Raw genomic sequence first — 57,671 nt, 5'->3', positions numbered from 1 at the left:
CGGATCGACGGCGGGGACCGCCCGCTGGTGGGCCGCCCCCTGCCCGGGGTCCGGGCGTACGTGCTGGACGACCGGCTCCAGCCGGTGCCGCCCGGGGTCGGCGGCGAGCTGTACCTCGCGGGCGCGCAGCTCGCCCGGGGCTACGCCGGACGGCCGGGCCTGACCGCGGCCCGCTTCCTGCCCGACCCGTTCGGCGGCCCGGGAGAGCGGATGTACCGCACCGGCGACCTGGCCCGCTGGACCGCCGACGGCCGCCTCGACTACCTCGGGCGCGCCGACGACCAGGTCAAGGTGCGCGGCCACCGCATCGAGCCCGGCGAGATCGAGGCCGCGCTGCTCGCGGTGCCCGGCGTCGCCGCCGCCGCGGTCGTCGCCGTGCCCGACCCGCACGGCCACAGCCGCCTCGCCGCGTACGTCGTCCCGGCGTCCGGCGCCCCCCGGCCCGCCCCCGCCGCCCTGCGGGCGGCCCTGCGCGAGGTGCTGCCCGACGCCCTGGTGCCGTCCTCGTTCACCTCGCTGGACGCGCTGCCGCTGACCACCAGCGGCAAGCTGGACCGCCGCGCCCTGCCCGCCCCGGAGAACACGGCGGAGGAACGGGAGTTCGTCGCCCCGCGCACCCCGGACGAGGAGACCCTCGCCGGCGTCTGGGCCGACGTGCTCGGGATGGCCCGGGTGGGTGTCACGGACAACTTCTTCGAGCTGGGCGGCGACTCGATCCTCAGCATCCAGGCCGTCTCCCGTGCCCGCGCGGCCGGTCTGCGCATCGGATCGCAGGACGTCTTCCGGCACCAGACGGTCGCCGACCTGGCCGCCGCCGTCTCCCGCCGTACCGCCGTGCCCGCACCGCGCCGGCGCCCGCACGACGCCGGACCCGCCCCGCTCACCCCCGTCCAGGAGTGGTTCCACGCCACGCACGGAGCGCTGCGGCACTTCAGCATGTCGATGCTCCTCGACCTGCCGCACGACCTCGACGAACGTGCCCTGGACCGGGCGCTGGACGCCGTGGTCGCCTGCCATCCGGCCCTGCGCACCCGCTTCGCCCGCACCGACGGCACCTGGCGGCAGCACCCCGGCACCGGTCCGGCCACCGGGCTGCTGACCCGCCACGACCCGGGCACCGCGCCCGCCGAGGCCGCGGAGGCCGCCCGCGCCGCCCTCGACCCGGGCACCGGCGCACTGCTGCGCGCGGCCCTGCTGACCGGCGGGGAACGCCCGCGCCTGTTCCTCACCGCCCACCACCTGGCGGTCGACAGCGTCTCCTGGCGGGTGCTGCTCGCCGACCTGGAACAGGCCTACCGGCGGGCGGCGGCGGGCGAGGACCCCCGGCTGGAACCCGAGCACACCCCGTTCGCCGACTGGGCGCACACCCTGGCCGCCCGGGTCCGGGCCGGCGACCTCGACGACGACCTGGACCACTGGACCGAGGAAGCCGCGCCGGCGCCCGTCCCGCTCCCGGTCGACCTGCCCGGCACCCCGCTCGCCGGGTCCGTGCGCACCGTCCGCACGCCGGTGGACCGGGAGACCACCGAGGCGCTGCTGCGCCGCGTGCCGGGCGTGTACCGCACCCAGGTCAACGACGTGCTGCTGAGCGCGCTCGGCCGGGTGCTGGCCGACTGGACCGGCGCCGACCGGGTGACCGTCGCCCTGGAGGGCCACGGCCGGGAGGAGGACCTGGCCGAGGGCGCCGACCTGTCCCGCACGGTCGGCTGGTTCACCACCCAGTACCCGGTCACCCTGGCCCCGGCGGGACCGGACGACTGGGGCGGCACCCTCAAGTTCGTCAAGGAGCGGCTGCGGGCCGTGCCCCGCCGCGGCCTCGGCTACCAGGCACTGGGCCACCTCGGCTCGCCCCGGCCCGAGGCCCGCGCCCTCGGCGAACGGCCGCTGCCGCAGGTGTGCTTCACCTACCACGGCCAGTGGGAGGCGCCCGCCGGAGGCGACTTCGCCCCGGTCGCCGACGTGCCCGGCCGGGACATGGACCCCGCCGCGCCGCTGGACCACCTGCTCGACGTGTCCGCCGTGGTGGCCGACGGAGAGCTGGAGATCACCTGGCACTACAGCGACCAGGCGCACCGGGAGGACACCGTCCGGGAGCTGGCCGAGGGCATGGTGCGGGCGCTCCGCGCCATCGCCGCCCACTGCGCCCGCCCCGGCGCGGGCGGCCGTACCCCCTCCGACTTCCCGCTGGCCCGCCTGGACCAGGCCGGCGTGGACCGCCTCGCCGGTGACGGCCGGGACGTCGAGGACCTGCTGCCGCTCACCCCGCTCCAGGAGGGCATGCTCTTCCACCGGCTGGTCGGCGGCGCCGACGACGTGTACGTGGACCAGGCCGCCCTGCTGCTGGACGGGGTGACCGACACCGGCGCTCTCGCCCTGGCCTGGCAGCGGGTGACCGACCGCACCCCCGCCCTGCGCACCTCGGTGGTGTGGGAGGGCGTGCCGGTGCCGCTCCAGGTCGTGCACCGGCGCACCGAGGTTCCGGTCACCCGGCTGGACTGGCGCGAGCTGGATGAGGCGGACCGGGACGAGCGGCTGGCGCGGCTGCGCGCCGACGACCTGGCACGCGGTCTCGACCTCGGCACGGCCCCCCTGATGCGGCTCGCCCTCGTCCGGCTGCCCGGCGCCCGGACGTACCTGCTGTGGACCTCCCACCACCTGATCCTGGACGGCTGGAGCCTGGCCCAGGTGCTCACCGAGGTGTTCGAGGAGTATGCGGCCCTCACCACCGGCGCCGCGTCCCGGCCCCCGGCGCGCCGCCCGTTCGGCGACTACGTCCGCTGGCTGGCCGGCCAGGACTCCGCGGCCGCGCACGCGCACTGGCGGACCGTCCTGGACGGGTTCGCCACGCCCACCCCGCTGCCCTTCGACCGTCCCCGGCGCCCTGGGCACGAGTCCCGGTCCGCGGGCGTGCACACGGCCGCGCTGTCCGACGAGGTCTCCGCCCGGCTCGCCCGTACCGCCCGGGCCGCCGGGCTCACCCTCGGCACCGTGGTGCAGGGCGCCTGGGCGCTGCTGCTGTCCCGCTACGGCGCCGAGCGTGACGTGCTGTTCGGCACCACCGTCTCCGGGCGCCCCGACGACCTGCCCGGCGCCGAGTCGATGGTGGGCATGTTCATCAACACCCTGCCCACCCGCGTGCGCGTGGACGGTCACCGCGGCGCCGTCGCCTGGCTCAGAGAACTCCAGGAGGAACAGGCCGAGGCGCGGCGGTTCGCGGCGGTCTCCCTCGCCGAACTGACCTCGCTCAGCGACGTTCCCGCCGGCGGCGCGCTCTTCGAGAGCATGGTGGCCTTCGAGAACTACCCCTTCGACGAGGCGCGTTCGGCCACCACCGGGATACGGCTGGCGGACGTCTCCGCACGGGACGCCACCAACTACCCGCTGGTGCTGCGGGCCTACCAGGGCGAGCGGTTCGGCTTCGACCTCGCCTACGACCCCGACCTGTTCGACGCCACGACGGTGAGCGACCTCGCGGGGCGGCTGTGCCTGCTGCTCACCGAGCTGGCCGACGACCCCGGCCGGCCCGTGCGCGACCTCGCCTGGACCACCGCCGCGGAGCGGCGGCGGATGCTGGCCGACTGGAACGGCACCGAGGAGGGCCGGCCCGCCGGCACCCTGGACGCCCTGTTCGCCGCCCAGGCCGCCCGCACCCCCGACGCCGTGGCCGTCACCTGCGGCGACGAGCGGCTCGACTACGCCACCCTGGAGACACGGGCGGGCCGCCTCGCCCACCGGCTCGCCGAACTCGGCGCCGGACCGGAGAAGTTCGTGGCCCTCGCGCTGCCCCGCTCCACCGACCTCGTGGTGGCCGTGCTCGCCGTCCTCCGGACGGGCGCCGCCTACCTGCCGATCGACCCGAAGCTGCCCGCCGAGCGGGTCCGGCACCTGCTCGACGACGCCGCACCGGTCGCACTCGTCACCGTCCGGCAGGGCGCGGCCGGCCCGGACGTCCCGAGCCTGCTGCTGGACGACCCGGAGGTACGTGCCGACCTGGCCCGCCGGCCCGCCGCCGGTCCGGTCCGCCGCGCGCTGCCCGAGAGCCCCGCCTACGCCATCTACACCTCCGGCTCCACCGGACGTCCCAAGGGCGTCGTCATTCCGCACGCCAACGTCGTCCGCCTGTTCACCCGCACCCGGCACTGGTTCGGCTTCGGGCCCGACGACGTGTGGACCATGTTCCACTCCTACGCGTTCGACTTCTCGGTGTGGGAGCTGTGGGGCCCGCTGCTGCACGGCGGCCGGCTCGTGATCGTCCCCGAGGACACCGCGCGCTCCCCGGAGGACTTCCTGCGCCTGCTCGCGGACGAGCGGGTGACCGTCCTCAACCAGACACCGTCCGCGTTCTATCCGCTGATCCGCGCCGACGCCCTGCTCCGCGACGCCGGCGCGCGGCCGGCACTGCGCACGGTGATCTTCGGCGGCGAGGCACTCGACACCGGCCGGCTCGCCGACTGGTACACCCGCCACCCCGACACCGCGCCCCGTCTGGTGAACATGTACGGCATCACCGAGACCACCGTGCACGTCACCTACGCCGCGCTCGACTCCTCCACCGCCCGCCCCGGCACCGCGAGCCCCATCGGCACCGGCATCCCCGACCTGCGCCTCTACGTCCTCGACGACACCCTGCGGCCGGTGCCGCCGGGCGCCGTGGGGGAGCTGTTCGTCGCCGGCGAGGGGCTGGCGCGCGGCTACCTGAACCGGCCCGGGCTGACCGCGACCCGCTTCCTCGCCGACCCCTTCGGCCGGCCGGGCACCCGCATGTACCGCACGGGGGACCGGGCCCGCTGGCGGGCCGACGGCACGCTGGAGTATCTGGGCCGGGCCGACCAGCAGGTGAAGATCCGCGGCTACCGCATCGAGCCCGGCGAGATCGAGGCCGCCCTGCACGGCCACCCGGGCGTCGGCGCCGCCACCGTCGGCGTGTACGAGGACACCGTGGGGACCCGCCGGCTGGTCGCCCACGTCGTCGGCGCGGGCACCGGCGACCGTGCCGTACCGGCCCCGTCCGCCGCCGAACTCCGCGCCCACCTCGAAGGACTGCTGCCCGCGCACATGGTGCCGGCCGCCTACGTGCCGATGGCCGCGCTGCCGCTCACCGTCAACGGCAAGCTCGACCGGCGCGCCCTGCCCGCGCCCGGCCCGGACGGCTTCGCCGCCGACGCCACCCGCACCCCGCCGCGCACCCCCGCCGAACGGCTGGTCGCCGCCGCCTGGACGGACGTGCTGGACACGGACGAGGTCGGCGCCGACGACGACTTCTTCGCCCTCGGCGGCGACTCCATCCTGGCCGTGCGCGTCACCTCGCGGCTGCGTGCCGCCTTCGGCACGGACGTCTCACCGAGGATGCTGTTCACCCACTCCACGGTCTCCGGCCTCGCCGCCGCCCTGGGCGAACCCCGCGACGGGAACACCGCCGGCACCATCCCGGCCGCGGCCCCGGGCGGCCCGGCGCCGCTGTCGTACGCGCAGCAACGCCTCTGGTTCCTCGACCGGTTCGAACCGGGCGGCACCGAGTACACGACCCTGTCCGTGCTCAGGCTGCGCGGACCCCTCGACACCCCCGCCCTGCGCACCGCCCTGGACGGCCTGGTCGCCCGGCACGAGGCACTGCGCACCACCTTCACCGAACACGACGGCCAGGTCCGGCAGACCGTCCACGCGCCCGCGCCCGTGGACCTGCCGGTGACCGGTCTCCCGGACGCCGCCGCCCTGGACGGCCTCCTGGACCGGGAGGCCGCCACGCCCTTCGACCTGGCCACCGGGCCCCTGCTGCGGGCCCGGCTGGCGCGGCTGGCCGCCGACGATCACGTCCTCGTCCTGGCCGTGCACCACATCGTCACCGACGGCTGGTCCGGCGGCGTACTGGCCCGCGACCTGGGCGAGATGTACGCGGCGGCCCTGGCGGGCCGCAGCCCCGAACTGCCCCCGCTCCCCGTCCGCTACCGTGACTTCGCCGCCTGGCAGCGCTCCCGTGCCGACCGCGCCGAGGCCGAACTCGCCCACTGGCGCCGCGCGCTGGACGGCGTGGTCCCGCTGGAGCTGCCCACCGACCGGCCCCGCCCGGCCGTCCGCACCCGCGACGGCGCCCTGGTCACCTTCACCCTGCCCGCCGCGCTGACCGAGCGGCTGCGGGCACGGGCACGGGAGGCCGACGCGACCCTCTACATGGCCCTGGTGGCGGCCTGCCAGACCCTGCTCGCCCGCTGGGCGGGCCAGGAGGACGTCACCGTCGGCACCGTCACCGCCGGCCGTGAACGCCCCGAACTGCACGACGTGGTCGGCATGTTCGTCAACACGGTGGTGCTGCGTGCCCGGGTCCGTCCCCGCCTGTCCTTCCGGGAGCTGCTGGCCGAGGTGCGTACGACCGTCCTGGAGGCCTTCGCCCACCAGGAGGTGCCCTTCGAGCGGGTGGTGGACGCCCTCCAGCCGGAGCGGGACACCAGCCGCACCCCGCTGTTCCAGGTCATGGTCGCCCTGCACAACCTCGGCGGCGAGCCGCTCCGGATGCCCGGCCTGACGGCGGAGCCGGTCATACCGCCGGTCCGCACCGCCACCTTCGACCTGGCCTTCGACTTCGTGGAGGGCGACGACGGCCTCACCGGGCACCTGGAGTACAACACCGGCCTGTTCGACGCCGACACCGCGGCCCGGCTGGCCGGCCGGCTGCGCACCCTGCTGGAGGCCGCGGCCGACGACCCCGGGCAGGCCGTCGGCCGCCTGCCGCTGATGACCGGGGACGAGCGGCGCCAGGTCCTGCGCCACGGGCAGGGCGCCCGGCTGCCCGAACCCGACACCACCTTCCCGGCGCTGTTCGAGGCCCAGGCAGCCCGCACCCCGGAGCACACCGCCCTGGCCGCCCGTGACACCACCCTGGACTTCGCGGCGCTGAACACGCGGGCCAACCGGCTCGCCCACCACCTCATCGCCCTGGGCGCCGGTCCCGAGGACGTGGTCGCCGTACGGCTGCCGCGCACCTCCGACCTGATGGTGGCGCTGCTCGCCGTCCTCAAGGCGGGCGCCACCCTGCTCTGCCTCGACCCGGAACTCCCGCCGGAACGGCAGGCGTTCCTGCTCTCGGACGCCCGTCCGCACACCCTGCTCACCGACCTCGCCGTCGTGCCCTGGAACCGGCTGCCCGGCCACGACCCGGCCGACGCCGACCGCGTCCGGCCGCTGCTGCCGCGGCACACCGCCTACATCGTCTACACCTCCGGCTCCACCGGCCGCCCCAAGGGCGTCGCCGTCGAACACCGGCAGCTCGTCAACCTCTGCGAGGACCACCGCGCCGGCCTGCTAGCCCCGCACACCGGCGGCGGGCGGCGGCTGCGGGCCGCGCTCAGCGCCTCCTTCTCCTTCGACACCTCCTGGGAAGGGCCGCTGCTCCTCGCCCTCGGCCACGAGGTCCACCTGATCGACGAGGACACCCGGCTGGACCCGGAGGCGTTCTGCGACCGGGTCGACGGAGACCGCCTCGACCTGGTCAACGTCACCCCGTCCTTCCTGCGTGAACTCACCGCCGCCGGGCTGCTCGCCCCCGGACGTCACCACCCGCGTCTGCTGCTCGTCGGAGGTGAGGCCGTCACCGCGGCCGACTGGCGTGAACTCCAGTGCGCCGAACGGGAGCTGGGGATCGCCGCCTACAACATGTACGGCCCCACCGAGACCACCGTCGACGCCGTCTACGGCCGCCGCGGCGAGCTGCCCGACCGGCCGGTCATCGGCCGCCCCGGCGGCAACCTGCGCGCCTACGTCCTCGACGGCGACCTCTGCCCCGTACCGCCCGGGACCCCCGGCGAGCTGTACCTGGCCGGCGCCCAGGTGGCCCGCGGCTACCTGAACCGCCCCGGCCTCACCGCCGCCCGCTTCGTCCCCGACCTGTTCGGGGCACCCGGGGAGCGCATGTACCGCACCGGCGACCGGGCCCGCTGGGACCGGGACGGACTGCTGGAGTTCCTGGGCCGGGTGGACGAGCAGGTCAAGATCCGCGGGTTCCGCATCGAGCCCGGCGAGGTGGAGGCCGCCCTCCTGGACCACCCCGACGTCGCGGACGCCGCCGTCAGCGCCCGCGAGCACGCCGGGCGGCTCATGCTCGTCGGCTACGTGGTGCCCGCCGCCGGCCTCGTCCCGTCCGCCGACGCCCTGCGCCTCGCCCTGCGCCGCACCCTGCCCGACCACATGGTGCCCGCCGCGTTCGTCCCGCTCGACCGCATTCCGCGTACCACCAGCGGCAAGACCGACCGGCGCGCCCTGCCGGCGCCGCCGGCTCAGCCCGACAGCGCCACCCCGTACGTCGCCCCCCGGCCCGGCACCGAGGAACGCCTGGCCGCCATCTGGGCCGACGTGCTCGGTGTCGAACGCGTCGGCGCCCGCGACAACTTCTTCGCGCTCGGCGGCGACTCCATCCTGAGCATCCAGATCGTCTCCCGTGCCCGGCAGGCCGGGCTCGTCCTCACCACCAAGGACGTCTTCCGCCACCAGACCGTCGCCGAACTCGCCCTGTGCGTGACCGAGTCGGCGCCGGGCCAGGAAGCGGCCGAGGAACCGGCAGAGGCGCCGCTCACCCCGATCCAGCGCTGGTACCTGGACGGCCGCGAGCCCGGCCGTCCGCTCCGTTTCACCATGACCCAGCGTCTGGAACTCGCCCCCGGCACCGACGGAGCGGCACTGCGGGCCGCCACCGACGCCCTCGTACGCCACCACACCTCCCTGCGCACCCGGTTCCACCGCACCGCCGACGGCTGGCGTCAGGACGTGCTGCCCGAGGCACCGGACACCGTCCTCACCCGGCACGACGTGACCGCGCTCGACGGCACGGCACTGGAGGCCGAGGTCCAGCGGCTCACGGACGAGGCACAGGCCGCCCTCGACCCCACCACCGGACGGGTCGTCCGCGTGCTGTTCTTCGACCGCGGGCCGGACCTGCCGGGACAACTGGTGATCACCGCACACCACCTGGTCATCGACGGCGTCTCCTGGCGCATCCTGCTCGCGGACCTGGAGACCGCCCACCGGGCGGCGGCGGAGGGCCGGCCCGCCGAACCCCCCGCCACCGGCACCTCCTACGGGCACTGGGCCGCCCGGCTCGACCGGCACACCCGCTCCGGCGCCCTCGACGCCGACCTGCCGTACTGGACGCGCACCGCGGCGGCCCCGGCCGCACTCCCCGCCGGACGGCCCGGCCCGAACACCCACGGCGCCGCGGACACCCTCACCGTCACCCTGGACGCGGAGACGACCGACGCCCTCCTGCGCCAGGTCCCCGCCGTCTACCGCACCCAGGTCAACGACGTCCTGCTCAGCGCCCTCGGCCGCACCCTGGCCCGCTGGTGCGGCCGTGACACGGTCCTGCTCGGCGTCGAGGGCCACGGCCGGGAGGAACTGTTCGCGGACGTCGACCTGTCCCGGACCGTCGGCTGGTTCACCGCCGAGTTCCCGCTCGCCCTGCGCGTCGCCCCCGACGCCGGCTGGCACGACACCCTCCGCTCGGTCAAGGAACAACTGCGCGCGGTGCCGCTGCACGGCCTGAGCCACGGCGCCCTGCGCCACCTCGTGCCCGGCAGCCCCCTCGCCACCGCGCCCGCCCCGCAGGTCGGCTTCAACTACCACGGCCAGTGGGACACGGGCGGCGCCGGCGCCGGCCTGGTCCGCGGCGCGCTGCCCCCGGCCGGCCGGGACACCGACCCGGAGGAGACGCGGCCCTACCTCCTCGACATCACCGGTGTGGTCCAGCAGGGCCGCCTCGAACTCGGCTGGACCTACCCGCCCGGCGTCTACGACCGGGCCACCGTCCGCCGGCTCGCCGAGGACACCCTCACGGCCCTGCGGCAGATCGTGGAGCACTGCGCCGGAGCCGGGGCGGGCGGCCGCACCCCCTCCGACTTCCCGCTCGCCGGCCTCGGCCAGGACCTCCTCGACCGGCTCGTCGGCACCGGCCGGCACGTGGACGACGTCCTGCCGCTGACCCCGCTCCAGTCCGGCATGCTCTTCCACGGCCTCGTGGACACCGAGCACGCCTACTTCGACCGTACGGCCGTGACGCTGTCCGGGGTCGCCGACCCGAGCGCCTTCGCCGCCGCCTGGCAGGAGGTCGCCGACCGTACCCCGGCGCTGCGCACCAGCGTCCACTGGCACGGCCTGCCGCACCCGGTCCAGGTGGTCCACCGCCGGGCCGAACTCCCCGTCACCCACCTGGACTGGCGAGCGTCGACCCCGGCCGAACGCGCCGAGGCCACCGAGCGGCTGCTCGCCGCGGACCGCGCGGCCGGCATGGACCTCACCACCGCGCCGCTCACCCGGCTCACCCTGGCCGCGCTGCCCGGCGACGAGGTGCTGCTCGTGTGGTCCACCCACCACATCGTCCTCGACGGCTGGAGCACGGGTCAGCTCCTCACCGAAGTGTGCGAACGCTACGCGGCGCTGACCGGAGGACCGGACCCGGCGCCCCCGGTGCGGCGGCCGTTCGCGGACTTCCTGCGCTGGCTGCGCGAGCAGGACGAGACCGCGGCCGAACGGCACTGGGCCGAGGCCCTCGCCGGGTTCACCAGCCGCACTCCGCTGCCGTACGACCGCACGCCCGCCGAGGCGCACCGCGCCCGCTCCGCCGCCGCCGTCCACCACGAGCTGGAGTCCGGGGTCTCGGCACGGCTGCGGGAGACCGCCGCCCGTGCCGGAGTGACCGTGAACACCGTGGTGGAGGGCGCCTGGGCGCTGCTGCTGGCCCGCTCCAGCGGGCGGGACGACGTGGTGTTCGGCACCACCGTCTCCGGCCGCCCGGCCGAACTGCCCGGTGTCGAAGGCATGATCGGCATGTTCATCAACACCGTGCCGACCCGGGTCCGGATACCCGCCGGGCCGGTGCTGCCGTGGCTGCGCGACCTCCAGGAACGGCAGAGCGACGCCCGCCGCTTCGACTTCCTCGCCCTGCCGCGCATCCGGGCCGTCGCCGAAGTACCCGCCGGTGAAGCGCTGTTCGACAGCATGGTGGTGTTCGAGAACTACCCGGTGGACGAGTCGGCGACGGCCCGCACGGGCGTCCGGGTGGAGGACGTGCGCGCCGACGACGCCACCACCTTCCCCTGGTGCCTCCGCGCCCACCTCGCCGAACGGCTCGGCTTCGACCTCGCCTACGACCCCGCCCTGTTCGACCCCGCCACCGCCGAGCGGGCCGCGGACCGGCTGGCCGGACTGCTCACCGCCCTCGCCGACGGGTTCGACACCGACCTGACCGACCTGGATCTGCTCACGGCCGCCGACCGCGAGCTGCTGGCCGCCTGGAACACCACCGCCCGCCCGGCCGCCCCGCGCAGCCCCGTGGACCTGTTCGCCGAGCAGGCCCGACGCACCCCGGACGCGGTCGCGGTCCAGGACGGCGGAGAACTCCTGACGTATCGTCAGCTGGACGACTGGGCCCACGCGCTGGCGGGACGGCTGCTGGCCGGCGGGCTCGCCCCCGAGGACCGGGTGGCGCTGCTGCTGGACCGCTCGGCCGAACTGGTCGTCGCCCAGCTCGCGGTACTCCTGGCCGGCGGCGCCTACCTCCCGGTCGACACCCGCGCCCCCGAGGAACGCCGGCGCACCCTGCTCGCCCAGGCGGGCGCGGCCGTCCGGCTCACCGCCGCGGAGGTGACGGCCGCGCGCGGGGGGACACCGGCCGAGCCTCCCGCCGGGGCCCCACCGGCCACCGGCGCCGACCCTGCGCCGCGCGGCACCGGGGCGGCGAAGCAGCAGGAGCCGCCCGCGCGCACCGCCGGACCCCCGGCGGCGCCGCTGCCCGCCGCCGAGCCGGACCGGCTGGCGTACGTCATGTTCACCTCCGGGTCCACCGGCCTGCCCAAGGCCGTCGCGGTGCGCCACCGTGACGTGGCGGCGCTGGCCACCGACAGCCGGTTCGCCGGCGGTGTCTGCGACCGGGTGCTGCTGCACTCGGCGGTGGCCTTCGACGCCGCCACCTTCGAGGTGTGGGCGCCGCTCCTCAACGGCGGCCGCGTCGTCGTGGCCCCCGGCGGGAGCGTCGACGCCGCCCTGCTGCGCGGGCTGGCGGCCGACGGCGCACTGACCGCGGTGTGGCTGACCGCCGGGCTGTTCCGGCTGCTCGCCCAGGACGCCCCCGACTGCTTCCGCGGCCTCGCGCAGGTGTGGACCGGCGGTGACGTCGTACCGGCACCGGCCGTGCGCCGGGTGCTGGAGGCCTGCCCCGGCCTGACCGTGGTGGACGGCTACGGCCCCACCGAGACCACCACCTTCGCGACCTCCTGCGCCCTCACCGACCCGGCGGCGGTCCCCGGCACGGTCCCCATCGGCCGGCCGCTGGACGACATGCGGGCGCTCGTGCTCGACGCCCGGCTGCGGCCCGTACCGCCCGGCTGCCCGGGCGAGCTGTACCTGGGCGGCGAGGGCGTCGCCCGCGGCTATCTGGGCCGCCCGGGTGACACCGCCGCCCGCTTCCTCGCCGACCCGCTCGGCCCGCCCGGCGCCCGCGTGTACCGCACCGGCGACCTGGCCCGGCGGCGCCCGGACGGCACCGTGGAGTTCCTCGGCCGCGCCGACGACCAGGTGAAGATCCGCGGCTTCCGCGTGGAGCCCGGCGAGGTCGAGGCGGCGCTCGCCGCCCACCCGGACGTCACGGACGTGGCCGTCCTGGCCCGCGAGGACCGGCCCGGTGCCAAGCGGCTCGTGGCCTACGTCGTCGGACCGGCCGGCCAGGACGCCGGGGAACTGCGGGACTTCGCCGCCCGCACCCTGCCCGACTACCTCGTACCGGCTGCCTTCGTCCCGCTCCCCGCCCTTCCGCTGAGCCGCAACGGCAAGGTCGACCGGGCCGCCCTGCCCGCACCGGACGCCGTGCCGGGCCGTACCCGGATCGAGCCGCGCACCGACGCCGAGCGCCGCACGGCGGCCGTCTTCGGCGAGGTGCTGGGCTGCGAACCACCCGGTGTGGAGGACGACTTCTTCCAGCTGGGCGGCGACTCGATCCTCAGCATCCGGCTCGCCTCCCGCCTCGCCGAGGCCTTCGGCACGGGCCTCACGCCACGCGCGGTGTTCACCCACCCGACGCCGGCCGCCCTGGCCCGCCTGCTCGGCGACCGGCGGGGCCCCGGCGGCCCGGCGCTCGTCCCGGTGGCCCGGGACGCGGTCGCGCCGATGTCCCACGCCCAGCAACGCCTGTGGTTCCTGCACGAGTTCGAACCCGCCGGGGCCGAGTACGTCACCGCGCTCGCGCTGCGGCTGCGCGGGGACCTGGACACCGGCGCGCTCCGCGCCGCCCTCACCGCCGTGGTGGCCCGGCACGAGTCGCTGCGCACCACCTTCGACAGCGTCGACGGGCACGGGGTCCAGCACGTCCACCCGCCGTCCGACGTGCCGCTGCCCGCGCACGACCTGTCCGGGCTCTCCGACGCGGAACGGGAGCCGGCGCTGCGCCGCCTGCTCGCCGCGGAGCGCGCCCGCCTCTTCGACCTGCGCGAGGGCCCACTGCTGCGGGCCGCCCTGGTCCGGCTCGCCGGGCACGACCACGTACTCACCCTCGCCCTGCACCACATCGTCACCGACGGGTGGTCCACCTCCGTGCTGCTCGGCGACCTCGCCCACCTCTACCGCGCCGAACTCGACGCCGAGGAGCGGGAACTGCCGCCGCTGCCGGTGCAGTACGCCGACTACGCCCACTGGCAGCGCACGGCCGGTGACACCGAGGCCGGTGAGCACCTCGCCTACTGGAAGGAACAACTCGCCGGCGCCGCGCCACTGGAGCTGCCCACCGACCGGCCCCGGCCGCCGGTGCGGACCAGCGCCGGCGCGACCGCCCGGCTGGTGGTGCCCGCCCCGGCCGTGCGGCGGCTCACCCGGCTTGCCCGCGACCACGGCACCACCCTGTTCACCACGCTCGTCGCCGCCGCGCAGGCCTACCTCGCCCGGCTCTCCGGCACCGAGGACGTGGCCGTCGGAACCGTCACCTCCGGCCGTGACCGGCCCGAGGTCCAGTCCCTCGTCGGGTTCTTCGTCAACACCCTGGTGCTGCGCGCCCGCGCCGGGTCGGAGCTGCCCTTCACCGGGTTCCTCGACGACGTGAGGAGCACCGTCCTCGACGCCTTCGCCCACCAGGACGTGCCGTTCGAACGGGTCGTGGACGAGGTGCAGCCCGTCCGCGACACCAGCCGCAGCCCGCTGTTCCAGGTGATGGTCGTCCTGCAGAACACCCCGGCCGCCGCCCTGGACATGCCCGGCCTCGACGTCACCGACGTCGAACCGGAGTCGGAGCAGGCCGCGTTCGACCTCACCCTGGAGTTCGCCGAGAGCGGCACCGGCTCCCTGCACGGCCTGCTCACCTACAACACCGACCTGTTCGACGCGGCCACGGCCGACCGGATGGCCGGGCAGCTCGGCGCGCTGCTGCGCGCCGTCGCCGAGGACCCCGGCCGCGCCCTCGGGGAACTGCCGCTGACCTCGGACGACGAGGTGAAGAGCCTGCTGGAGCAGGGCCGGGGAACCTTCCGCGCGGTGCCCGAGAGCACCCTGCCCGCGCTGTTCGAACGGCAGGCCGCCCGGACCCCGGACGCCGTGGCGCTGATCGACGACGACCGTGAAGTGACGTACGCGGAAGCCGACCGGGCCGCCAACCGGCTGGCCCACCGGCTCGTCCGGGACGGCGTCGGCCCGGAGCGCGTGGTGGCCCTCGCGCTGCCCCGGTCGGCGGCGACCGTGGTGGCGCAGCTCGCCGTCGCCAAGGCGGGCGGCGCGTTCCTGCCCGTGGACCCCGGCTACCCGCAGCAGCGGCGCGAGTTCATGATCCGGGACGCGGGCGCCCACCTCGTCCTCGGTGACCCGGCCGAGGTGTGGACGGCCGACGGGCCCGAGACGGCGCCCACGGACGCCGACCGCACCGCCGCGCTCACCCCCGCCCACCCCGCCTACGTCATCTACACCTCCGGCTCCACCGGCACCCCCAAGGGCGTCGTCGTCACCCACCGCGGCCTCGCCTCGTTCGCCGCGGCAGCCGCCGAGCGGTACGCGGCGGGCCCCGGCGACCGGGTGCTCCAGTTCGCCTCCCCGAGCTTCGACGCCTCCGTGCTGGAACTGTGCGTCTCCCTGCTCAGCGGGGCCGCGCTGGTGACGGGCGAGGAGGGGCCGCTGGTCGGGGAACGGCTGGCGGAGGTGCTCACCGAACGGCGCGTCACCCACACCCTCATCCCGCCCGCCGCGCTGGCCACCGTCCCGCCGGAGACCGCCGCCGGCCTGCCCCACCTGCGCACCCTCATCGTGGGCGCCGAGGCCTGCCCGGCCGACCTGGTCGACACCTGGGCCCCCGGCCGCCGGATGATCAACTCCTACGGCCCCACCGAGGCCACCGTGGTCGCCACCTGGACCGGTCCGCTGACTCCCGGTGCCGGCGCCCCGCCCATCGGCCGCCCCTCCGGCGGCACCCGGGTGCACGTGCTCGACGCCGCCCTGCGCCCCGTACCACCCGGTGTGACCGGTGAGCTGTACGTCGCCGGGCCCGGACTCGCCCGCGGCTACCTGGGCCGGCCGGGACTGACCGCCCAGCGGTTCCTGCCCGACCCCTTCGGCGCGCCGGGGGAGCGGATGTACCGCACCGGGGACCTGGTCCGCTGGACCGCCGACGGCCGGCTCCGGTTCGCCGGGCGCGCCGACGACCAGGTCAAGCTGCGCGGCTTCCGTATCGAACCCGGCGAGATCGAGGGCGCGCTGCGCCGCAGCCCCCTGGTGCGGGACGCCGTGGTCGCCGTCCGTGCGGGGGAGACACCCGGCGCGCCGGACCGGCTCGTCGCCTACGTCGTACCGGCACCGCCGGCCGGCCCCGGTACCGTCACCGGCGAACCGTCCGGTGCCGGGCCCGCCGCCCCGGCGGTGGCCGGGACCGAGTCCCCCGGCGGCGCGGCTTGCGGCACCCCCCTGCCCATCGGCGAACTGCGGCTGCACCTGGCCGGAGAGCTGCCGCCGCACATGGTGCCGTCCGTCTTCGTCCCGCTCGACCGGCTGCCGCTCACCCCCAACGGCAAGACGGACCGCAGGGCGCTGCCGGCGCCCGGGCCCGCCCAGGCCGCGGACGGGCCGCGGACCGCGCCGCGCACCGACACCGAACGCCGGGTGGCCCGGATCTGGGCCGACGTGCTCGGCATCGAGGAGGTCGGTGCCGACGACAACTTCTTCGCGCTCGGCGGCGACTCCATCCTGAGCATGCAGGTCGTCTCACGACTGCGCCGCGACGGTCTGCACGTGGCCACCCGGGACCTGTTCACGCACCAGACCGTCGCCGAACTCGCCACCGTCGTCCGTACCGCGCCCCAGCGCGCCGCCGAGGGCCCGGTGACCGGCGAGGTGCCGCTCACACCGATCCAGGAGTGGTTCCTGACCACTCCCCGCGCGGCCCACCACCACTTCAACCAGTCGGCGCTGCTGGAGCTCGACGGCACCCCCGACCCGGGGGCGCTGCGCAGCGCGCTCGACGCCCTGCTGGAGCATCACGACGCCCTGCGCATGCGGTTCACCCGGCACGAGGACGGCTGGCGGCAGTTCAACCCGCCGCCGGCCGCCGGTCACGACATCCTCGCCCGGCACGACCTCACCGGGTTGTCCGCCGAGGACGCCGACGCGGCCATGGCGAAGGCCGCCGACGAACTGCACGCGAGCTTCGACCTGGGCCACGGCCCGCAGCTGCGGGCGGCGCTGTTCACCGGGGGCCCGGACCGGCCCGCGTTCCTCCTGCTCGTCGCCCACCACCTGGTGGTGGACGCGGTCTCCTGGCGCGTCCTGCGCGACGACCTGGAGACCGCCTACCGGCAGGCCGCCACGGGCGGCCCGGTCACCCTGGGGGAGCGCGGCACCAGCTTCCGCGAGTGGTCCCGGCGCCTCGCCGCCCACGTCGCCGAAGGCGGCCTCGACCACGAACTGCCCCACTGGGAGCAGGCCGTGGACATCGAACCTGACCCGGCGGCCCCGGCCCCGGGGCCCGAAGCCGGACCGGCCGCGACGGTCGGCGTGGAACTCGACGAGGACGACACGGCGGCCCTGCTCCGCGCCGCGCCCACCGCCTACCGCACCCGGGTCAACGACGTGCTGCTCGCCGCCCTCGCCCTGGCGCTGGCCCGCTGGACCGGACACGACCGGGTGCGGGTGGACCTGGAGGGACACGGCCGGGAGGACCTGCTCGACGGCGTCGACCTCTCCCGCACCGTCGGCTGGTTCACCACCGTCTACCCGGTCGCCCTCCAGGTGCCAGACCCCGGCGGGAGCGGACCGGACCGCGACTGGCGGTCCCTGGTGAAGTCGGTGCGCCGCCAGTTGCGCGCCGTACCCGGCAACGGCATCGGCTACGGCGCCCTGCGCACCTTCGGCACCCCGGAGGTCCGCGGACGCCTCGGCGCCCACGCCCACAGCCAGGTGGTCTTCAACTACCTCGGCCAGTGGGACGCCCGCCCCGAGACCGCGGACGGCGGCCTGGTCCGCGCCGAACACGGCTCCTTCGGCCAGGACCACGACCCCCGGGACCCCGGCTCGCACCCGGTGGAGGTGGTGGGCGCGGTGCAGCACGGCCGGCTCGCCTTCACCTGGCACCACCGGCCCGGCGTCCACGACACGGCGACCGTGCGCCGGGTGGCCGAGGAGTTCGCCGAGGCGCTGCGCCACCTCGCCCGGCACGCCCGGGGAGGCAGGTGACGACACTCCGGCCCCGCGCGGCACCGGCCAGGCGCACCGCCAGGCACGGCCCTCGCGCACCCCGCGCCCCGACCGCCCGCCACCGCCGCGACCCCGCGGCGGACCGGCCCACGGACCGACGGAACACCGACGCACGACCGACGAGAGAAGGCGACATGGACGAGAACACCCGCTACCAGGTGCTGCGCAACGACGAGGAGCAGTACTCCCTCTGGCCCGCCGACATCGAGGTGCCCGCGGGCTGGCACCCCGTCGGCAAGGAGGGCACCGAGGCCGAGTGCTCCGCCCACGTCGACGAGGTCTGGACCGACATGCGGCCCAAGAGCCTCCGCGAGCGCATGGAGAACGCCGGCAACTGACCGGTCCGCGCGCACCCGCCGGGCCGGACGCACCCGCGCCGGCCCGGCGCCCCCGCCCCCCACGCGTCGCCGTTCCGGCGCCCCACCGCCCTCGGCCCCACCGCACCGCAACTCACCCGAGGAGCCCGTCATGACCCCCGAGCTGCGCACCGAACGCCTGCACTTCGTCCCCTACCGACCCGAACACGAGGACCACTTCGTCGCCCTGCTGCGGAACGAGGAGGTGTGCCGCTGGATGGGGCAGGACCTCGTGCCCGAACCGCAGCTGCGTGAGCTGTTCCGCGCCATCCTCACCGACGTGTACCCCGAGCGCCGCTTCGACGTGTGGGGTCTGTGGCTGGACGGCGCCTACGTCGGACACGCCGAGGTGAAGCCGACCGGCAACGTCGACGGCCAGGAACTCGTCACCGCGCTCGCCCCCGGCCACTGGGGGCGCGGCCTGGGCGGCGAGGCGGTCCGCGGCCTGCTCCGGCACGCCGCCGACGACCTGGGCCTGACCGAGGCGTACGGCATGGTCGGCGCCGAGAACACCGCCAGCCTGGCCCTGTGCCGCCGCCTGGGCTTCCGGTACCTCAAGGACGTCGTCGGCGACGACGGCTCCGTGACGAAGATGCTGGTCGTCTCCACGAAGGATCCGGGGACGGAGGGGGAGACGGAGACCGGGGCGGCGGCCGCCGGGGACCGGGTGTGAGCCGGCCGCCGCTCGACGCGGAAGGCGAGGCGGCGGCCGCCGGGTCCGCGCCGGCACCGTGACGCGGCCGGGGCGTCGATCCGCTGTGGACCGGGCGGTGCCTGTCCGGACCGGACCGGACCGGACCGGCTCCGGCCGCGGCCACCGGGCCCTCCGGGGCCGGTGGCCGCGGCCGTGGTGACGGCCACGCCCGACTGAGTCCTGTGGAGCCCTTCCGCGCAACCCTTGTCCGCAGGGGCTGCGCGGTCGGCTCATACGCGCTGTAATGGCGAACGTGGCGAGTGAGGGTGCTGCGGTGCGCAGATCGAGGAGCGAGCGTGCCGGACTTGCCCTCGACACACTCGCGGCCGTGCCCGCTGCACCGGACCGGCTGCGGCGTGTCCTGGAACAGGCACTGGTGTTCGCCGGGGCCGCTTTCGCCGGCGTGTACACGCCGGGCAACGACCCCGCCACGCTCTGCCTGGCCGAGTCGGCCGGTCTGCCCCGCACGCTGTACGGACTGCGCGACGGCTATCCGGTCACGGGCGGCTCCCCGATGGCCGAGGCCCACCGCACCCGGCGGCCGGTGTGGCTCGGCCCCGCCGAGCTGGCCGGGTGCGCCGAGGCCCGCCGGGCGCCGTCCCCGGACTTCTCACTGGCCGCCCTGCCGCTCGGCCCGGCCGGCGGCTGTCTGCTCGCCGTCACCGAGCAGCCCGGCGGCTTCGGCACCGACGACCGCGACTGCCTGGGGCTGGTCGCCCGGGCCGTCGCCGTACCCGCGCCGGCCGGGGCCGCCACCGAGACGGGCGAGCTGCCCGCCGACGCGTTCAGCGTGGTCATGGACACCGGCCGAATCGAGGTCGGCGACGGGATCCTCGGGCTGTTCGGCATCGGCCGGCCGGACTTCGACGGCAGGGTGGAGACGCTGCTCGGCCTCACCGTCCCCGAGGACCTGCCCTCGCTGATGTCCGTCGTCGAGGCCGACCACATGTCGATCGGCGAGCGCGAACTGGAGTTCCGCATCCTGCAGCCCTCCGGCCCGCCCAAGTGGGTCCGGCTGCGCGGCCGGCTGGTACCCGGCGGCGAGGGCCGCTCCGCCCGGCTCGACGGCACCGTCGCGGACGCCTCCACCCTGCGCTCCGACGTCACGGACGTGGCCCGGGTCCAGCGGCTGGCCGCCGCCCTCGCCACCGCCGGCACCGTCAAGGACGTCGGGAAGGCGGTCGTCGCCGCCCTGCGCGTCCCGCTCGACGCCGACCGCGTCGCGCTGGCCGAACTGGAGAACGACCGCCTCGTCGTCACCGTCCTCGACCCGCCGGAACCCGAGGCCTGGCCCGAGCTGTGGCGCACCGAGTGGCGCACCGAATGGCCCGACGCGCCGGTGCGGGCGATGCCCACCCTCGCCTCCGCGCTGCGCGAGGGCCGCGCCCGCATCTGGCCCGCCGGCACCCCGCTGGAGCCCGCCCTCGCCGAGGTCGGCCCCGGCGGGCTCGCGGTGCTGCCGCTACCGGCCGGCGGCCGCATGGCCGGCGCCTGCCTGGTCGGCTGGGACGATCCGCACGAGTTCGCCCCCGACGAGCGGGCCCTGCTCACCGCCTGTGCCGGCCTCGCCGGACAGGCCCTGCTGCGCGCCCACGCCTTCGACGCCGAGCACGAACTCGTCGGCATGCTCCAGCGCACCCTGCTGCCCCGCCGGCTGCCCCGGCTGCCCGGCGCGGTCGCCGTCGCCCGCTACCTGCCGACCACCGCGGGCCTGGAGGTCGGCGGCGACTGGTACGACGTGATCCCGCTCGCCGACAACCACGTGGCCCTCGTCATCGGCGACGTCCAGGGGCACAACGCGGGCGCCGCCACCCTGATGGGCCAGATGCGCACCGCCCTGCGCGCCTACGCCGCCGAGGGCCACTCCCCGGACGTCGTCGTCGCGCACGCCAACCGGCTGCTGCTCGACATGGAGACCGACCTCTTCGCCACCTGCGCCTACGTCGACGTCGACATGGAGCAGGGCACCGCCCTGTGCGTGCGCGCAGGCCATCTCCAGCCCCTGCTGCGGCACCCCGACGGCAGCACCGAGATCGTGCAGGCGGAGGGCGGCCCGCCGCTCGGCGTGCTCGGCCAGACCGAGTTCCGCATGACCCCGCTCCGGCTCCAGCCCGGCACGGTCCTCGCGCTGACCACCGACGGCCTGGTGGAGTCCCCGGGCGCCGACATCGACGAGGGCATGGACCGGCTCGCCGCCGAACTGGCCGCCGCCGACCCCGGCCATCTCGGTCTGGTCGCCGACGCCCTGCTCACCGGCGCCCACCGCGGCGACGACGTCGCCCTGCTGCTGATGCGCTACGACGGCATGGACGTACGCCCGCTGCGCGAGAGCTGGACCGTGTGGCGGGTCCCCGAGGCCGTCCGGCACGCCCGCCGCTTCACCCGGCGCACCCTGCGCACCTGGGGCGTCTCCCCGGACACCCTCGACGCGGCCCTCCTGGTCGTCTCCGAACTGGTCACCAACGCCCTCGTGCACACCGGAGGGCCGGTCCGCCTCGACCTCAGCCTGGTCAACCAGCGGCTGCGGCTCGCCGTCGCCGACACCTCGCCACGCAGCCCCGTCCAGCCCACCAGCATCGGCTGGGAGGCCACTGGCGGCCGCGGCATCCTGCTGGTGGCGGCGGTGTCGGCGGCCTGGGGGACGGTGCCGGTCAGCGGCGGCAAGCAGGTGTGGGCGGACCTCGTCCCCCAGGAGTGACCGCCACTCGGGTACCGGTGCGGACCGCGCCCGGCAGGTCAACGGGCGCCGCGCGCCAACCCTGCCTAAGGTCGGTGGGGTGGCACACACCTTCGAGGAACTGGTGGCGAAGCAGCGCGCCGCCGACGCGGCGCAGCGCATGGTCGAGGAGCTCCGGGAGGCCTACGGGCCGCCTGCCGGGCAGCAGATCACGGGCGTCCAGTCCGGCACCTACGAGACGGCCCTGCGCGCCTGGCGGGACCTGGCCCGTGAGGTGCAGACCGCGGTGAGCGAGTACGCGAAGGAGACCGGCAGGCCACGGGCCGACATCGAGGCTGAGGTGGCGCGCGGGGCCGCACCCCAGGACTCGTGAGACACGGGCGCCGCGCGGCCGCCCGCGGCACCGAACGCCTCGCCGACGCCGCGAACGCCCGCCTGCCGGTGCCGGAGGGCGGGCCGCCGCTGCGCAAGGCGTTCCCCGGACACGGGTCCTTCCTGCCCGGCGAGCTCGCCCCGCGGCCGGGTCCGCCGCCCGTTGCGCCGATCGGCTGAAGGCTCTCCGGCCAGGCATCCGGTCCGAACTCCCGGGTACCCGCAGGCCATGAACACTGCCACGTACGAAGCAGCCTCGGGCACTCAGGTGTTCGGCTACGTCCTCGTCCTCGTGGTCGGCGTCGTCCTCGTCGCCGGGCTGCTGTGGGCGTTCCGGCTGGGTGTCAAGGTGCGCCGGCGCGAACCGGCTCCGCCCCTGCCCGAGGAGCAGCCCACGCTGCCGCCGTCCGGCCCGGTCCGTGAGACGAGCGAGATGCGCGAGCCGGTCGAGGTGCCCCGCGCCGAGGACGGCGGCGAACGGCTCACCCCCCATCAGCTCGGCAACGTCGGCTCCAAGCGGGCCGAGGACCAGCGGCGTCCGCGCTGGTCGCCAGGTTCCAGCGGCTCCTTCGGCGGCGGTGGCGGCGACCGGACCTGAGCCGTGCCCCGCACGGGTTTGCGCGTCGCGGACGCGGGGACCCGGGCGGACACACCGCAGACGCCGGGCCGGCCGGCTCACCGGCAGGCCCGGCGGCAGGGCAGCAGAGAGAAGTTGAGACACCGTGACCGCGCACATCAGTGACAGGCCCGCGCTTCCCCATGCCGAGACCGGCTGGTCCAAGGCCCGCCGCGGGCGGGGAAGCGGCCCGCGCACCTGCCTGCCGGCCGTCGTCGACCGCACCGGCCCGCGAGGGGACGGCGCGGAACGGGACGCCACCATAGTGCGCGGCGAGGACTGAGCGACCACGGGGCGCGGAGCGGCGGCGCGGCGGGATCCGGAGGACCGGCCCAATAAGGCGAACAAGGGTCCGGGCCGGGCGGTCCGCCGTTAGGGTATGGCCAATATGAACCTCCTCGTCACCGGCGCCGCCGGGTTCATCGGCTCCCATTACGTCCGCGGCCTCCTCGCCGACGACTCGCCCGACGCGCCGAGCGTCACCGTGCTGGACAAGCTGACCTACGCCGGCACCCGCACCAACCTCCCGAGCGGCCATCCCCGCCTCGACTTCGTGCACGGCGACATATGCGACGCCGCCCTCGTCGACAAGCTCATGGCCGACGCCGACCAGGTGGTGCACTTCGCCGCCGAGTCGCACGTCGACCGGTCGATCGACGGGGCCGGCGAGTTCGTCCGCACCAACGTGGTGGGCACCCAGACACTGCTGGACGCGGCGCTGCGGCACGGTGTCGGCACGTTCGTGCACGTCTCCACCGACGAGGTCTACGGTTCCATCGAGTCCGGTTCCTGGCCCGAGGAGCACCCCCTCGCGCCCAACTCCCCGTACTCCGCCTCCAAGGCCTCCTCCGACCTGCTGGCCCTCGCCCAGCACCGCACCCACGGACTCGACGTCCGGGTCACCCGCTGCTCCAACAACTACGGCCCGCGCCAGTTCCCGGAGAAGGTGATCCCCCTCTTCGTCACCAACCTCCTCGACGGCCTGACCGTCCCGCTCTACGGCGACGGGCGCAACGTCCGCGACTGGCTGCACGTCGAGGACCACTGCCACGGCATCGAGCTGGTCCGCACCAAGGGCCGTCCCGGCGAGGTCTACAACATCGGCGGCGGTACGGAGCTGAGCAACAGGGAACTGACCGGACTCCTCCTCGAGGCGTGCGGGGCGGACTGGGACCGGGTGGAGCGGGTTCCCGACCGCAAGGGCCACGACCTCAGGTACTCGGTCGACTGGAGCAAGGCGCGCGACGAACTCGGCTACCGCCCGCGCCACGACTTCACCACCGGTCTCGCCGGCACGGTCGCCTGGTACCGGGACAACCGCTCCTGGTGGGAGCCGCTCAAGCTGCGGAGCGGCCGATGAGGTGGCTGGTCACCGGCGCGGGCGGCATGCTCGGCCAGGACACGGTCCGGGAGCTGCGCGAACGCGGCGAGGACGTCACCGGACTCGGCCGTACGGCGCTCGACATCACCGAACCCGCCTCCGTGCGGCGGGCGCTGGACACCCACCGCCCCGACGTCGTCGTCAACTGCGCCGCCTACACGGCCGTGGACGACGCCGAGACCGACGAGGCGGGCGCGCTGCGCGTCAACGGCGAGGGCCCGCGGCTGCTCGCCCGCGCCTGCGCCGCCCACGGCGCCCGGCTGGTCCACGTCTCCACCGACTACGTCTTCTCCGGCGAGGCCCGCGACACCCCCTACCCCGAGGACCACGCCCCGGCGCCCCGCACCGCCTACGGCCGCACCAAACTCGCCGGGGAGCGAGCGGTGCTCGCCGAACACCCGGGCGGCGCGGTCGTGTTGCGGACGGCCTGGCTGTACGGCGCCCACGGCCGCAACTTCGTGCGCACCATGCTCGAACTGGAGACCCGCCGCGACACCCTGGACGTCGTGGACGACCAGCGCGGTCAGCCGACCTGGAGCGCCGACGTGGCCGCCCGTGTCGCGGACCTCGGCGCCACGGACGTCCGCGGCGTGCTGCACGCCACCAACTCCGGTGCGGCCACCTGGTTCGAGCTGGCCCGCGAGGTGTTCCGGCTGGCCGGCGCCGACCCGGACCGGGTGCGCCCCACCGACAGCCGCTCCTTCACCCGGCCCGCGCCCCGGCCCGCCTACAGCGTCCTCGGGCACACGCGGTGGCGGGGGACCGGCCTGGAACCGCCGAGGGACTGGCGGTCCGCCCTGTACGAAGCCCTGCCTCACATCCGCAAGGAGATGTCCCAGTGAAACGGCACGAGTTCCTGCGGGAGCTCCACAAAGTCACCGCGAACCGCAACTACCTGGAGATCGGCGTCAACGACGGCCGCAGCCTGACGCTGTCCCGGGTGCCCAGCGTCGCCGTCGACCCCGCGTTCAAGGTGGTCACGGAGATCCGCTGCGACGTGCATCTCGCCAAGGCGACCAGCGACGACTTCTTCGCCCGCGACAACCCCCTGGCGCACCTCAGGGGCGGCCGCCACCCGCTGCGCAACCTCGCCCGCAACCGCAGTCCGTTCGGCTACTGGCGGCGCACCACGCTGGACCTGTCGTTCATCGACGGGATGCACCTGTTCGAGTACGCGCTGCGGGACTTCATCAACATCGAGAAGCACGCGGACTGGGCGAGTGTCATCGTCTTCGACGACATGCTGCCGCGCAACGTCGACGAGGCCGCCCGCGACCGGCACACCGACGCCTGGACCGGTGACGTCTACAAGCTCGTCGAGATCCTGAACCGTCACCGCCCCGACCTGGTCACGGTGCTGGTCGACACCGCGCCCACCGGCCAGCTGGTGGTCTTCGGCGCCGACCCGTCGAACACCGTGCTCACGGACCGGTACGACGAGATCATCGCGGAGTTCGAGGTCCCCGACCCGCAGAAGGTCCCGGAGTCGGTCCTGGAGCGCACCACGGCCGTCAAGCCCGAGGACTTCCTCGGCGCCGGCTTCTGGAAGCCGCTGGCCGCGGCGCGCAACCGGGGCACCAAGCGGGCCCGCGGCTGGGAACCGCTGCGGCGCGCGCTGGAGCCCTACTCCGTCACCCGCTGAACCGGTCGCGCAGTCGCGCGTAGTGGGCGGAGCAGTCCGCGTAGGAGGGCAGCAGCCCGGACCGCTCCGCCTCGGCCAGCGTGGGCGCCTCGGCGTCCTTGGGTGACAGCACCGGCTCGATGCCCTCGGGCCAGGCGATGCCCAGGCCGGGATCGAGCGGGTGCACGCCGTGCTCCCGCCCCGGCGCGTACCCGGCCGAGCACAGGTACACCACGGTGGCGTCGTCGGTCAGCGCCATGAAGGCGTGCCCGAGGCCCTCGGCGAGGAACACCGCGTGCCGGGTGTCGTCGTCCAGGCGTACCGCCTCCCACCGTCCGAAGGTGGGGGAGCCGACCCGGATGTCCACCACCACGTCCAGCACGGCTCCGCGCACACAGGTCACGTACTTGGCCTGCCCGGGCGGTACGTCCGCGAAGTGGACGCCGCGCAGTACACCCCGCCGCGACACCGAGCAGTTGGCCTGCGCGAGGTCGAGGTCGTAGCCGGTGGCCTCGCGGAACTCCGCGCCCCGGTACCACTCGTGGAAGCTGCCCCGGTCGTCCGGGAACACCTTGGGCTCCAGCACCCACGCGTCCGCTATCTCCAACTGCCGCACCTGATCAGGCCTTTCGTGTGGTCGTCGGTCCCAGCATCCGGCCCAGCACGCGCCGGGCCCTCCCCAGCAGCCGCCGCAGCGATCCGCGCGGTGCCACCCGGACCACCCGCACGTCGTCGCGGCCCGCCCTCAGCAGCAGCGGCAGCGTCAGCGCGCGGCCGCCCGGCAGGCCCAGCGCCGTGCGCCACCCCCCGTTCCGTAGCTCGCGTACCGGGATCCGGGCCGCCAGCAGGCCGTGGGCGCCGTCGGCGGGGGTCAGCACGGCCTCCGCGTCGAGGGCGCGGCCGGACGCGGTGCCGGTCAGCCGGAGGGTGATCGCGGTGCTGTCGGGGACGTACAGCGGCAGCACGAGGGAGAGCACCTCGCTGTCGGACAGCGCCGCGTCGGCCGCGGTGAGCCGGTGCAGGCCGAGGGACTTCACCGCCCGGTCCACGTCCAGGGAGAGGTTGGCGTACCCCTTCGTCCAGTACGGCAGCACCACCCGGCCGCCGACCAGCCCGGCGGGCGGCAGCGCGCCGCCCTGCGCGGGCGCGGGCCCCAGCCGGCACTCCTTGGTCCAGCCGCCCAGCGTGAGGCGGACATGGGCGTCCCACAGCCCACCGGTCAGCGGCCCGCCGCCCGCCGCCGTGGCCGGGTCGACGGTGGCCGTGCCGCGCAGCACCAGCCGGGTCCGGCCGTCGGCGGCCGGGACGCGTTCCCGCTCGGTCACCACCGGCTGGAAGTAGGAGGCGCCGGTCTCCCGGTCGCGCAGGATCAGGTCGGCGGTGGCCTTCCCGAAACCGTCGGCGGCGGCCGTGGTCAGCCGGGACACGGCCGCGGAGAGGTCGGCCGGCGCGTCGTCCGCGGGAGCCCGGGGCCCGTCGGGGCGGACCGCCAGCGGGCCGTCGGCGTCGGCGTACTCGGCGGTGAAGCGCACGCGCAGACTTCCGTCGTGCCACTCGACGCCGGCCGGGGTGGCCAGGGGCCGGACGCCGGACTCCCACTCGGCGTAGGCGACCAGGTCGTCGTAGCGGTCGTCCCGGATCAGCGCGGCGACGATCCGCTGGCCCGGCCGCATGCCGGGGGCGACACCGGGACCGAAGCGCTCCTTGACCACCGCGTGCGTCTCCCGGAACACCTCGCGCCGGTAGTCGTCAGGCATCGCCAGCAGCCGGCGCCCGCTCATCCGGTCGACGATCTCCACCCGCAGCCAGCGGCGCAGCAGCCGGTCGCGCAGCGCACCGGGCTCGGTGTACCGCTCGACGACGTCCAGGGCCTCACGGAGGTTCTGGAAGTAGCCGACCGGGTCGAAGCTCTGGAAGCCGGCGTTGGCGGCGTCGTCGCGTTTGACGTGGTAGTAGCAGACGTAGTCGCTGAGCACGGAGACGTTGTCCGCGCGCAGATAGGCCTCGGTCACGAAGACGTGGTCCTCGAGGCGCCGCCGGCCCTCCGGGAAGCGCAGTCCGGTGCGGTCCAGGAAGGAGCGCCGGAGCATCTTGTGCGGGGTGAGGCTGTCGATCAGGGGGGCGTTGGCCACCGTGGCGTGGGGGTGGTTGCGGCGGAACAGCTCCACCGGCACCGGGCGGCCCCTGCCGGCCATCTTGCCGACGACCACGTCGGCCTTGTTGGCCACCCCGTACTCGTACATCCGCTCCAGGGCCTCGTCGCCGAGGTGGTCGTCGTTGTCGACGAACATCACGAACTCGCCCCGGGCGGCGTCGATCCCGACGTTGCGGGGCTTGCCGGACCAGCCGGAGTTCTCCTGGTGGACGACGCTGAAATGCGGGTGCTCGGCGGCGAGCGCGTCCAGTCTGGCCGGGGTGGCGTCGGTGGAGCCGTCGTCGACGAAGACGACCTCGAACTCGTCGGGGGGCAGCGACTGGCGCAGCAGCGAGGCCACGCAGTCCTCGATGTACGGCCCGGGGTTGTAGACGGGTACGACGACGCTGACCTTGACCGGCATCCGGTATCCAAGCCCCCTTGGTTCGCTTTCCGTTGCCTGAATGGCACGGCGCGTGGCCGAATGTTAACCCGCTGCCTTGTACGGGCGAAGTCAAGCCCGTACAAGGCACCGTGTCGGGTGATCAGGCGTGGGTCTTGGCCAGCAGCTCCAGGATCTCGGCCGTCGTGCCGCTCTCGCCGAGCCGGGGGAAGATCCGCTCGACGCTGCCCGCGTGGGCCGCGGGGTCGCCGTCGGTCATGGCGTCCGTGGCGAGTGTGACGTGGTAGCCGTGGGCGTAGGCGTCGCGCGCGGTGGACTCCACGCCGATGCTGGTGGCGATGCCGGCCAGCACGATCTGCGTGACGCCGCGGCGGCGGAGCTGCGTGTCGAGGTCGGTGCCGTGGAAGGCGCTCCAGTTGTGCTTGGTGACGCGGATGTCACCGGGGTGGCCGGCCAGTTCGTCGACGACGACGTCCCAGTCCTCCGGGAAGGCGAGGCCGCGGGCCTGCCGCTCGGTCCGGCCGGGGACGGCGTCCGCCCCGTCGGGCGCGAAGGACACCCGGACCAGGACCACGGGCAGGCCGCGGTCACGGAAGGCGCCGGCGAGTTCGGCGCTGCGGGAGACGACGTCGGCGGTGGCGTGCGGCTGGGTGGGCATGGCCACGATGCCGTTCTGCAGGTCGATCGCGACGAAGGCGGTGCGGGGGTCGAGGGTGGTGACGGACATGCGTCGATCAGGCCTTTCGAGGGGTGAGCCGGCCGAGGGAACGGTCGGGGACGGTCGTCGCCAGCAGCAGGGCCGAGCCGGCGAGCATGAACAGGGCCAGGCCGTGCAGCCCGGCGGTGTCGGCGCGGTGCGGGTAGAACGCCGCGGTGGCGGCGGACGCGCCCAGCGCCCCGAGGTACATGAAGGTCCGCAGCAGCCCGGCGGCCGAAGCGATCCGCTCGGGATCGGCCTGCCGGTACAGGGCGTTCTGCGCGGCGAGGCCGACGAGGCCCTGCGGGACGCCGAGGAGGGCGCCGACGCCGAGCAGCAGCCACGCCGGACTGCCGGCGCCGACCAGCAGCAGGGCGGCGGAGCCCGCGATCTGCAGCGCGGAGCCGGTGAGCAGCTTGGCGCGCACCGCCTCGCGCCGCCCCGTGAGGGCGGAGACGGTGAGCGCCGTGGCGGACAGCGGCAGCAGCACCAGGCCGGCCGTGGCGGCGCTCAGCCCGCGGCCCTGCTCCAGCCACTGCGTGTAGCCGTACATGAAGGCGTAGGAGGTGGTGTAGGCGAGGAGCTGGCGCAGATAGGTGGCGAGCAGCGGGCCGTTGCCGCCGAGGACCCTGAGGTCGATGAACGGGTCCGGGGTGCGCAGCTCGCGCAGCGCGAACGCGGCGGCGGCGGCCGCGGCGAGGAGCGGCAGGTACCAGCGGTCGAGGCGCGGGCCCATCAGGAACAGCATCAGCGTGACCAGCACGGCCGCGAACAGCGCCATGCCGGGCAGGTCGGCGCCGCGGCGCCCGCCGTGTGACGGCCGGGTGCGCGGCAGCCGCAGCGCGCCGAGGACCAGACAGGCCGCGGACAGCGGCACGTTGACGGTGAACACGGCACGCCAGCCGCCCAGCCCGATCAGCAGCCCGCCGAGCGCCGGCCCCACCACGGCCACCGTCTGGGCGGCGACGGCCAGGGCCGCCAGCACACCCGCGGGGCTGTCCCGCCCGGTGCGTTCGGCCTCGGAGCGGGTCAGCCGCATGGCCGCCGGATACGCGGCCGACGTACCGAATCCCAGCAGCACACGGGCCGCGATCAGGGCGCCGAGCGAGGGCGCGAACGCGCCCAGCAGACCGGCGACGCCGACCAGGGCGGTGCCGGTCAGATAGAGGCGGCGCGGCCCGTACGTGTCCACCAGCCGCCCGATCACGGGCTGGCCCACGGCCGTGGCCAGGTAGAGCGCCGAGACCAGCCACACCGTCTCGGCGGGCGGTGCGCCGAACGCGATTCCGATCGGCACCAGGGCCACGGCGATCATCGAGGAGTTGACCGGGTTCAGCACCGAGCCGAGGACCATCGGCGCGATCAGCCGGCGGTCGAATCCGGTGGGGGAGGGGCGGCTGGTCCGGCCGGCGCGGAGGACGGGCCTCGGTATCACGGCCGCGAGAGCCGTTCCAGCAGCTCCAGCGCCGTCAGGACCGTCTGCCGCTCCTCCTCGGTGTAGCGGTCCTCGAAGGCGCGGGCCAGCCACTCCTCGCGGAGCTGCTTGTTGCCCTCGACCCGGGACCGGCCGGCCTCGGTGAGGGTGACCAGCTGCCGGCGGCCGTCGTCCGGGTCGGGGGCGCGCCGGATCAGGCCGTGCTGCTCCAGGGCGGTCAGCGTGGTCGCCATCGACTGCGGCCGTACGCCCTCCGCGCCGGCCAGCGCACTGGCCGTGGCCGCGCCGTGCTTGCCGACCAGGGACAGCGCCGACTCCTGCGACGGGGTGAGGTCGGCGTCCTGCGCGACCTCACGGATCCGGCGCCGCAGCCGGCTGAAGACGACGCGCAGGTCACGCGCGGTGCGGACGGCGGACTCGGAGATGACGGGCATGCCGTCACCCTAGGACCGTCAGGAGAAACTGTCCAGTCACGACTGTTCAGTTTTGCCTGTCGAACAGTCGGCTCCCCGGCGGGTCCCGGCCGTCGCCGCACTCGCCGCGAGCGCCGCCGCACCGGGCGCCGTACGCGACGTCCGGCACCTCACCTCCCCGACCTCCTAATGTGGCCTCGTGCGACTGCTCCTGATGTCCGACACCCACCTGCCCAGGCGCGCCAAGCGGCTCCCGGACCGGCTGATCGCCGAACTCCCGCACGCGGACGTGGTCTTCCATGCCGGGGACTGGGTCGACACGGCCACCCTCGACCTGCTGGAGGACCGCAGCCGCCGGCTGGTCGCGGTGTACGGCAACAACGACGGCCCCGAGCTGCGGGCCCGGCTTCCCGAGGTGGCCTATGCCGACCTGGGCGGCCTGCGCTTCGGCGTGGTCCACGAGACCGGGCCCGCGCGAGGCCGCGAGGCCCGGTGCGCCGCCCGCTTCCCGGAGCTGGACGTGCTGGTCTTCGGCCACAGCCACATCCCCTGGGACACCGTCGCCCCGGGCGGCCTGCGACTGCTCAACCCCGGCTCCCCGACCGACCGCCGCCGCCAGCCGCACCACACCTACCTCACCGCGACCGTCGCCGACGGAGCCCTCACCGACGTGACCCTCCACCGCGTCACCTAGGGGGCGTCTCCCCGATCTTCGCGGTTCCGCGGCCTCGGCGGGGCCCCCGCGCGGCGGGCGGTGCGGCAGGGCGGGCGGCCGTCGACCGGTTCGGCGTGTCTCCGCGAGGTGCCCGTGGGCCGTGTACGAATGCGGGCCGGCCGCCCCGGTGGGCCCCGTGGCGGACTAGGTCGTGTCCGCAAAGTCACGCCTGCGTCGCGGCGCCCGGCACGCACTCTCGCCGCACCGGCCGAAAGCCCGAGTACACCCGGTACGAGGTCATCCGGCCGGCACGCCGAGAGCACGCACCGGACGCCGCAACGCCCGCCCTGCGGGCGAACGACGCGACTTCGCGGACACGACCTAGTGCCTGCGGCGTGGCCGGCGGGTGCCGCGGCCGTGCCGGGAGCGGGCGCGGCGGAGCCGGGCGGCGGCCAGCACCAGCAGGGCCACCGCCGCGGCGGCCGCGAGGCCACGCTTGGCCACCGGAAGTCCCGCCGTGCGCAGCAGGTCCAGGGGCTCCGGCTCCTCCCGTCCGGAGTCCGGTACGGCCTCCCGCGCGGCGGGCCCGGGCTCGGGGCCCCTCAGCCGGTCCGCCAGGCACGCCGCGAACTGCCCGACCAGACGGTCGCCCACCTCTCCCAGCACCCCGCGCCCGAACTGGGCCGGACGCCCGGTCACCTTCAGATCGGTGTCCACGGCCACGGCCGTGCCGCCGTCGCGCTCGGTCAGCACGGCGGTGACCGTCGCCCTGGCCGTGCCCTGTCCCCGGGTCTCCCGGCCGCTCGCCGCGAGCACCATCCGGTGGGCCGCCGCGTCCTGCTCCTCGAAGACCGCGGTGCCCCGGTAGGTCACGGTGACCGGGCCGACCTTGACCTTCACCGAGCCGGTCACCGTCCTGCCGTCGTACTCCTCCACCGTCGCGCCCGGCAGGCACGGCGCGACGCTCTCGATGTCGAGGAGTGCCTGCCAGGCCTCGTCGACGGGTACGGGGACGGTGAACTCGTGGTGCAGTTGCATCAGTTGCTCCTCGCACTCAGGGGGCGGCGGCCGGATGGATGGCCCCGGCGGTCGTGGTCAGCGGTGCGCAGCTGCCGCCCCAGCGCAGGGCGACGATCTCGGCGGCGACGGACACCGCCACCTCCTCCGGCGTACGGGCCCCGAGATCGAGCCCGAGCGGAGAGCGCAGCCGGGCCAGTTCGGCCTCGGTGACACCGGCCTCGACGAGCCGTTCGCGCCGCTCGTCGTGGGTACGGCGGCTGCCCATCGCCCCGATGTACGCGGCCGGCCGGCGCAGCGCCTCCTCCAGCAGCGGCACATCGAACTTCGGGTCGTGAGTGAGCACGCAGATCACCGTGCGCCCGTCGGTACCGGTGGCGGCGAGATAGCGGTGCGGCCAGTCGACGACGACCTCGACGGCCTCCGGGAAGCGTTTCGGCGTGGCGAAGACCGGGCGGGCGTCGCAGACGGTGACCCGGTAGCCGAGGAAGGCGCCGATACGGGCCACGGCGGCCGCGTAGTCGATCGCCCCGAAGACCAGCATCCGCGGCGGCGGCGCGAAGGACTGCAGGAACACCGTGACGGAGTCCTCGCGGCGTTCCCCGTTCGGCCCGTAGTGCCTCAGCCCCGAGGCGCCGAGGGCGAGTTCACCGCGCGCGTCGGCGGTGACCGCCACGTCGAGCCCGGACGCGCCCAGGGTGCCCTCGACCCCGTCCGGCCAGACCGCGCGGGCGGCCCCGCGCGGTGCGGGCCCGTCGACCACCATGGCCACCGTCACCGGCTCGCCCGCGGCCACGGACGCCGCGACCCGGCCGAACGCCGGGTCCGAGCCGGATGTCACCGGCCGCACCAGCAGGGTGATCTCACCGCCGCAGGTGAGCCCGACCGCGAACGCGTCGTCGTCGCTGTAGCCGAAGGTCACGAGCCGCGGTTCGCCGCTCGCCACGACCTCCTGGGCGAGTTCGAAGACCGCTCCTTCCACACAGCCCCCGGACACGCTGCCCACGACCTCGTCGTCCGGCCCCACGGCCATCGCGGCACCGGGGCCGCGCGGCGCGCTGCGGCTGACCGCGACGACCGTGGCGAGCCCGAACGGCACCCCCGCCCGGTACCAGCGCTCCAGCGCCGGGAGGATCTCACGCACCTTGCGCTCCCTTCACCGGGACCCGGCCGTCCGCGACCCCGCGCACCACCGCGGCCAGCCGTTCCAGCGCCGCGAGACTGTGCCCCTCGACAAAGGCGTCCACGCTCGGCAGGGCGGCCGCCATTCCGGCCGCCAGCGGCGCGTAACCGGGCCGGGCCTTGCGCGGGTTGGCCCAGATCACCTGATGGGCCAGGGAGTGCAGCCGGCGCATCTGCGCGCCGAGCAGCTCCGGGTCGCCGCGCTCCCACCCGTCCGAGAGCAGCACCACCACCGCGCCGCGCGCCATGCCCCGCTGCCCCCACCGGTTCAGGAACTCGCGCAGCAGCTCGCCCAGCCGGGTGCCGCCGCGCCAGTCCGGTACCGCCGCCGCGAGGGCGGCCATCGCGAGGTCCGGGTCGCGGTGCGAGAGTTCCCTGGTCGCCCGGGTCAGCCGGGTGCCGATCGTGAAGACCTCGGTGCGTCCCCCGCGCACCGCGGCGTGCGCGAACCGCAGCAGCGCGTCGGCGTACGGCGCCATCGAGCCGCTCACGTCCACGAGCAGCACGACGCGGCGGGGCTGCTCCACGCGTGCGTGCCGCCGCAGGCGGGCCGGTTCGCCGCCGCGCCGCAGCAACTCCCTCACGGTGCGGCGCGGGTCGACCTGCCCGCGCCGGGCGGGCCGTCGCCGGGCCGAGCGTCTGCTCTGCCCGTGCAGCGCGAACGCGCTCAGCAGACGGCGCAGTTGAGCCCGCTCGGCGGGGTCCAGGTCGGCGACGTCACGGTGCCGCAGCACCTCGGCGGAGCTGGCCAGCGTGGCCGTCGGCGGTCCGGGCGGCTCGTCCTCGTTCGGCGCGCCGGACACGGCGGACGCCGGACGGGCGACCAGGCGCGGCCGGGGCGGGGGAGCGGAGCGCACCGTGCGCGGAGCCGGTTCGCCGGGCGACCCGAAGTACGCCGCGAACACCCGCTCGAATCGCGCCAGATCGTCGTGACCCCCGCACAGCGTCGCCCGTCCCGCCCAGTACACGTCCGCCCGCGCGCCCGGCCGCAGCACGGTCACGGCACGCAGGAACGAGTGCACCCGCTCACTGCCGGCCTCGAGCCCCGCGGCCCGCAACGCCCGCACGAACCCGAGCAGCACGGCATCCGCCCCGAGCGCCCCGTCACCCGCCCCGAACACGCGGCCCGGCCCGCCCCCGGGGCCGGCCCCGGGTGGGCGGGCGGGTCGGCGGTCCGCCGCAGGCATCGGGTTCACGTTCCTCGTGCCGCCAGGACCGCGGTCAGGTCCAGGCCCCGGGCGCGGTCCGCGTCCTCGCGGTACTTCAGGGCCGAGCCCAGCGTCGCCACGGCCAGTTCGGCGTCCACCTCCGTCGCCCCGAGCGCGTCCAGCGCCTCGGCCCAGTCGATGGTCTCGGCCACCCCCGGCGGCTTGAGCAGGTCCGCGCCGCGCAGGGTCTGGACGAGCGCCGTGACCTGCTCGGCCAGCCGGGCCGAGACGCCCGGCAGCCGGCGCCGCACGATGGCCAGCTCGCGGGCGAAGGAGGGGTGGTCGAACCAGTGGTACAGGCACCGCCGCTTGAGCGCGTCGTGCACCTCCCGGGTCCGGTTCGAGGTCAGCACCACCACCGGCGGCGTCGCGGCCCGCAGTGTGCCCAGTTCGGGGATGGTCACGGAGTACTCCGACAGCAGCTCCAGCAGGAACGCCTCGAACTCGTCGTCGGCCCGGTCGATCTCGTCGACGAGCAGGACCGACGGCTGGGTCTGCAGCGCCCGCAGCAGCGGCCGGGCGATCAGGAAGCGCCGGTCGTACAGCTCGCTCTCCAGTCGGTCCGCGTCCTGGATGCCGGCCGCCTCCGCGGCCCGCAGGTGCAGCAGCTGGCGCGGGAAGTCCCAGTCGTACAGGGCCTGGGCGGCGTCGATGCCCTCGTGGCACTGCAGCCGGATCAGCGGCGCGCCGAGCGCCTCGGCGAGAGCGGAGGCGAGCGCGGTCTTGCCCACGCCCGCGTCGCCCTCGCAGAACAGCGGCCGGTGCAGTCGAAGCGCCAGGAAGCAGGTGACGGCCAGCCCCTCGTCGACGAGGTACCCCGTCTCCTCCAGCCGGGCCCGCACCTGCTCGGGGTCGTCCATCCGGGTGATCGGCGCTCACCCCATTCCGGTGGCGGTCAGCACCGCCCGCCTGGTCAGCACCCGCGCCAGGTGCCGCCGGTACTCGGGCGTGGCGGCCAGGTCCTGCGACGGCTCGGTGCCCTCGGCCGCCGCCTCGGCGGCCCGGGCCACGGCCTCGGGCCCGTCGGCGCCGGACAGCGCCTCCTCGGCCGCCGTGGCGCGCAGCGGGGTGGCGCCCATGTTGGTCAGTCCGACGCGGGCCTCGGCGATGTGCCCGTCGTCGCGGCGTACGAGCGCCGCGACGCCGACGATGGCCCAGGACTGGGCGACGGGGTGGAACTTCTCGTAGTGGAAGCTCCAGCCGTCCGTCTTCGGGATCCGCACCTCCACGAGGAGTTCGTCCGGCGCCAGCGCCGACTGGAGGTAGTCGACGAAGAACTCCCGGGCCGGGATCGTGCGCCGCCCGCCCGGGCCGACGACGACCAGCTCGGCGTCCAGGGCGAGGGCCACGGCGGGCAGGTCACCGGCCGGGTCGGCGTGCGCGAGCGACCCGCCGAGGGTGCCCCGGTGCCGTACGGCGGGGTCGGCGACGGTGGCCGTGGCCTCGGCGAGCAGTCCGGCGTGCCGGCGCACCAGCGGGTCGTGGACCACCTCGTGGTGCGTGGTCATCGCCCCGATGGCCAGCGCCTCGCCGTCCTCGCGGACGCCGCGCAGGTCCGGGATCCGGCCGACGTCCACCACGAGCTCCGGGAAGGCCAGCCGCAGCCGCAGCAGTGGCAGCAGGCTCTGCCCGCCCGCCAGCACCTTCGCGTCCTCGCCGGCGTCGGCGAGCACGCGCACCGCCTCGTCGACACTCGTCGGACGGGTGTACTCGAACGCGGGGGGAATCATGCCGAACCCTCCTCACCGGACGGACCGTACTGTCCGACGTCGCCCGCCTGGGCGGCCTGCCCGGACTGACCGGACTGCGCGGGCCCCGTCCCGCCGGCCTCCTCGGTGACGTCGGCGGCACCGGACCGGGCGGCCCGGATCGCCTGCCACACGCGGTGCGGCGAGCACGGCATCCGCACGTCACGCACGCCCAGCGGCCGCAGCGCGTCGACCACGGCGTTCACCACGGCCGGTGTCGAGGCGATCGTGCCCGCCTCGCCGACTCCCTTGACCCCCATGGAGTTCGAGACCGCCGGCGTCTCCGTCCGGTCGGTCACGAAGTCCGGCAGGTCCGCCGCCGACGGCACGAGGTAGTCGGCCATGGTGCCGGAGACCAGGTTGCCGTCGTCGTCGTACACGGCCTCCTCGAACAGCGCCTGGGCGATGCCCTGGGCGAGACCGCCGTGCACCTGGCCCTCCACGATCATCGGGTTGACCACCCGGCCGACGTCGTCGACGCAGACGTAGGAGCGGATCCGGGTCCCGCCGGTCTCCGTGTCCACCTCGACCGCGCACAGGTGGGTGCCGTGCGGGTAGGAGAAGTTCTCCGGGTCGACCAGGGTCTCGGCGTTGATGGACGGCTCCACGCCGTCGGGCAGGTCGTGCGAGGTGAAGGCCTCGAAGGCGATCTCCTGGATGGTCTTGCGGGCCTCCGGGGACCCCTTGACGGAGAACGCGCCGTCCTTGAAGTCGAGGTCCTGCTCGCTCGCCTCCAGCAGGTGCGCGGCGATCTTGCGGGCCTTCTCCACCACCTTCACCGCGGCCCGGTGCACGGCCTCGCCGCCCACCGACAGCGAGCGCGAACCGTAGGTGTCCATGCCCTGGGGGGCCGCCCTGGTGTCGCCGTGCACCACCTCGACGTCCTCGAAGGGCACGCCCAGGACGTCGGCCGCGATCTGGCTCCAGCAGGTCACATGGCCCTGCCCGTGCGGACTGGTGCCGGTGACCACCTCGACCTTGCCGGTGGGCAGCATGCGGATGCTCGCCGCCTCCCAGCCGCCGGCCGAGTACCGCAGGTCGCGCAGGACCCGGCTCGGCGCGAGCCCGCACATCTCCGTGAACGTGGACACGCCGATGCCGAGCCGTACGGTGTCGCCGCGCTCCTCGCGCTTGCGCTGCTCGGCGCGCAGGTCGTCGTAGCCGAACAGGGCGAGGGCCTTGTCGGTCGCCGCCTCGTAGTCGCCGCTGTCGTAGGTCAGCCCGGCGATGGTGGTGTACGGGAACTCCTCGTGCCGGATCCAGTTGCGGCGCCGGACCTCCACCGGGTCGAGGCCGAGTTCGTGGGCCAGTTCGTCCATGGTCCGCTCGATGGCGAACGTGGCCTCGGGGCGGCCGGCGCCGCGGTAGGCGTCGGTCGGGGTGCGCGTGGTGAACACGCCGGTGCAGTTGAACTCGTAGGAGTCCATCTTGTAGATCGCCGGATACATGAACGCGCCGAGGATCGGGATGCCCGGGGTGACGAGCATCAGATAGGCGCCCATGTCGGCCAGCAGGTCTACCTTCAGGCCCAGCAACCTGCCCTCGGCGGTGGCCGCGATCTCCACGTCCTGGATCATGCCGCGGCCGTGGTGCGTGGCGAGGTAGCCCTCCGAGCGGGACTCCGTCCACTTGACCGGGCGGCCGAGCCGGCGCGCGACGGTGAGCGCGAGTGCCTCCTCGCCGTAGACCTGGAGCTTGGAGCCGAAGCCGCCGCCCACGTCCGGGGCGATCACCCGCAGCTTGTGCTCGGGGATCCCGGTGACGACGGCCAGCATGACCCGCAGGATGTGGGGGATCTGCGTCGCGGAGTACACCGTGTACTCACCCGAGGAGGCCAGCGGGGTGACGACGACCGCGCGCGGCTCCATGGCGTTGGGGATCAGCCGCTGCTGGTGGTAGCGGCGCTTCAGGGTCACCTCGGCGCGTTCCCGCACCGCCTCGAAGCTCTCGCCGGTGGCGAGCGGCCAGGTGTAGCAGCGGTTGGTGCCCTTGTCGGCGTGGACCAGCGGGGAGTCCTCCGCGAGCGCGGCCTCCAGGTCGAGGACCGGCGGCAGCGGCTCGTACTCGACCTCGATCGCCTCCAGCGCGTCGGCCGCGGCGTACCGGTCGCGGGCCACCACGACCGCCACCGGGTCACCGGCGTAGCGCACCTCGTCCACGGCGATCGGCGGGTGGTCGGGCAGCACGATGTCCTCGGTCACCGGCCAGGCGCAGGGCAGTGAGCCGAGTCCCTCGGCGAGGTCCGCGCCGCTGAACGCCGCCACGACACCGGGTCGTTCCAGGGCGGGCGCGACGTCGACCGACGTGATCCGGGCGTGGGCCATCGGGCTGCGCAGGACGGCCAGGTGCAGCAGCCCGGTGACCTGGATGTTGTCCGTCCAGTTGGTCTGGCCGGTGATCAGCCGGGCGTCCTCCTTGCGCAGCCGGGAGCGGCCGATCTCGCGTTCGACGGCCTGGTCGGTCATGCCGTGGCCTCCTCGGTGACCTCTTGCCCGGAGGCGGCCAGGACCGCGCGGACGATGTTCTGGTAACCGGTGCACCGGCAGAGGTTGCCCTCCAGGGCCTGCCGGACCTCGCCGGCCGTGGGCCGCGGGTTCTCGCGCAGCAGATCGCGCGACGCCATGATCATGCCGGGTGTGCAGTAGCCGCACTGCAGCCCGTGCCGCTCGTGGAAGGCGCGCTGCAGCGGCGTCCACTCGCCGTCCCGCGCCAGCCCCTGGACGGTGGTCACCGTGCCGCCGTCCGCCTGCACGGCCAGCACCGAGCAGCTCTTGACGGTGGTGCCGTCCAGGTCGACCGTGCACGCTCCGCAGTTGGAGGTGTCGCAGCCGATCGTGGTGCCGGTCAGGCCGAGGCGGTCACGCAGATAGTGGGCCAGGAGCAGACGGGGTTCCACGTCGTCCTCGTAGGCCGTGCCGTCCACGTTCACCTTGATGTGGGTCATGCGCCCTCCAGGCCGTGCGGGCAGGAGTGGATGAATACGTCAGACTGGCGTGATGTAGGTCACTCTAAGGCGGCGCCCCGGACCCGGCGAGTGCTGCGGCGGGGGTTCGTTGAGTATTAATCCATTGCCTCGGCGGGGCCTGCCCTGGTGCACTGCACCGGTCGAGCCCCCGACCGGAACCAGGAGCGACCATGCGAGCGACGTCCATGTCCACCCAGGAAGGCACGCCCCCCTCACACAAGGACATGACGCTTCGTGCACCTGCTCAACCTCGGGATCCTGGCCCACGTCGACGCCGGTAAGACCAGCCTGACCGAACGGCTGCTGCACGCGGCCGGGGTCACCGACGAGATCGGCAGCGTCGACGCCGGCAGCACCCGGACCGACACCCTCGCGCTGGAACGCCGGCGCGGCATCACCATCAAGTCGGCCGTCGTGTCGTTCCCGCTCGACACCGTGACCGTCAACCTCATCGACACCCCCGGCCACCCGGACTTCATCGCCGAGGTGGAACGGGTGCTCGGAGTGCTGGACGGCGCCGTCCTGGTCGTCTCGGCCGTTGAGGGCGTCCAGGCGCAGACCAGGGTGCTCATGCGGACCCTGCGCCGGCTGCGCATCCCCACCCTCGTCTTCGTCAACAAGATCGACCGGCGCGGAGCCGGGGACCGGGCCGTGCTCGACGAGATGGCCCGCCGGCTCGCCGTACCGCTCGTCGTCATGGGCACGGCCGCGGCGCCCGGCACCCCCGCCGCCCGCTTCGTCCCAGGTCTCGGCCCCTCGGCGCTCGACGCCCTCACCGACCACGACGACGGCCTGCTGTCCGCCTACGTCGACGGCCGGGTCACCACCGGGCGGCTGCGAGCGGCCCTGGCCCGGCAGACCCGGCGGGCGCTGGTCCATCCGGTCTACTTCGGCTCCGCCGTCACCGGGGCCGGCGTGCCCGAGCTGATCGACGGCATCGAGCGGCTGCTGCCGACGGCCGGCGGCGACCCGGACGGCCCGCTGTCCGGCACGGTGTTCAAGGTCGAGCGGGGTCCGGCCGGGGAGAAGGTCGCCTACGCGCGGATCTTCTCCGGCACCCTGCGGGTGCGCGACCGCGTTCCGTTCGGCGCCGCCCGCGAGGAGGGCAGGGTCACCGCGCTCACCGTCTTCGACCGGGGCGCCGACTCCCGGCAGGACGGCGCGGCGGCGGGCCGGATCGCCCGGGTGTGGGGGCTCGGCGGCATCCGGATCGGCGACGCGCTCGGCGCGCCCAGACAGGCGTACGAGCACCACTTCGCACCACCGAGCCTGGAGACCGTCGTCGTGCCGGGCCCCGGCACCGGCCGGCGCTCGCTGCACCTCGCGCTCACCCAGCTGGCCGAACAGGACCCGCTGATCGGCGTCCGCCACGACGAGGTGCGCGGGGAGACCTCCGTCTCCCTCTACGGCGAGGTGCAGAAGGAGGTCGTCCAGGCCACGCTCGCCGAGGAGTACGGGCTGGACGTCACCTTCCGGGAGACCACCACCCTGTGCGTCGAACGGCTCACCGGCACCGGTCACGCGGTGGAGTTCAACAAGAGGGACGGCAACCCCTTCCTCGCCACCGTCGGCCTGCGGGCCGACCCCGCCCCGCCCGGCTCGGGTGTCGGGTTCCGGCTGGAGGTCGAGCTGGGCTCCATGCCGTACGCCTTCTTCAAGGCCGTGGAGGACACCGTCCGAGAGACCCTCGGCCAGGGGCCGCACGGCTGGCAGGTCCCCGACTGCACGGTCACCATGACCCACTCCGGCTACTCACCCCGGCAGAGCCACGCCCACCAGGGCTTCGACAAGAGCATGTCCAGCACCGGGTACGACTTCCGCGGACTGACCCCGCTGGTGCTCACCGAGGCGCTGCGCCGGGCCGGCACCCGGGTGCACGAGCCGGTGCACCGCTTCCGGCTCGAGGCCCCCGCCGACACCCTGGGCGCCCTGCTGCCGGTGCTGGCCCGGCTGGGCGCCGTTCCGGAGCGCACCGGGGCCCGTGACCGGGCCTGTGTCCTGGAGGGAGCCGTGCCGGCCGCGCGGGTGCACGAACTGGAGCAGCGGCTGCCCGGTCTCACCCGGGGCGAGGGCGAGCTGGAGACGGCCTTCGACCACTACGCGCCGGTCACCCACGGTCCGGTGCCCGAGCGCCCGCGCACCGACCACAACCCGCTCGACCGGAAGGAGTACCTGCTGAACGTGACGCGCCGAGTGGGCGACTGAGACCGCCTCCCGGGGGCTGAGCCGCTTCTCCGGGGCTGTGACCGCCTCCCGGGGCTGAGCCGCTCTCCCTGGGCCGGGACCGCCGCTCGGCGGCCGGGACCGTCTCCCCGAGGCGTCCCCGCCGGCGTGGCACGGCCTCCGGGGTCATGGGGGCACCCCGGGGGCCGCGCACCGCTCAGTTTCCGCCCGGGCCCGTCCAGTCGTCCCGGACATGTCCCAGCCGGACGCGCTGCGGATGGTCGCCGACCGGAACGGACACGACCTTGCGGCCGGTGGCGAAGTCGATCGCGGTGACCTGGTCCGCGCCGGACTCGGAGACCACGCAGTCCTTGCCGTCCCCGCTCACCGTGGCCCAGTACGGCTTGGACGCGGTGACCAGCGGGCCCTCCTGGAGAGTGGCGCGGTCGACCACCGTGGCGTAGTCGTCCATGGTGCCCGCCACGCAGAGCTTCGTGCCCGCGGGGTTCATCGAGAGCCCGTGGTGGCGTGAGTCGTTGACCCAGGTGGTGCGGTCCGAACTGGTCGCCGGGTTCTTCGGCAGGGTCTTCGTCCGGGTGATCCTGTCGGTGGCGACGTCGTACTCCAGGAAGCCGTTGAAGAACGACACCTGGAAGTACAGCTTGGACTCGTCGGGCGAGAAGACGGCGGGGCGCACGGCGTCGGAGAAGTCCTTCAGACCGTACGCGTCCAGGCGCTGCCGCATGTCGACGACCTTCACCTGCCTGAAGGTCGTCGCGTCGACGACCGTGATGCGCCGGTCGCCCTTCGTCCAGTCCCAGACCGGGTCGTCCAGGGCGGTGTTGACGTCACCTATGGACATGTTCCAGATGTACTTGCCGTCCCTGGTGAAGATGTTCTCGTGCGGTTTGTCGCCGGTGGCGAACGAGCCGAGCTGCCTGCCGGTCCCGATGTCCAGCACGTGCACGGTGTTCGCGGTCGAGGCGGACACCGCGACGCGGGTGCCGTCCGGTGAGACCGCCATGTGGTCGGCCCGGTAACCGGACACGGGGAAGCGCCAGTTGACCTTTCCGCTGGCCAGGTCGATCGAGACGACGTCCGCGAAGCTGGGACGGGAGACCACGACGGAGCGGCCGTCCGGGGTGGAGTACATGTCGTCGGCGAACTGGTCGTGACCCTCGCCCACGCTGTTGCGGATGGCCTGGAAGTAGATCCACTTGATCGGGTCCGCGTTGATCTCCGCCATCCGCTGGTCCCGGTCCGGGATCACGTCGATCCGGCCGATCCCGGCGAAGTCGCCGGAGGACTTGACGACATCGGCGGTGCCGTCCCAGTTGTTGCCGACGAACAGCACTTCCCGCAGACCGGCGGGGTCCGTGGCGGAGGCGGAAGCGGAGGCGGCGGTCGCCGGGCCGGCGAGGGTCAGTGCGAGGGCGGCGGCCATGGAGCAAAGGTGCCTGGTTCTGGAGGCGGGCATGACTGCTCTCTTTCCCCGGGGAATCTGAACACCGGCGCTTTCACTGTGAACTTACTGAAAAGTAAGGAAGGGCCGGCCTTCTCGACAAGATGTGTGCACGACAAGATTGGGGGAGCGGTGGGAACGGGAGGGGGCAGCGTGACGGGCAGGCTCAGAGCGCCGACGGGCCGTTACGGCGGCAGGACCGCCGAGGAGCGGCAGGCCGAGCGGCGCCGGCGCTTCCTGGACGCCGCGCTGCGGCTGTTCGGCGACACCCCCGGCTACCGGGCGACCACGGTGGCCGCCCTCTGCCAGGCGGCGGGCCTGTCCACCCGCCAGTTCTACGAGGAGTTCCGCACCCTGGAGGACGTGCTCGCGGCCCTGCACCTGGAGGTCAACGGCTGGGCGGAGCAGGCCGTGCTGGACGCGCTCGCGGCGGCGGAGGGGCTGCCGCTGGCCGAGCGGGTCGCCGTGCTGTTCCGCGCCTACGCCCGCGACGTCACCAGCGACCCGCGCCGTATCCGCATCGCCTTCGTGGAGATCATCGGCGTCAGCGCCCGGCTGGAGGAGCAGCGCCTCGCCCGCCGGGCCCGCTGGGTCCGTCTGATCCGCGCGGAGGCCGACGCGGCCGTGGCCCGCGGGGAGGCGGCGGTGCGCGACTACCGCCTCGCGGCGACCGCCTTCATCGGCAGCGTGAACGGCCTGCTGCACGACTGGAGCGCCGGCTGGGTGGACGCGACCCTGGACGAGGTCGTCGACGAACTCGTCCGCCAACTGCTCGGCATCCTGCGCCCGGAAGGCTGGCGGGCCGGGCGGGGGTGAGCCCGGCCCGGGTCCGTGCCGGACGGTGGCGGGACGGGGTTCGGCGCGCGCCATCCGGCCGTAGCTGGTCTGCTGGTTCAGGGGGCCGTCGTACCCGTTCTCCGGAGATGCAGATGAGTACCTACCGAGTCGCGCAGGTGACCACCCCGGACGGCACGTTCGAACTGGCCGAGCGAGAGGTGCCCCGGCCCGGGCGCGGTCAGGTCCTGATCGCCGTGGAGGCGTGCGGGATCTGCCACAGCGACGCCCTCTTCGTGAGCGGCGGGCTACCGGGCGTGTCGTTCCCCGAGGTGCCCGGGCACGAGATCGCCGGCCGGATCGAGGAGCTGGGCGAGGGAGCCCGGGAGCGCGGATGGCAGACCGGTGACCGGGTGGCCGTCGGCTGGTTCGGCGGCAGCTGCGGCCACTGCCCGTCCTGCCGCGAGGGCGACTTCGTCGTCTGCCCGAACCTGAAGGTCCCGGGCTGGGCGTACGACGGCGGCTTCGGCGACAAGGTGCTCGTGCCCGTCGACGCCCTGGCCCGGATCCCCGAGGGACTGGCGGCGGGCGACGCCGGGCCCATGGCCTGCGCCGGCGTCACCACGTTCAACGGGCTGCGACGCAGTTCCGCCCGGCCGGGCGACCTGGTCGCGGTGCTCGGGCTCGGCGGCCTCGGGCACCTCGGGGTGCAGTACGCGGCCGCCATGGGCTTCGAGACCGTGGGGATCGCCCGGGGCGCCGAGAAGGCCGACTTCGCCAAGCGGCTCGGCGCCCACCACTACGTCGACAGCACCTCCGGCACGCCGGTCGCCGAGGCCCTGCAGTCCCTCGGCGGCGCCAAGGTCGTCCTCGCCACCGCCGGGCACTCCGAGGCCATCACGGCCACCGTGGAGGGTCTCGCGCCCCGCGGCGAGCTGGTGGTCATCGGAGCGGACACCGAGCCGCTGGGCATCAGCCCGGTCCAGCTGCTCATGAGCGGCCGGGTGGTCCGCGGTCACCCCTCCGGCACCGCCAAGGACGTCGAGGACACCATGGCGTTCAGCGCCCTGCACGGCATCCGCCCGATGACGGAGTCGGTGCCGCTGGCGCAGGCGGACGAGGCCTACCGGAAGATGCTCGAGGGCCGGGCCCGCTTCCGGATGGTGCTCACCACCGGCTGACACGCCACTCCCTCCCCGGCCGGAATTCTCCGGGCGCAATGCCTCCACGTCACCCTTTCGGGCAGCAGGCGGGATGTTTCCGCGGGCGAAGTTCCGAATCCGGTCGGAACGAGCCACGGCACACATGAAGGAACGGCCGGTTCCGTTCCTTTTCCCGCCGCTTCCTGGCGTGCCGCATTGATCGGAAAGCGGAACCCGGGCCACCCCGCGTGCTTTTCGGTCAAACTGCCCATGCCTTCTGTGGGCGGGCGAGGAGTGTCCCCTAGGATCAATTGAAAGCGCTGCGGGGTTGGGCCTGTGGTGCCCTATTTCCGAGGGAGACGCAATGGGCGAGTCGAACACCGACCAGAAGATCCTCGAGGAGATCGAGGACCTCGACTCTCTGGAGGTCCTGGAGGCCGAGGACCTGGACGACAGCGTGGCGTTCCACGCGTTCCGGTTCCGCAGCTAAGGCCGGCCCGGACCAGAGATGAAAGCGGGTGGGCGGCCCGGTTTTTCCGGCCCGCCCACCCGTTGCCGTCGTCCGGTTCTCCAGAAATGAATCCCGGCGCAATCGGCGAGAAAGGTTTCACGGCCCCCTGTGGCGATTTATGTACGGCTGTTGCGGCACCGGCGTTTCGCCGGTCTTTGTTTTGGCCAGATGGTCTCCCTTGTCGGTGACGCTTTTTTCCCCATCATTGTCGTGGTGGCGGCCGCGAAGGCGGGCACGCCCGCCGAGACCATCGGCGCCGTCTTCGCCGCACGCTTCGTCGCGCTCGGCGGAGTGGTGCTGTTCAGCGGGGCCCTGCTGGACCGGTTCGACCCGGTCCGCGCCGCCGTCGTCGCGGACTCCACCCGCGTCGCCGCGCTCGTCGCGCTGGCCCTGGTCTGGGACGGCAGGCTGGACGCCGTCGTCGTCCTCGTCGCCGTACTGATCGGACTGTGCGAGGCGGTCAGCGAGCCCGCCCTGCTCGTCGTCGCGCCCCGGGTCCTGCCGGACCCCGCGGACCGGAGCGCCGCCGGTGCGGAGGACGCCGAGGTCACCGCCGCCTACGGCCTGCTGGAAGGCATGCGCAACAGCGCGGGCATGGTCGGACCCACCCTGGCAGCCGCGATCGTGGGCGCACTCGGCGCGCCCACGGGCGCCGTGCTCGCCGCGTTCGCGTTCGGCGTCTCCGCCGCCGCCACCCGCTGGGCGGGCGCGCGCGTCGGAACCCGCTCCCAGGCCGAACACGCGGAACGGACGTCCGCGCAGGCCGGGCCCGAGCCGGACGGCCCGCCGGACGGCCGCGAGGACGCGGAGGAAGCCGAACCCGCCCTCCTGCGCACCGCCCTCCAGGGCCTCGCCGTGCTGTGGCGCATCCCGTGGCTGCGCCATGTGCAGCTCCTCGCCGTCGTGCACGTGGTGTTCGCCGTCGGCCCCTGGATGGTCGCCTTGCCCGTCTTCCTGATCGAGCGCGGTCACAGCGCGACCGTCTACGGCTTCGTCCTGGGCGCCTTCGCCATCGGCAACGCCGTGGGGGCCCTGGTCGGCGGCCGGATCGGCGGCCGGCACCGCGGCCTGTACGCGCTCACCCTGCTCGCCCTGTACGGCGTGACCGTGCTGGCCCCCGTGGTGACCGGCTCCGTCGTGCTGCTCGCGGCCGCCTTCTTCGCGGGCGGCGTCGGCCAGCAGGCCTTCGACGTCGTCAAGATGACCGGGCTGCGCCGGGACGTGCCCGAGGACCTGCACGGCCGTGCCTTCTCGGCGGACTTCTTCTTCTCCTTCGCCTCCCTGCCGCTCGGGCAGCTGCTGGGCGCCGCACTGCTCCGCTTCGCCGACGCCCGCTCGATCATGCTGTGGGGCGGCGCCCTCGTGCTCGTCTCCACCGCCGCGGTGGCCGTGCGGCCGGACGTCCGCCGGTTCGCCTCCGCCCGGCCCGCCGACGCCGCCCCGGCACGGGGAACACCTCTCATGGAACGGTCACCGGATGCCGGCACACGTTGATCTCTTCGAAGAGCACGGCGAGGTCGCGGCACTGTGGTCCGACCGCCCCTACAGCGGCCGCACCGTCGTCTGCTTCGACCGCCACCTCGACCTCAAACCGCTGGCCCCGGGCGGCGCCGAGGCACTGCGGGCCGCCGCCGACGAGGGCGGCTCCCCGGCCCCGCTGGTGCGCCGGCTGCCGGTGCGCGGAGTGCCCGGCGCCTTCGGCCTGGACGACTTCTGGTCCGCCGCCGCGATCGCGGCCGGCCTCACCGACCTGGTCTGGGTGCCCAGCTGGCGTTCCTCCGACGGCTGGGTGGAGCACGCGCTCGACGCGGTCTCGCTGATCGGCACCGCGGGCGTACCGGCCGACCCGCGTGCGGAGCGCTGCTGCCTCTCGGTGACGCTGTGCGGGGTCCGGCTTTCCGTCGTACCCCCCGACCTCCTCGTCGACCACCTCGGCCGGCACGTAAGCACGGACGTCGTGACGGACATCGACCTGGACTGGCTGGTGGACGAGCACGGCCGGTCCGAGCACGGCACGGACGAGCTGGCCCGCCTGGTCGACGCCTGCGGAGGCGAACTGGCCGCGATGACCTGGTCCACCCGGTCCGGCTTCCTGCCGTCCGAGTACCGCACCGTGGGCGCCGACGTCGCCGCGCGGCTCGGGCTGAGCGCGCGCCCCTCCTCGTACCTGCCCGCGACGCCCTGGCCGGAGGACCTGATGCTGCGCGTCCACCAGGGCGCCGGACCGTCCGGGCCCGAGGTGGACGGCGACGGACCGGAAGCGGGCGTCGTCACCGCCCTGCGCGGCCTGGCGCACACGGCGGAACGCCCCGGCACGGCGGAGGAGTGCTTCGAGCGGGCCGCCGCGCACGGCTACCGCTCAAGCTGGCTCGCCTACCGCATCGGCGCCGCCCGCTTCGCCTCGGGCGACCACCGCGCCGCCCGCTCGTACCTGCGCGAGGCGGCGGCCATCGACCCCCAGGACACCCTCGGCGCTCACGCCCGGATCATGGGCGCGCGGGCCACCCTGCGACTCGACGGCGCCGGAGCCGCCCTGGCCGAGTTCCGCGCCCTCGCCGCCGAACTGCCCCTGCGCAAAGGGGTCTGGAAGACGCTGCGCGTCCTCGCCCGCGCCCAGGGCGACCCGGACACGGCGGAGTCGGCCGAGCGGGAGCTGCGGCGGCTGGCCCGTCTGACCGGGCCCGGTGCCGCCGCCGGGCCGGAGGCGGACCTGCCGTGACCGACGTACTCCTGGTGATGCCACCGGTCAGCGAGGCCGTGCAGTTCCCGTACCTGGCCATGCCCCAGCTCACCGCGGCCTGGACCGCCCAGGGGTACCGGGTGCGCACCCTCGACCTGAACCTGGAGTACCGCGACGAGGTGCTGCTGCGCCGCCGGCCTGCTCCGGAACAGCGGGACGCCGACGGCGCGCGGACCGCCGCCGCCGTCTACCGCGGTCTCAGCGAGGACTACCGGGCCGCCCACGGGGACCTGCTGCTGCGCACCGCCCGGGACCGCTCCGCCGGGTTCGCCCAGGAGACGGCCATCACCGCGACCGGCCGCTACGTCCTGCAGCAGGCCGCCCGCGACGGCTGGATCCTCCCCGGCACACCCCGGCTGGGACGGATCGACGAGCTGGTCGGGGCGTCCCTGGACACCTGGTCCGCCCGCTGGTGCGCCGACCGCCTCGAAGCGCTGCTCGCCGAACACCGGCCGCGCCTCCTGGCCTTCACCGTTCCGTTCTTCAGCCAGGTGGTCCCCACCCTCGCGCTGACCACCCTGGTCAGACGGCGCGGGCCGGACGTCCGGATCGCCCTCGGCGGGCCGACCGTCCAGATGTGGGCCGCTCTGCTGCGCCGTCGGACCGCGGCGGCCGGCTCGGTCGACCACTGGTGCGTGGGCCACGGCGAGGACTTCCTGACCGACGTGCTCGGGACCGGAGCGGCCCGCACCCGTGCGGTACCGGAGCGGCCCGCCGACGGCCTGCGCGACGGGTTCGTCCTCAACGGCCAACCCGCGCCGGACTTCGGGCAGTTCGACTTCGCGGACTACAGCAACCAGGCCCACCAGTTCCCCTACCGCCTCACCGTGGGCTGCTACTGGGGACGGTGCACGTTCTGCTCGTACGGCAACCGCTACCGCGACGCCCGGGCCTTCCAGCAGATCGACCCCGACACCGCGGCCCGGCACCTCGTCGGACTCGCCCGCGTGCTCGGCATCACCGATGTGGCCGTGGCCGACGAGAACACCGGTCTGCGGCACCTGCTGCGGGTCATGGACGCCGTGCGCCGCGGCGGGGCGGACCTGACCTTCCGGGTCCGGGCCCGACTGGAGCCGGAGCTGGCCGACCCCGGCTTCTGCCGCCGGCTGCGCGAGGCCGGCTGCGTGCAGATCTCGACCGGTTTCGAGACGGCCCACCAGGACATCCTCGACTCCCTCGGGAAGGGACAGGACGCGGCCCACGCCGAGCGGGCCGTGCTCAACCTGACCGGCGCGGGCATCGTCACCAACCTCTCCTTCATGGACGGCTACGACCACCCCCGGGCCGCCGAGGGCCACCGCGACACGGTCGGCGTCATCCAGCGCCACCCCGCGGACATGGGCCTGGACACCCTGCAACTGGTGGTGGCCGAACCCGGCAGCTACCTGTGGGCGGACCGGCGGCGCGGGGACGACGACCCGCTCGTCACCAACGACGGACTGGCCTTCGCCGCGGGACGCGTCGGCGGCGCGGTCCTCGGCGGCACCGCGACCGAGGAGGCCCGCGGCCGGCTGCTGCGGATGACCGTCGAGGCCGTACCCGACGCCGAACGGGCCGGCCGCCCCGACCTGCCGCAGCACCCGGGCGGCCGTCAGGAGGCGACCGGGGACCCGGCGACGGCGGCCCGGCCCCGGTTCGCCGTCGCCCTGGAACGGGTGGGCGGCCGCTGGTACCTGGCCGACGTGGCCTGGCCGCGGATGGCCGCCGTGCCCGCCGGCCTGACGCCCACCCCGGACGGCCGGTTCCGGGCCGAGGACCGGGACGGCCGGCGCTGGCTGCACCGGATGCTCGACAAACGCCTGCTGGAGCCCGACGGGCCGGACACCTCCGCGGCACCCGGCACCCGCCGGGCGCCCGTGCCGTCCGAGGCCCGCGGAGGGAGGAGCGAGTGATGGAGAAGCTCGGACTGGGGCTGGGCATGGACCTGGTCTGGGGGGAGCGGATCGGCTTCGACAAGACCGGCTCCGGCCGGCCCACCGACCAGGTGGCCGCCTTCCTGAGACACAACGCCGCCGCCTACGACTACATGTTCGTCGCCTTCCAGCCCATCGACTACGGGCCCCTCGCCCCCGAGCGCTACTTCCCGGCATACGACCGGCTCTTCGAACTCTTCGGCGCCGAGCGCCCCCGCGCCTTCCACCACACCCTGCTCAACACCGGGAGCCCGGAGCGCTACCGGCGCGACGAGATCGCGGACTTCACCAACGCGCTCGTCGAACGCTACGGATTCCGCTGGGTCATCGAGGACCTCGGCATCTGGTCCCTGGCGGGCCGCAGCCTGCCCTACCCCATGCCGCCCGTCCTCACCGCGGAAGGCCTGGAGCACTGCGTGACCGGTGTGGCCGACTGGGTGGGACGGCTGCGGGCACCCCTGTCCGTGGAGTTCCCCGGCTTCACCGAGGGCGGCAGCTTCCTCGTCGGCGACCTGGACGCCTTCACCTTCTACGACACGGTGATCCGGGAGACCGGAGCCCTGGCGACCATCGACATCGGCCACATTCTCGCCTACCAGTGGCTGATGGGACGCACCGGGCCGCGGATGTTCGAGGGCCTGGACGCGCTGCCGCTCGACCGTTGCCACGAAGTGCACCTGTCGGGCTGCCAGATCGTCGAAGGACGCTTCCGCGACCTGCACCACGGAGTGCTGCTCGACGAGCAACTGGCCCTGCTGGAGCACCTGCTGCCGCAGATGCCGAACCTGACCGGGGTCACCTACGAGGACCCCAAGTTCACCGCCGAGGGACACCTCGTCCCGAAGTCGCGGCCCAACGCCGAGCGGCTGTTCGCGCTCGTGCGGTCCTGGAAGGAGGGCGGCGCCCGTGCCGCATGACACCCCGGCACCGGTCCTCGGCCCGCCCGCGCGGCACGAGCGGATCCTGAAGGTCCTCGACCGGCTCCTGTACGACCGGGACTTCCGCGAGGCGTTCACCGCCGACGGCCCCGCCGGCGGCCGGTCCGCGCTCGACGCCGACCTCGTGGACGCCTTCGGCCGGGTGGACGTGCACGAACTGGCCCTGGTGGGAAGGAACATACGCTCCGAGGTGGTCTCCGGGGGCACCGGCACCGGACCCGGTCTCAAGGGGGCGTTCCCCCGCACCCTGGACCAACTGCGGGAACGACACGGGGTGGCGGTCAACCGGGTGGCGGAGCGGTTCATCGCCTCGCCGTCCTTCCAGCGCTTCCGCGACGTCCCGTTCTCCCCGTACGGCCGCGGCACGACCCTGCCCGAGTGCTTCCACCGCTTCATGGCCGGGCGGCCGCCGGAGCTCGACCCGCTCGGCGAACTGGAGCCGCTCGTCCACCACGAGGCCGCCGCCGCAGTCGTCCGCGCGGTCGCGACCGGGGCCCACGCCACCTTCGACGTCACCCTGGCCCACATGGCGTTCCACGGTGGCGTGCTGTGCGGGTTCCGCGCGTACGACGAGGCTCCCGAGGAGTGGCTGCTGAAACCGACGATGTTCCTGGCGGGAGGCGGCCGCTGCGTCATCGGCCCCGCCCGCCGCCCACTGTACGAGGCCCTGACCACCTTCCTGGACGGGCGCCTCGACGCGCTCGCACCGCGGGTGCGGACCTCGCTGGAGGACCGAGTGCGCGCATGGGGGCTGCGATGAACACTCAGCGGACCGGCCGGCCGGCCGCTCACCACCCGGACGAGACGGACCGCCCGGACGAGATGAACCGCCCGGACGAGATGAACCGCCCGGACGAGACGGACCGGCTCGACCTCGACCGTTTCCACCGCGAGCACTGGCGCCGCCGGCCCGTCGTCCTGCGCGGCTGCGGCCCGCGGTTCCTGGCGCCGGCGCTGACCTGGTCCGACGTCACGGCACTGGAGGCCCGGCTGGACGGGGACACCTCCGGGGCGGGCGTGCACCGGCGCCCCGACGGGAGCGTGCTGTTCGTCAACCAGGCGCAGCACACCGTGCCCGAACTGGCGGCCGCCTGCGGGAAACTGGCCGGTCTCTTCGGCTGGGACGAGTGCACGGCCGACCTGTCCGTCACACGCGGGGGTGGCGCCGGAATCGGCTGCCACTTCGACCACAGCGACAACTTCGTGGTGCAGCAGCAGGGCTCCAAGAGCTGGCGCGTCGGACTGCCGGGCGACACCGGACGCGAGCGGCAGCGCAAGCGCATGCTGGAGACCAAGGGGTTCGTCCCCTCGGGCCGACTGCCCGGGCGGCCCTGGGAAGTGGTGCTGCACCCAGGCGACGTGCTCTACCTGCCGCTGTTCGCCCCCCACGAGGGCGTCGAGAACCCGGACGGCGCCGACGAGGGCTCGGTCAGCGTGTCCTTCTCGTACAACGCGCGCAGCGCGCTGAGCACCCACCTCAAGCCGCTGCTGCGCGCACTGACCGCACAGGACGCCTGGTGGGAGCCGCTGCCCCTGGCCGGCGCTGACCCAGAGCGGCTGGAGGCGGCACTCGTCGCCGCCCTGCGCACCGTCACCGACCCGGCGCCGGAACCGGCGGATCACCCCGCGGAACCGGCGGAGGGACGGCCGGCACCGGCGGGACAGGGACAGGGACAGGGGGAAGCATGAGGCTGAAGGAGCTCGCGGCGGACAGGTCGGCGGCGGGGCTGCCCGATCTGTCACTGATCGTCCTGGCCGAGGACGACGCCGCCGTCGCCGCCGACGAGCAGTTGCGCCGGGTCGTGGCCCGCCAGTACCTGGTGCGGCTCCTGCGCGCGGTCAGGGCGCTGCGCGAGGACCGTCCCGACGCGCCCGAGGTCGCCCTCGCCCTGGAACTGCTGGAGGCATGGGACGTCGACGAGGCCCTGGAGCGGGCGGTGTCCCCGGACATGACCGGCTGGATCTGGCGCGCCACCCGGCCCGGCACCGACCCCGGCACCCTGCTCACCCAGCTCGGCCGGTGCCTGGAGCCGGAGCGACCGGGCGCGACGGCCCACGTGGGCCTCGGCGCCCGGCGCCCCGCGGCACCGGTCGTCACCACCGCCGCCGGGCACCGCGCCGCCCAGCTCTTCGGGTGGGCCGGCGAAGGAGACGAGGTCCCGCTCGACCTGTCCCCGGAGCGGGCGCGGGATTTCGCCGCGACGGTGCGGCGGGGAGCCGACGCGCTGGCGGCCGTGTGGCCCGAGGGCCGGGAGATGGCGGCGATCGACATCCAGGCGTTCGCGGCACTGGGCGGCCACCGCGGCCTCAAGCCCCTGAACTTCAGCGTCCACGGCCTGCGGGGCCTGGTCCTGACCAGTGAGCGGCCCGCCTACATGCTGGCCCAGACCCTGGTCCACGAGGCCACCCACCAGCGCTTCAGCGGCATCCTCGACTGTGTGGCGGTGGTGCGCAATCCCGAGGCGCGGCACCACTCGCCGTTCGTCGACGCCGAGCGCCCGCTCGGGCACATCGTGCACGGCATCCTCTCCTTCATCAACGACGTCCACGTGGCCGGCCGTCACCTCCGGGTCGAGCGCGACCCGGCCGAACGGGCCCGCATCGAGCGGTACGTCGCGCTGAAGACCGATCAGCTGCGGGTCGCCGAGAAGAACCTGCTCGAGGCCGCCGAGCCCACCGAGCACGGCGCCCGGCTGCTCGCGGGGTGCCGGAGCGCGATCGACCGGCTCGACCGTGGCTGACCTGGAGCCCCACGGTCCGCCGTCCGTCCCGCCCGGTTCCGGCGAGGACGTCGTCGGCGCGGCACTGGCACGGGCCCGCGCCCGGCTCGGACCCGGCGCGCACGTCGACCACGACGAACACGACGGGCTGTGCCGGGTGCGGATCCGCCTCGGCCCGGCCCGGCACGGCCACACCCCGCAGTGGGGCGTCGCCGCCCACGACGGCGGCTACGTGGCGGCCGAGCTGGACGGCGGTGTGGCCCGGCTGCTCGACGACCGCGCGCTGCTGGCCCGGCGCCGTCCGCTGTCCGGCCCGCTGTCGGGCCCGGCCCTGCTCACGCCCCAGATGGCCGGGATCCTGGTGCACGAGTGCTTCGGGCACACCAGCGAGGCCGACAACTACCTGGCCCAGCGGCAGGCCCTCGGCCGGTCCCTCGGCGACACCTGGACCCGGGCTCCGCTGACCGTGCGGGACCGCCCGACGGCCCGTCCGTACGCGGGCAGCTACCTGCGGGACGACGAGGGCACCGCTGCCCGGACCGTCACACTGCTCCGCGACGGCCGCTGGAGCGCGCTGCTCACCTCCCGGGCGACCAGCGCCCTGAGCGCGGGCAGCAGCACCGGCCACGGTCGCGGTGCCCGGGGCGCGGCCGTACCGCGCTGCAGCGTGCTCGACGTGCAAGCGGGCCCGCACACCCAGGACGAGCTGCTCGAACGGGTCGGCGACGGCTGGCTGCTCGGAACCGCGGTCGGCGGCTTCTCCGTGCGCGAACACCTCATCCTCGAGGCGCTGTGGGCCCGCCGGGTGCGCGGTGGGCGCCCGGCGGACGACATCGTGGGGCCGGTCGCGGTCTGCGCCCCCAAGGCGGCGCTGGCGCGGCAGATCACGGCGGTGGGCAGCGACGTACGCGTGCACAGCTCGCCGTACGCCTGCGTCAAGGACGGTCACGAGGTCGGCTCCACCCTGATCAGCCCGTCCCTGCTCCTGGCGCGCTGCGTGGTACGGCCGCTGGAGCAGGTGCGGCGGCTGGTCCGCCGTACGGAACGCGCCGTCTGAGCCACGAGCAGGGCCCGAAGGCCCGCCGCTCAGGTCTGCCGGGCGTTCACCGGACTGTTGGCGACCTCGTCGGGGCACTTGCCGCGCGGTCCGCGGATCCGCCGGTCGCGCCGCCAGTCGGACGTCGCGAGGGCCAGGGAGGCCACCATGCCGAGGAGGGCGGCGCCCAGCGCGGCGAAGAGGGCGCCGCGGTAGTCATGGCTCCTGCCGAGCACCAGGTAGAAGAGGCCGGGCAGGGCGGCGGTGCCCACCGCGGCGCCGAGCCGCTGGCCCGTCTGGAGGGCGCCGCCCGCCGCGCCCGCCATGCGCACCGGCACGTCCCGCAGGGTCATGGTGATGTTGGGGGAGACGACGAACCCGCCGCCGACGCCGCCCAGGAACAGCAGCGGGGCGGCCGGCCAGGGAGCGCTGCCCGAGGGCCCGTAGCGCAGCAGCAGCGCGGTGCCGCCGAGGCCCAGGATCACGCCGGCGAGACCGCACACCGTGAGCAGCCTGCCGAACCGCTCCACCAGCCGGCCGGCCACCACGGAGGTGATCGCCGAGCCGACGGCGAACGGGGTCACGGCCAGCCCGGACCGCAGCGGGGAGAAGCCGAGGCCGTGCTGGTAGAAGAGGGCGAAGACCAGCCAGACGCCGCTGAATCCGATGAAGTACAGCGTGCCGACGCCGGCCCCGACGGCGTAGCCGCGCACGGTGGTGAACAGGCGCGGGTCGAGCAGCGGCTGCCTGCCGCGGGTGACGAGCCGCCGCTGCCACCGGGCGAAGACGGCGAGCACCGCGACCCCGGCGAGGAACAGCCACCAGAGCTCCCCGATGCCGCCCGAGTCCGCCTGCACCAGCGGATACATGAGGCAGAGCACACCGAGACCCAGCAGCAGGACCCCGGGCAGGTCCACGTGCCCCCGCCCGGACCGCCCGGTGCGGGGCAGCAGGCGGCGGCCGAGCAGCACCGCGAGGATGCCGATGGGGACGTTGACGTAGAAGATCCACCGCCAGCCCTGGGCACCGGATGCCAGGGCGAGGATGACACCCCCGGTGATCGGGCCCACGGCGGAGGAGATCCCGACCGTCGTACCGAAGAGCCCGAAGGCACGGCCGCGTTCGGCGCCGCGGAAGAGCTGCTGGATGAGCGCGGAGTTCTGGGGGGCCATGAAGCCCGCCGCCAGGCCCTGGGCCAGCCGGGCCGCCACCAGCAGCGTGATGTCGGGGGCCGCGCCGCAGGCCGCGCTGAAGACCACGAAGGTGCTGAGGGCCAGCAGGAAGATGCGCCGCCGGTCCAGGGCGTCGCCGAGCCGTCCCGCGGTGACGAGAGCGAGGGCGAAGGTGAGGGCGTATCCGGAGACCACCCACTGCACCTGCGCCGCGGAGGCGTGCAGGTCGCGCTGGATGGTGGGCAGGGCGACCGCCACGATCGTCACGTCCAGCAGGCTCATGAAGCCGGCGACCAGGGTGACCCACAGGGCCCGCCACCGGCGCGGGTCCGGCTCGTACCCGGCATCGGGGGCGCCCGGGTCCTGGGCGCCCGGGTCCCGACCGCCCGCCGCAGACGCCGACGCTGTCACAGGGACTGCTCCTCTCACCCGCCCGAACCCGGACGAATCAGGTTCCCCCGCCGGGCACGCCGCACACATGGCCGCGGGCAGGGATCAGGGCGGTCCGGGCATGCCGCCGGCGGCCGCCAGGACCAGCATGCCCGTCGCCGCCACGAGGGCGCACCCGAGGACGCCCCAGGCCGCCAGCCGCCTGCGCAGCGCCCGGTACCGGTGCTCGTACGACAGCCTCAGTTCCTCGGCGCGCCGCGCGGTGCGCCGCCAGGAGGTGCGGGCCAGCGTCAGGTACTCCGCCTCGAACCGGCGCTCGAAGTCCTCGCGCTGGGCGTCGGTGAGCCAGCCCAGCCGGGCGGTCAGCCGGGCGGCCGCCGCACGGCCCTCCTCGCGTGCGGCGGCGAGCAGCAGATGACCCTCGATCTCCTGGACCAGCGTCCGGCCCTCGTCGGCGGTCATCGCGCGGTCAGCTCCCGCTCCGGCGCCGGGAAGCGCGGATGGTGCAGGTCGAACGCCGGGGACTCGCTGCGGATCCGCGGCAGCGCGGCGAAGTTGTGCCGCGGCGGCGGGCAGGATGTCGCCCACTCCAGCGAACGGCCGTAGCCCCACGGGTCGTCCACGCCCACCGGCTCACCGTACTTCGCCGTCTTCCACACGTTGTAGAAGAACGGCAGCATCGACGTGCCGAGCAGGAAGGAGAAGACCGTCGAGACCGTGTTGAGGGTGGTGAGCCCCTCGACCGCCAGGTAGTCCGGGATCCGGCGCTGCATCCCGTTCACGCCCAGCCAGTGCTGGACCAGGAAGGTGCCGTGGAAGCCGGTGAACAGCGTCCAGAAGGTGATCTTCCCCAGACGCTCGTCCAGCATCCTGCCGGTCATCTTCGGCCACCAGAAGTGGAAGCCCGCGAACATCGCGAAGACGACGGTGCCGAAGACCACGTAGTGGAAGTGGGCGACGACGAAGTAGGTGTCGGAGGTCGGGAAGTCCAGCGGCGGAGAGGCCAGCATCACCCCGGTCAGTCCGCCGAACACGAACGTCACCAGGAAGCCCATCACCCACAGCATGGGCGTCTCGAAGGAGAGGCTGCCGCGCCACATGGTGCCGATCCAGTTGAAGAACTTCACACCGGTCGGGACCGCGATTAGGAAGGTCATGAAGGAGAAGAACGGCAGCAGCACACCGCCGGTGACGTACATGTGGTGCGCCCACACGGTCACGGACAGGCCGGCGATGGAGATCGTCGCGGCGATCAGGCCCATGTAGCCGAACATCGGCTTGCGGGAGAAGACCGGGATGACCTCGGAGATGATGCCGAAGAACGGCAGGGCGATGATGTACACCTCCGGATGGCCGAAGAACCAGAAGAGGTGTTGCCACAGCAGTGCGCCGCCGTTGGTCGCGTCGAAGACGTGTGCCCCGAACTTGCGGTCCGCCTCCAG

The 57,671-nt window shown here is 74.6% G+C and carries 40 protein-coding genes (1 of these 40 running past the window's edge); 24 read left to right on the top strand and 16 right to left on the bottom strand.

What is annotated here, in order from left to right:
• The 11 genes from ACWCPN_RS28305 to ACWCPN_RS28255 form a co-directional block, all read left to right on the top strand.
• A protein-coding gene (locus ACWCPN_RS28305; RefSeq protein WP_451211549.1) for a non-ribosomal peptide synthase/polyketide synthase crosses the window boundary here: on the top strand, positions 1-17,673 show its 3' portion. It extends 2,409 nt beyond the left edge of the window; only the last 17,673 of its 20,082 coding nucleotides appear in the window; its start codon lies beyond the left edge, outside the window; the stop codon is at positions 17,671-17,673.
• A 155-nt stretch (positions 17,674-17,828) separates the two neighbouring features.
• Positions 17,829-18,032: an MbtH family protein gene (locus ACWCPN_RS28300; protein WP_451211546.1), complete on the top strand. Its 204-nt coding sequence runs from the start codon at positions 17,829-17,831 to the stop codon at positions 18,030-18,032.
• Positions 18,033-18,162: 130 nt separating this feature from the next.
• A complete protein-coding gene (locus ACWCPN_RS28295) occupies positions 18,163-18,723 on the top strand; it encodes a GNAT family N-acetyltransferase (RefSeq protein ID WP_451211543.1) in 561 nt (186 codons plus the stop codon).
• Positions 18,724-18,988: 265 nt separating this feature from the next.
• Positions 18,989-21,442 carry a SpoIIE family protein phosphatase gene (locus ACWCPN_RS28290; protein ID WP_451211540.1) on the top strand — a complete coding sequence of 818 codons (2,454 nt, stop codon included), beginning with the start codon at positions 18,989-18,991 and terminating at the stop codon, positions 21,440-21,442.
• A gap of 79 nt (positions 21,443-21,521) precedes the next feature.
• Positions 21,522-21,794, top strand: coding sequence for a hypothetical protein (locus ACWCPN_RS28285; RefSeq protein WP_451211538.1), 273 nt, complete (start codon positions 21,522-21,524; stop codon positions 21,792-21,794).
• Positions 21,791-21,973, top strand: coding sequence for a hypothetical protein (locus tag ACWCPN_RS28280; protein WP_451211535.1), 183 nt, complete (start codon positions 21,791-21,793; stop codon positions 21,971-21,973). Before ACWCPN_RS28285 ends, ACWCPN_RS28280 begins: the two co-directional genes overlap by 4 nt.
• A gap of 49 nt (positions 21,974-22,022) precedes the next feature.
• The gene (locus tag ACWCPN_RS28275) at positions 22,023-22,391 is read left to right on the top strand and encodes a DUF6479 family protein (RefSeq protein ID WP_451211532.1); all 369 of its coding nucleotides are present in this window, start codon (positions 22,023-22,025) and stop codon (positions 22,389-22,391) included.
• A gap of 124 nt (positions 22,392-22,515) precedes the next feature.
• A complete protein-coding gene (locus ACWCPN_RS28270; RefSeq protein WP_451211530.1) occupies positions 22,516-22,692 on the top strand; it encodes a hypothetical protein in 177 nt (58 codons plus the stop codon).
• A 105-nt stretch (positions 22,693-22,797) separates the two neighbouring features.
• Positions 22,798-23,769, top strand: coding sequence for a dTDP-glucose 4,6-dehydratase (gene rfbB, locus ACWCPN_RS28265; RefSeq protein WP_365124984.1), 972 nt, complete (start codon positions 22,798-22,800; stop codon positions 23,767-23,769).
• Positions 23,766-24,632, top strand: coding sequence for a dTDP-4-dehydrorhamnose reductase (rfbD, locus tag ACWCPN_RS28260; protein WP_392295632.1), 867 nt, complete (start codon positions 23,766-23,768; stop codon positions 24,630-24,632). Before rfbB ends, rfbD begins: the two co-directional genes overlap by 4 nt.
• Positions 24,629-25,432 carry a class I SAM-dependent methyltransferase gene (locus ACWCPN_RS28255; protein ID WP_199213065.1) on the top strand — a complete coding sequence of 268 codons (804 nt, stop codon included), beginning with the start codon at positions 24,629-24,631 and terminating at the stop codon, positions 25,430-25,432. Before rfbD ends, ACWCPN_RS28255 begins: the two co-directional genes overlap by 4 nt.
• Here the strand turns inward: ACWCPN_RS28255 and rfbC are convergent.
• The 5 genes from rfbC to ACWCPN_RS28230 all read right to left on the bottom strand — a co-directional run bounded on the left by rfbC (position 25,422) and on the right by ACWCPN_RS28230 (position 30,514).
• Positions 25,422-26,027 (bottom strand): dTDP-4-dehydrorhamnose 3,5-epimerase, encoded by a 606-nt coding sequence (gene rfbC / locus ACWCPN_RS28250; protein WP_199213066.1) that lies wholly within the window; start codon positions 26,025-26,027, stop codon positions 25,422-25,424. The genes ACWCPN_RS28255 and rfbC overlap by 11 nt on opposite strands.
• A 4-nt stretch (positions 26,028-26,031) precedes the next feature.
• Entirely contained in the window at positions 26,032-27,969 is a 1,938-nt protein-coding gene (locus ACWCPN_RS28245; RefSeq protein WP_451211526.1) for a glycosyltransferase, read from the bottom strand.
• Between the two features lie 121 nt (positions 27,970-28,090).
• A complete protein-coding gene (locus ACWCPN_RS28240) occupies positions 28,091-28,675 on the bottom strand; it encodes an isochorismatase family protein (RefSeq protein WP_451211524.1) in 585 nt (194 codons plus the stop codon).
• Positions 28,676-28,682: 7 nt separating this feature from the next.
• Positions 28,683-30,080: an MFS transporter gene (locus ACWCPN_RS28235; RefSeq protein WP_451211521.1), complete on the bottom strand. Its 1,398-nt coding sequence runs from the start codon at positions 30,078-30,080 to the stop codon at positions 28,683-28,685.
• A complete protein-coding gene (locus ACWCPN_RS28230) occupies positions 30,077-30,514 on the bottom strand; it encodes a MarR family winged helix-turn-helix transcriptional regulator (protein ID WP_199213069.1) in 438 nt (145 codons plus the stop codon). Before ACWCPN_RS28230 ends, ACWCPN_RS28235 begins: the two co-directional genes overlap by 4 nt.
• Positions 30,515-30,692: 178 nt before the next feature.
• Here ACWCPN_RS28230 and ACWCPN_RS28225 point away from each other — a divergent pair, with 178 nt between their 5' ends.
• Complete coding sequence (locus ACWCPN_RS28225) at positions 30,693-31,187, top strand: metallophosphoesterase family protein (protein ID WP_451211518.1); 495 nt, start codon at positions 30,693-30,695, stop codon at positions 31,185-31,187.
• A gap of 342 nt (positions 31,188-31,529) precedes the next feature.
• Here the strand turns inward: ACWCPN_RS28225 and ACWCPN_RS28220 are convergent, their stop codons facing one another.
• The 7 genes from ACWCPN_RS28220 to ACWCPN_RS28190 form a co-directional block, all read right to left on the bottom strand.
• Positions 31,530-32,186, bottom strand: coding sequence for an SRPBCC family protein (locus ACWCPN_RS28220; protein WP_451211515.1), 657 nt, complete (start codon positions 32,184-32,186; stop codon positions 31,530-31,532).
• 16 nt (positions 32,187-32,202) lie between these two features.
• The gene (locus ACWCPN_RS28215) at positions 32,203-33,309 is read right to left on the bottom strand and encodes an XdhC family protein (protein ID WP_451211512.1); all 1,107 of its coding nucleotides are present in this window, start codon (positions 33,307-33,309) and stop codon (positions 32,203-32,205) included.
• Positions 33,302-34,468: a vWA domain-containing protein gene (locus ACWCPN_RS28210; RefSeq protein WP_451211509.1), complete on the bottom strand. Its 1,167-nt coding sequence runs from the start codon at positions 34,466-34,468 to the stop codon at positions 33,302-33,304. Before ACWCPN_RS28210 ends, ACWCPN_RS28215 begins: the two co-directional genes overlap by 8 nt.
• 71 nt (positions 34,469-34,539) lie before the next feature.
• The gene (locus ACWCPN_RS28205) at positions 34,540-35,415 is read right to left on the bottom strand and encodes an AAA family ATPase (RefSeq protein WP_451211506.1); all 876 of its coding nucleotides are present in this window, start codon (positions 35,413-35,415) and stop codon (positions 34,540-34,542) included.
• A 15-nt stretch (positions 35,416-35,430) separates the two neighbouring features.
• Positions 35,431-36,285 (bottom strand): FAD binding domain-containing protein, encoded by an 855-nt coding sequence (locus ACWCPN_RS28200; RefSeq protein WP_451211503.1) that lies wholly within the window; start codon positions 36,283-36,285, stop codon positions 35,431-35,433.
• On the bottom strand, positions 36,282-38,768 hold the full coding sequence (locus tag ACWCPN_RS28195) for a xanthine dehydrogenase family protein molybdopterin-binding subunit (RefSeq protein WP_451211501.1): 2,487 nt from the start codon (positions 38,766-38,768) through the stop codon (positions 36,282-36,284). The genes ACWCPN_RS28200 and ACWCPN_RS28195 overlap by 4 nt, the downstream gene beginning before the upstream one ends.
• Positions 38,765-39,247, bottom strand: coding sequence for a 2Fe-2S iron-sulfur cluster-binding protein (locus ACWCPN_RS28190; protein ID WP_199213073.1), 483 nt, complete (start codon positions 39,245-39,247; stop codon positions 38,765-38,767). The genes ACWCPN_RS28195 and ACWCPN_RS28190 overlap by 4 nt, the downstream gene beginning before the upstream one ends.
• A 255-nt stretch (positions 39,248-39,502) precedes the next feature.
• Between ACWCPN_RS28190 and ACWCPN_RS28185 the strand changes: the two genes are divergently transcribed.
• Complete coding sequence (locus ACWCPN_RS28185; RefSeq protein WP_451211498.1) at positions 39,503-41,473, top strand: GTP-binding protein; 1,971 nt, start codon at positions 39,503-39,505, stop codon at positions 41,471-41,473.
• Positions 41,474-41,648: 175 nt separating this feature from the next.
• Here the strand turns inward: ACWCPN_RS28185 and ACWCPN_RS28180 are convergent, their stop codons facing one another.
• Complete coding sequence (locus ACWCPN_RS28180; RefSeq protein ID WP_451211495.1) at positions 41,649-42,908, bottom strand: YncE family protein; 1,260 nt, start codon at positions 42,906-42,908, stop codon at positions 41,649-41,651.
• Positions 42,909-43,046: 138 nt separating this feature from the next.
• Between ACWCPN_RS28180 and ACWCPN_RS28175 the strand changes: the two genes are divergently transcribed.
• The 11 genes from ACWCPN_RS28175 (at position 43,047) to ACWCPN_RS28125 (ending at position 54,688) form a co-directional block, all read left to right on the top strand.
• Positions 43,047-43,709, top strand: coding sequence for a TetR/AcrR family transcriptional regulator (locus ACWCPN_RS28175; protein ID WP_451211492.1), 663 nt, complete (start codon positions 43,047-43,049; stop codon positions 43,707-43,709).
• A gap of 113 nt (positions 43,710-43,822) precedes the next feature.
• The gene (locus tag ACWCPN_RS28170; RefSeq protein WP_451211489.1) at positions 43,823-44,848 is read left to right on the top strand and encodes an alcohol dehydrogenase catalytic domain-containing protein; all 1,026 of its coding nucleotides are present in this window, start codon (positions 43,823-43,825) and stop codon (positions 44,846-44,848) included.
• Between the two features lie 325 nt (positions 44,849-45,173).
• Entirely contained in the window at positions 45,174-45,299 is a 126-nt protein-coding gene (locus tag ACWCPN_RS28165) for a hypothetical protein (RefSeq protein ID WP_351673548.1), read from the top strand.
• 129 nt (positions 45,300-45,428) lie between these two features.
• Positions 45,429-46,814 (top strand): MFS transporter, encoded by a 1,386-nt coding sequence (locus ACWCPN_RS28160; protein WP_451211485.1) that lies wholly within the window; start codon positions 45,429-45,431, stop codon positions 46,812-46,814.
• Positions 46,798-48,039, top strand: a complete 1,242-nt coding sequence (locus tag ACWCPN_RS28155; protein ID WP_451211482.1) for a tetratricopeptide repeat protein — start codon at positions 46,798-46,800, stop codon at positions 48,037-48,039. The genes ACWCPN_RS28160 and ACWCPN_RS28155 overlap by 17 nt, the downstream gene beginning before the upstream one ends.
• Complete coding sequence (locus ACWCPN_RS28150; protein WP_451211479.1) at positions 48,036-49,952, top strand: B12-binding domain-containing radical SAM protein; 1,917 nt, start codon at positions 48,036-48,038, stop codon at positions 49,950-49,952. Before ACWCPN_RS28155 ends, ACWCPN_RS28150 begins: the two co-directional genes overlap by 4 nt.
• Complete coding sequence (locus ACWCPN_RS28145) at positions 49,952-50,890, top strand: multinuclear nonheme iron-dependent oxidase (RefSeq protein ID WP_451211476.1); 939 nt, start codon at positions 49,952-49,954, stop codon at positions 50,888-50,890. The genes ACWCPN_RS28150 and ACWCPN_RS28145 overlap by 1 nt, the downstream gene beginning before the upstream one ends.
• Positions 50,880-51,671, top strand: a complete 792-nt coding sequence (locus tag ACWCPN_RS28140) for a hypothetical protein (protein WP_451211473.1) — start codon at positions 50,880-50,882, stop codon at positions 51,669-51,671. The genes ACWCPN_RS28145 and ACWCPN_RS28140 overlap by 11 nt, the downstream gene beginning before the upstream one ends.
• Positions 51,668-52,600, top strand: a complete 933-nt coding sequence (locus ACWCPN_RS28135) for a JmjC domain-containing protein (RefSeq protein ID WP_451211470.1) — start codon at positions 51,668-51,670, stop codon at positions 52,598-52,600. The genes ACWCPN_RS28140 and ACWCPN_RS28135 overlap by 4 nt, the downstream gene beginning before the upstream one ends.
• Complete coding sequence (locus ACWCPN_RS28130) at positions 52,597-53,652, top strand: aKG-HExxH-type peptide beta-hydroxylase (RefSeq protein ID WP_451211467.1); 1,056 nt, start codon at positions 52,597-52,599, stop codon at positions 53,650-53,652. Before ACWCPN_RS28135 ends, ACWCPN_RS28130 begins: the two co-directional genes overlap by 4 nt.
• Positions 53,645-54,688 (top strand): metallopeptidase TldD-related protein, encoded by a 1,044-nt coding sequence (locus tag ACWCPN_RS28125; protein ID WP_451211464.1) that lies wholly within the window; start codon positions 53,645-53,647, stop codon positions 54,686-54,688. The genes ACWCPN_RS28130 and ACWCPN_RS28125 overlap by 8 nt, the downstream gene beginning before the upstream one ends.
• 29 nt (positions 54,689-54,717) lie before the next feature.
• On the opposite strand, the gene ACWCPN_RS28120 is transcribed toward ACWCPN_RS28125, so the two are convergent.
• The 3 genes from ACWCPN_RS28120 to ACWCPN_RS28110 form a co-directional block, all read right to left on the bottom strand.
• Positions 54,718-56,250, bottom strand: coding sequence for an MFS transporter (locus ACWCPN_RS28120; protein ID WP_451211461.1), 1,533 nt, complete (start codon positions 56,248-56,250; stop codon positions 54,718-54,720).
• An 84-nt stretch (positions 56,251-56,334) separates the two neighbouring features.
• Positions 56,335-56,691: a hypothetical protein gene (locus ACWCPN_RS28115; protein ID WP_451211458.1), complete on the bottom strand. Its 357-nt coding sequence runs from the start codon at positions 56,689-56,691 to the stop codon at positions 56,335-56,337.
• The coding region (locus ACWCPN_RS28110) for a cytochrome c oxidase subunit I (protein WP_451211455.1) at positions 56,688-57,671 on the bottom strand (984 nt) is incomplete at its 5' end. The genes ACWCPN_RS28110 and ACWCPN_RS28115, both read right to left, overlap by 4 nt.

This window comes from Streptomyces sp. NPDC002386 (assembly GCF_053593175.1).
Note: the sequence above shows the minus strand (reverse complement) of the source record. Positions and strands in the feature narration are given on the sequence as shown.

What these genes read in the sequence shown, in the direction of transcription:
- ACWCPN_RS28190 (WP_199213073.1), bottom strand. Translation starts at nt 39,247, where the DNA reads ATGACCCACATCAAGGTGAACGTGGACGGCACGGCCTACGAGGACGAC.
- ACWCPN_RS28135 (WP_451211470.1), top strand. Translation starts at nt 51,668, where the DNA reads ATGAACACTCAGCGGACCGGCCGGCCGGCCGCTCACCACCCGGACGAG.
- ACWCPN_RS28240 (WP_451211524.1), bottom strand. Translation starts at nt 28,675, where the DNA reads ATGTCCGTCACCACCCTCGACCCCCGCACCGCCTTCGTCGCGATCGAC.
- ACWCPN_RS28180 (WP_451211495.1), bottom strand. Translation starts at nt 42,908, where the DNA reads ATGCCCGCCTCCAGAACCAGGCACCTTTGCTCCATGGCCGCCGCCCTC.
- ACWCPN_RS28300 (WP_451211546.1), top strand. Translation starts at nt 17,829, where the DNA reads ATGGACGAGAACACCCGCTACCAGGTGCTGCGCAACGACGAGGAGCAG.
- ACWCPN_RS28220 (WP_451211515.1), bottom strand. Translation starts at nt 32,186, where the DNA reads ATGCAACTGCACCACGAGTTCACCGTCCCCGTACCCGTCGACGAGGCC.
- ACWCPN_RS28195 (WP_451211501.1), bottom strand. Translation starts at nt 38,768, where the DNA reads ATGACCGACCAGGCCGTCGAACGCGAGATCGGCCGCTCCCGGCTGCGC.
- ACWCPN_RS28290 (WP_451211540.1), top strand. Translation starts at nt 18,989, where the DNA reads ATGGCGAACGTGGCGAGTGAGGGTGCTGCGGTGCGCAGATCGAGGAGC.
- rfbD (WP_392295632.1), top strand. Translation starts at nt 23,766, where the DNA reads ATGAGGTGGCTGGTCACCGGCGCGGGCGGCATGCTCGGCCAGGACACG.
- ACWCPN_RS28200 (WP_451211503.1), bottom strand. Translation starts at nt 36,285, where the DNA reads ATGATTCCCCCCGCGTTCGAGTACACCCGTCCGACGAGTGTCGACGAG.
- ACWCPN_RS28245 (WP_451211526.1), bottom strand. Translation starts at nt 27,969, where the DNA reads ATGCCGGTCAAGGTCAGCGTCGTCGTACCCGTCTACAACCCCGGGCCG.
- rfbB (WP_365124984.1), top strand. Translation starts at nt 22,798, where the DNA reads ATGAACCTCCTCGTCACCGGCGCCGCCGGGTTCATCGGCTCCCATTAC.
- ACWCPN_RS28130 (WP_451211467.1), top strand. Translation starts at nt 52,597, where the DNA reads ATGAGGCTGAAGGAGCTCGCGGCGGACAGGTCGGCGGCGGGGCTGCCC.
- ACWCPN_RS28165 (WP_351673548.1), top strand. Translation starts at nt 45,174, where the DNA reads ATGGGCGAGTCGAACACCGACCAGAAGATCCTCGAGGAGATCGAGGAC.
- ACWCPN_RS28170 (WP_451211489.1), top strand. Translation starts at nt 43,823, where the DNA reads ATGAGTACCTACCGAGTCGCGCAGGTGACCACCCCGGACGGCACGTTC.
- ACWCPN_RS28295 (WP_451211543.1), top strand. Translation starts at nt 18,163, where the DNA reads ATGACCCCCGAGCTGCGCACCGAACGCCTGCACTTCGTCCCCTACCGA.
- ACWCPN_RS28115 (WP_451211458.1), bottom strand. Translation starts at nt 56,691, where the DNA reads ATGACCGCCGACGAGGGCCGGACGCTGGTCCAGGAGATCGAGGGTCAT.
- ACWCPN_RS28155 (WP_451211482.1), top strand. Translation starts at nt 46,798, where the DNA reads ATGCCGGCACACGTTGATCTCTTCGAAGAGCACGGCGAGGTCGCGGCA.
- ACWCPN_RS28205 (WP_451211506.1), bottom strand. Translation starts at nt 35,415, where the DNA reads ATGGACGACCCCGAGCAGGTGCGGGCCCGGCTGGAGGAGACGGGGTAC.
- ACWCPN_RS28230 (WP_199213069.1), bottom strand. Translation starts at nt 30,514, where the DNA reads ATGCCCGTCATCTCCGAGTCCGCCGTCCGCACCGCGCGTGACCTGCGC.
- ACWCPN_RS28145 (WP_451211476.1), top strand. Translation starts at nt 49,952, where the DNA reads ATGGAGAAGCTCGGACTGGGGCTGGGCATGGACCTGGTCTGGGGGGAG.
- ACWCPN_RS28275 (WP_451211532.1), top strand. Translation starts at nt 22,023, where the DNA reads ATGAACACTGCCACGTACGAAGCAGCCTCGGGCACTCAGGTGTTCGGC.